This is a genomic window from Shewanella algidipiscicola, assembly GCF_900380485.1.
Lineage (GTDB): Bacteria > Pseudomonadota > Gammaproteobacteria > Enterobacterales > Shewanellaceae > Shewanella > Shewanella algidipiscicola.
In genome coordinates, this window is record NZ_OXJV01000012.1 from 346030 (window position 1) to 403209 (window position 57180).

Consider the following 57180-nt stretch of genomic DNA (forward strand, 5'->3'; position numbering starts at 1 on the left):
GCGTTGGGGGCGATGGTGACGCTGGAAATGTCGATAGGGTTTGTTATTGATTTTGAATGGGTCATTGTCACACTCCTTAGATTGACACCAGAGGAGAGTAGCACGCCAAAAAAACTTGTCACCCAAGAAGAGAAAAATTTGTGATTAACCTAAAGCCGACATGTTCTGGCTGAATTCACCATAGGCAATATTTAATTATGCATCTTAGCTAAATATGCAACAGCAAAAGAGCAATAATCTAAGCGCGAACAACTTTTAGTTATATCCTTTGTTTTCAGTGGTTTAGGTTGTTGGTGTCAGCGTAGGCGATTATTTTTTTAATCAAATAAGTATTTGTTATTGACTCATCGGCCATTGAGGATTATTTTGCCGCCGATGTTTTAACTAAGGTGCAAAATGGCATTGACCATCATCTCATGGTTAGTGGTATGTCCATAATAAAGCAGCAATTAAGCGTAGTTGGAATAATAACCAATTTCGCCTAGTGAAATTAGTTTGCCGTATTGGCTCAATTTAAGAAGGACCTTAACGCATGTCTGAAGCGACAGCCTTAAGTCTTATCCCACCTGTGGTGGTTTTGGTGTTAGCTATTTGGTTACGCCGTCCAATTCTCTCATTAATTATCGGGTCTTTAGTGGGGCTGGCGATGTATCAGCCGAGCGATGTACTCAATAATATTTCGACGATCTCCCTTTCAGTGATGGCAGATGAGACCATAGGTTGGTTGATTCTGGTATGCGGTGGATTTGGTGCCTTAATCAGTTTGCTGGTGAAAACCGGTGGCTCGATGGCATTTGGCCGCCATGCGCTTAAGTTTGCTAAGGGACCTAAGTCATCACTGTTTATGACCTTTATCTTAGGTGTGGTGATTTTTATTGATGATTACCTCAATGCCTTAACGGTTGGCTCGACCATGAAACGTGTCACCGATAAGTTTAAGGTATCACGTGAGATGCTGGCCTATGTGGTTGACTCAACCGCGGCGCCGATTTGTGTGTTAGTGCCGCTATCTACCTGGGCGGTCTTTTTTGGTGGCTTGTTAGTCGACAACGGTGTGGCCAGTGAAGGCCAAGGCATTGCGATTTACATGTCGGCTATTCCATACATGTTGTATGCCTGGCTTGCGGTTGCCATGGTGCTATTGGTGATTTTGGGTATAGTGCCCGCATTTGGGCCGATGAAAAAGGCGCAACAGGCGGCGGCTCAGGGTGAGCCTGCGCTAAAACAGATGGATTTAGAAGAAGTGCAAACCTCTGATGATTATGGTGTTAAGGCCATTGAAGAGGAGTTTAAACACGCCGACAACCTAGGTAAGTTGCACAATTTTTTTGTGCCTATCATACTCTTGGTTGCCTTTACCGTGTACTTCGATATTGATGTGCTTAAAGGGTTAATTGCCACTTTAGCGGTGACTTTGCCCTATTATGGTCTGCAACGTTTGATGCCATTGTCAGAGATGATGGACCAGATGATCGACGGTTTTAAGTCGATGCTGCCAGCCATTGGCACTGTTATCGCCGCCTTCGTGTTTAAAGATGTGTGTGACAAGATGCTACTGCCGCAATATGTGATTGGTAATCTCAGCGCCTTTATGACGCCACAACTCTTGCCTGCCGTGGTATTTTTAACCATGTCGATATTGGCATTTGCGACGGGCTCAAGCTGGGGGATTTTTGCGGTGTCTATTCCTATCGTGATGCCACTAGCACAAGCGGTAGATGCTAATATTCCTTTGGTGATTGGAGCGCTGTTATCGGCCTCCTCCTTTGGTAGCCAAGCGTGCTTCTATTCCGATTCAACGGTACTGGCGGCCCAAGGCTCGGGCTGTAACTTGGTGAGCCATGCGGTCACTCAGTTACCTTATGCGCTTATCGCTGCAGTACTAACGTTTATGGGCTTCTTATGGTTAGCCTAAACAAACGGGTTAACTAAGTCGTTACATCAGCTTAGTCATAAAAACGGTGCTGGAGTCTATCCAACACCGTTTTTTTATGGGCAATTTTTAGCTTCATTAATGGGATTAAAATAAGCCTGCGTTTAGCCAAAGGTGGGTTAAGATGCTGGCCGCATAACCTAAGGCGATAACGGGGGTCCACTTTAAGTGAGCCGTAAAGGTGTAGACACCACGAGCCTGTCCCATTAAGGCGACTCCCGCGGCACTGCCAATCGATAACAAACTGCCACCGACGCCAGCGGTTAAGGTGACAAGCAGCCATTGGCCTAAGCTCATCTCTGGGTTCATGGTCAATACTGCAAACATCACCGGAATATTATCGATAATGGCCGACAACAAGCCGACGGTAATGTTGGCATAGGTGATGTCCCAGTGCTGATACATGAGCTCAGACACTAAGGCCAAATACCCCATAAACCCGAGGCCGCCAACGCACAATACCACGCCATAAAAGAACAGCAGCGTGTCCCATTCGGCCCTTGCAATACGGGTAAATACATCGAAGGGCACCACATTACCTAGTTGCTCTAAGCGTTTGAGATTGTTTTCTCGCTCAGCCCGTTCGCGCGCCTTTACCACGGCTTGCTCAAATGTTTTACGCAGATAAAAGCCAAAAAACTGTAACAAGCCCAGGCCGGTCATCATTCCCAGTACGGGGGGAAGCCCCAAAAACGAATGACAGCACACCGCTGTGGCAATGGTCAGTAGAAACAGGCCGACAATACGCCGAGCGCCACGTTTCATGGTGACTTTCTCAATTGCAGCTTGCTCGGTCGTGTTAGCGATAAAAAAGCTCATTATCGCCGCGGGCAGCAGATAGTTGACCAGCGAGGGTAAAAATAGCGCAATAAATTGCTCAAATTGCTCAAATTGCACCACCCCTTTTTGCCATACCATCAAGGTGGTGATATCGCCAAAGGGACTAAAGGCGCCGCCAGCATTGGCGGCGATCACGATATTGATACAGGCGAGGGTAATAAAGGCACGGTTGTCGCCACCCACTTTCATCACGACCGCACACATCAAAAGTGCTGTGGTGAGGTTATCGGCGATAGGCGAGATAAAAAATGCCATAAAGCCGGTTAACCAGAATACGCTGCGCAGGCTAAAACCACGGTTGATCATCCATGCGCGCAGCGCATCAAACAGTTTACGCTCCTCCATGGCGTTGATGTAGGTCATGGCTACCAGTAAAAACAGCAGTAGTTCGGCATACTCGAGTAGGTTGTGTTTGAAAGCCGCTTCCGACAGTGCTGACATGCCGTGGCCCACATAGATAAAGCCGATGATCCCCCAAATCAGCCCAGCTGCGACCAGTACCGGCTTGGACTTACGCAGTTGCAGCGCCTCTTCGCTCATCACAAATAAGTAGGCCAAAATAAAAATGGCTAGTGCGACATAGCCACCCAAGGTGGCGGTGAGATCTAAGGTTGAGCCAGCTGAAGCCATAGTGCTGTTGGCCAGTGTGGCAGGGCTAAAGAGCATGGCAAGCAACAGCATGAGCTTAGCTGGCATCGGAGCAAGGTGCAGTTTTAACGCTTGAAATGGGTTCATTGAGAGGGCCCGTAGTTGGCTATGTAATTAAAAATTACCACAGATATCGCCAGATAAAGCTTGATAGAGTGCAAATTTATACATCTTAGCTGCGATTAAGCCCGTTGTTTGGCTGATCTTAGGTTGTCAATCACAGGGCTGGCTGCAAATCGGTCGCGCCGATTAGAGGGGGCTGCTTTAGGGCGTACAGTTTGAAAGCTTGAGGGGGGAGTTATCTATTGTGTATGTGATATCAGCGGTTAATGATTCCCACAGGGGAAGGTGTCACCTTTAAGTAAACCGGTGCGATGGGCTGTCCACCACACCTGCAGACTTATGCCAATTGCGCTTAGCTACTAACAATTTCGCCGAAGCGTCCTTGTTGATAATCGGCAATGGCCTGCTCAATTTCGGCTTGGCTGTTCATGACAAATGGTCCCATATGGACGATTTTTTCGCGAATAGGATCGCCGGCAAATACTAAGAGTCCCGCGCCATCATCGCCTGCTTGTAGCGACAATAAGCCTTGGCTATCAACTATTAAATACTGCCCCTGTTGAAAATGCGCTTGCGTATCTTGCTGCGTGCTACTGATACTACCTTGATACAGGTAAAGCCCTGCATATTGGCGATGACTCAAGTCGAGCTGCGCCTGCGCGTGGGGTGCCAGCATTAAATCGGCCACCATCCCTTGGCCAGCCAAACCTTGTACCGGCGCGCTGATGTGAGTGTCCATGTCAGCAAATTGCCAATCACCAGCCAATGCCCGCAGCGTTGCGCCGTGGGAATTGGTGATTTCTGGGTTGTGGGTATCGCTACTGTCACGATAAATTGCCGGACGCATCTTGTCTTTGGCAGGCATATTGAGCCAAATCTGAAAACCATGCAGGCCGTCGTTTGCATCGGCCAGAGGCATTTCTGAATGCACCACTCCACTGCCAGTACTCATCCACTGTACGTCACTGGCACGTATCGCCTTAACATTGCCTAGTTGGTCTCTGTGCTCGAAGCCGCCTTTACGAATATAGGTAAAGGTTTCAATCCCACGGTGGGGGTGAGGTGGGAATCCGCCGATAAAGTCTTGTTTATCATCGGACTTTATCTCATCAAGCATCAAGAAGGGGTCAAACTTGGTGCGAGTAAAGTCGGCGACGCGACGAATGTTGACACCGTCACCGTCCATGGCCGGTAAGGCGTTATATTGACTTACTACTTTCATCGTCTTCTCCAAATGGGGCGGCCAATGAACATCACTATTGATGATAGTTGCTGATGTTGGCGATTGTGACTCAATCTTCAGGAGTGTAGGTTAACAACAAGGTTGTCGAATAAAAATCGCTAAATAATGCTTATAAAGTTCGAATTTATCGAATATATGTGCTGGGCGCTAAAGATGTTTCATTAGGTGGCAATGAGGTTGATGCGGCGCAAATCGAAACGGGTCTAGGACTGCAACTTTAGTTGATATTTATGATATAGATGGCGTTAATAGTTGTTTCTGTTCATTTAAAGTCCATTTATGCCGCGTTTTTTATACCCAGCTGTGCTAACATTTTGCCGTTTTTGTATGTCACCTACGTTAGTGTTTTTTGATTGTGCAACCAAGTAAGGAGTTCTGCACGATATGGAGATCAACTCAAATACCAGCCCAAAGTCTGGCCTCGCGCACCAGAGCGCCACCGCGGCGACTAAGCGTTTTCCCCAACTTGATAATGGCGAGCTGATTAAAACCAGTTTCTGGATAAGCCAAATATTTATGATCATCGCCACCGTAATAGGCGTTTATTTGGCGGCACAAGAGGGCTTGTCTCAGGCGATCACCTTTGACAACCTGACTAACAAGCAAAATAACTATTACCTACGTCAGGCGCTTTATGATGAAGTTAATGACAACGTTAATATTATCAACGAGTATGCCGATTTTGTTGCGAGCAAGGCACCCTACGATATTAAAAACCACCACCCAGTGATGGCCAACTTTGTATGGGAAAACATGCGTTACTCCTCTTATACCTTAGAGACACCGTCCACCTTGCTTTCTCAGACTCGGCGCTTCTACATGCAGTCAGCCGATATCATAGATAAGATGGAGAAGCGCATCTATGGGGTTAAATATGGCGCAGGTTTGCTTAAAACGCTCACCCAAGAGGTGAGTGATAACACCTTGCCGGCATTAAAAGCCAACTACACCGCTTTGGCCGATGAGCTCAAACGTAACGATATTTTTGTAGATAGATAAAGGGATTTAATGATGATGATCTGTCCTGGCTGTAATAAAGCTGCGATGAAAGTGCACCATTTTCACGGTGAAGAGGTCGATAACTGCCGATCATGTGGCGGTATGTGGTTTGAAAATGGTGAGTTAAATGGGGCGTTATCCAGAGCCGATAATGGCGACGATAAAGTGCGTGTCGAAGAGACGCTCGGCCAGCAGTTAGGTGCCTCGGCGCGTCAATGCGTGCAATGTGAATGCATTATGCAGCGCCATTTTTTAATGCCCGGCTATGAAATTGAAGTTGATGTTTGTCATCAATGTAGCGGTGTATTTATCGATGAACATGAGCGCGCCAAGGTGGTGCATTCACCGCTAGTGAAAAAGCACTTGGCTGACTTGAATGCCAAGATCAGTGCTAAGACTTGGATCTTTCAGTTTTTATCGCAGATGCCAGTGGAGTTCAGCCTCAAGCCCGCATCGCGTCCGATAATGACCTACTTGTTGCTGGCGCTGAATATCTTAATTTTTATCGGCTATGGCTTCGATCTCAACACCACAGATACGGTATTTGACAATTTTGCTATGCGTTCGAGCGATCTACTCGCCGGCCATCATCCTTGGTCTTTAGTCAGTCATATGTTTTTACATGGCGATTTACTGCATTTGGCTGGCAATATGTATTTTCTTTATGTGGTGGGCGACAACCTTGAAGATGCGTTAGGTAGAGCGAAGTTTTTAGGTCTTTATCTACTCTGTGGTTTTGCTGCTGCGGCGGCGCAGATCATCGCCGATCCGAGTTCGAGTATTCCCATGGTTGGTGCCAGTGGCGCCATTGCGGGACTATTTGGTATGTACTTAATCTGGTTCCGCCATGCAAGCCTTACCTTTATGTTTGTTATCTATCAGAAAAAGCTCAGCCCATTGGCATTTTTCGGTATCTGGCTTGTGTTCAATATTATCGGCTTACTCATGGCGGGCGAGGGCGTAGCCTATTGGGCGCACATTGGTGGGTTTGTCGCAGGGTTAGCCATAGGTGCAGCGCTGAAGTCTAAGGTGATGCAAGACAATCCATTACTGGCAATGATGAATGCACCTGAGGTGAAAATCGCCCGTTAATGCCCAAGGGAACAGCCATCGTGCTGGCAGCTAAACCAACAAAAAAGCCTCATCGTGTTATGAGGCTTTTTGATCGGTTTATTCACTATGATATTTTAAGGGGGGCAGGCGCGTATCGCTCTCAAGGGGTTTGCTGATCAGCCTGCCGTTGGCGGCAAAAAAAGAGCACGCCGCCCACAATACCGCGGCGCCGGCACACATCAGCAAGGGCGTGCGCCAGTCATGGCTTTGCTGATACATCGCCCCCATGATAAGTGGCCCAGTGGCGGCAAAAGAGTAGCCGATGCACTGTGACATGCCCGACAGCGTCGCCGCTTGGTAGCTGTTAGCGGTGCGCAGGCTGATGAGAGCTAAGCCGATAATAAAGCTGCCACCAATCCCAAACCCCATCAATAATGCCCACCATAATGCCTGCATAGGAGCGATGATTTGCCCTATGATGCCCAGCAGTGCCATGCTCGTCAGTGCTAAGGTTAATTTGCGCTTATCTTGCACCTTGGCCATTAATGGGATCAAGATTAATGCGGGTAGGGCGGTGGCTAATTGCAACACACCATGGATCACTCCCGCCTGTTCATGGCTAAAACCACTGTCGATTAAAATACTTGGTAACCAACTGATTAATATATACATTAAGAATGAGTTCAAGGCTAAAAACAGTGTAATGTGCCACGCTGCTGACGAACGCCAAACATAACCATGCCTCTCATGTGTTGCCTGTGTGCGCAGCGAGATCTTATTGCTACGCATCAAGGGGAGCCACACTAATATCGCTACTAGTGGGAATACTAAGTTGGTCGCTAGCGATAATGCCCAGTTGGGTAGCAGGTTAATGGCTTGGCTGTCCACCCACTTAGCGACCGGAATCGCAATGCTGGCAACAATGGCCGAACCCACCCCCATCATTAATACATACAGTGAGGTGACGGTCGCTGCTTTGTCAGCAAAGTCGCGCTTGGTAAGGCTAGGCAGCAATACGTTGGCGATGGCGATACCCGCACCGATAACTGTGGTGCCGATAAATAACATATCGGTGCTGCCTAATGATCGCAGCGTTAAGCCTAGGGTGATTAATACCAAAGAGGTCATTAGCGAGCGTTCGAGGCCAAAGCGTTTTCCCATGCTTGAGGCTATGGGGGAGAACAGTGCGAAGGCCAGTAAAGGCAAGGTGGTTAACATTCCCGCTTGGGTAGCCGAGATCCCCAATTGCTGGCTTATGTCATCGAGCAAGGGGCCTATGCCTGTAATGGGGCTACGCAGACTCAATGAAATTAATAAAATACCGGTAAAGACTAAGGCGCTAGTCGCGATTTTGGCTGGCTGAAGCTGGGTCACATGGGTTCCTCTTAGGTGGTGACGGGCTAGCATACCCTTCAATAAGCTTACCGTATTGGTGTATAGTGACTTTATATGTTTAAAAACGGTCAAATCATGCTTGCCGATCCCTTTCGTTTTCCCGATTTCGATTCCGATATTTATCCACAGCAGGTGGTGTCACTGCGCCTCATGGGCGGTGATCGTGAGACTGAAACGCCATTACATCAGCACTATAAGAGCCAGTTGGTGATGCCGTTGAGTGGCTTCGTTAAATGCAACATTGCCGATGCCATTTGGATGGTGCCCCCCCATTGTGCTGTGTGGATCCCAAGTCAAGTTCGTCACAGTAACTTGGTGTCGAAAGAGGCCAATGTATGTATGTTGTTCATCGATCCTGAGGTCGCAGGCTTGCCCACTAAAATTTGTACCCTGTCGATATCACCACTGTTACGTGAGTTAATCGTGCATCTGACCTCACAGGAACAAACCTATCAAGCTGGCAGCACTACCGACAATTTAGTTAATGTGCTGCTAGATCAATTGCGGGTGATGCCCACCGAGCAGTTTAATTTTCCTATCCCGAGCGAGCCACGGCTAAAGGCAATAGCCATGTGTCTACTGTCACAGCCCGCCGAGCGACAAACGGTAAGGGAGTGGGCGAGCCAATTTGCCATGAGTGAACGCACCCTGTCGCGTTTGGTCAAACAACATGTGGGTTTATCGTTTGGGCGATGGCGTGGTCAGCTGCATCTGGTGCTAGCCTTGCAATGGCTAACCTGTGGAGAATCGGTACAGCGCATCGCGGAGGATTTAGGTTATGAGTCGGTAGGAGCGTTTATTAATTTTTTTAAACACGCATTAGGTCAGCCACCTAAGCAGTATATGAAGCAGCGAGACTATTAAGGCGATATCCTTCACACTGGCACAGGCTATGTAGATCAAACCGTCTGGAAGTTAGCCAAGCGTTAAGCGTAGAACGCAGGACAATAGTGAGATTTCATTCTCTTTATCAAGCGGCTTGCGCTAAAATATAAAGAACAGATTTTAGACAGGTTTTAATCAATCCCAATGCGTTATTTTTGCCCTGTGTTTAAGTTCACTGCAGTGAAGTCAATCGATGTTAAGAGCCACTCTTATTTGTTACTCAATAACAGGATGAGATCCACTGAGCCGCTTATCATCATTGCCGCTCATTCTGGGTTCGCAGCAACTTAAATAGTACACGGATTGGATTGTCCCTGCCGAACGGATGTAGATCATGAACAGTAATGCAATAGAGTTAGGATTAAATTTCGACAACAGTTTCGCCAAACAGCTCGGTGGCTTTTATGTCGCTTGCGAGGGCGATGGTGCGCCAGCGCCAGAGTTGGTGAAATTAAATACGGCTTTGGCTAAACGCATTGGGTTAACCAATGAGGATCCTGTGCAGTTAGCCCAAGTGTTATCTGGCAGTGCGAGTCCACTTGGGGCACTGCCATTAGCGCAAGTCTATGCAGGGCATCAGTTTGGCGGCTTTACTCCGCAATTGGGTGATGGCCGCGCCCTGTTACTGGGCGAAGTACTAGATACTGAGGGGCAGCGCCTCGATCTGCAGCTAAAAGGCTCAGGGCCAACCCCGTTTTCTCGCGGTGGCGATGGCAAAGCTGTGATGGGCGCAGTGCTGCGCGAATATATCCTTAGCGAAGCGATGCATGCACTTAATATTCCCACCACCCGCGCGCTAGCCGTTGTCGCCACCGGCGAGTCGGTGAGACGCGATATGTTACAGCCAGGTGCCGTGCTGACCCGCATCGCATCGAGCCATCTGCGTGTCGGCAGTTTTCAGTTTTTTGCCGCTCGCGGTGAGCAAGACAAGGTTAAGCAGCTGGCCGATTATGCGATTGCCCGCCATTATCCTGAGCTCGCTCAGAGTGAGCACCCTTATTTAAACTTTTTACGTGCGGTGCGTAATAACCAGGCCAGCCTTATTGCCAAATGGTTGCTAGTGGGGTTTGTCCATGGGGTGATGAATACCGACAATATGACGATTAGCGGCGAGACAATCGATTATGGTCCGTGCGCATTTATCGACTATTACGATGCAGACAGTGTCTTTAGCTCTATCGATAGAGAGGGGCGTTATGCTTATAGCAACCAAGCGGCGATAGGCCAGTGGAATTTAGCACGCCTAGCCGAAACCTTGTTACCGCTTATCGATGAGTCACAATCTGTGGCAATCGAATTGGCAACGCAGGCGGTGACCGAGTTTTGGGATGTGTTTAAGCACCATTGGGTTAATGGCATGCGTGCCAAGCTAGGTTTATCTACCGAGGAGGTTGGCGATCAGGCGCTGGGCGAGCAGCTACTCGATGCGATGGCGGGGGAGAACGTCGATTTCACTAATCTGTTCCGCCAACTGGCAAGCGATTTAGCTCATCAACGCAATGACAGCCAAAAGCTATTTAACAATGCCGATAAGTTTAACGTTTGGCGCGGGCTGTGGCTGGCGCGTATTACGCAAGATCCGTTAACGATTGAGCAGAGCGTGATACTGATGAATAGTGTTAATCCCCTTTATATTGCCCGCAATCATCAAGTTGAACAGGCCATAGAAGCGGCGCAGCGTCACGGCGATTATCAACCTTTTGAGCGTCTAGTTAAGGTATTAGCCACGCCCTATACCGCGCAAGAGGGCGCCGAGGATTATGCTAAGCCTGCTCCCGCAAGCTTTGGTCCCTTTGTCAGTTATTGTGGCACCTAAAAGGGGGGGCACAGGCGCCTTGCCGAGCGCGATTGGCGGACTGATTACCCCCGCTGAATGGTGATATCTGAGATATAGCCATGTTCGCTGGCGGTAAGCGCCTGTTTTAACATCCCCGCCGCTTCCTTGGCCGACATAAAACTCGACGTATCTAGTGTTTTACCGCTGCTCGGCCAAAAGTCGGTGTCCATGCCGCCAGGATACACCGCGATAAGTTTCATCGGACTGTTTTTCAGCTCTAAACGTATCGATTCAATAAAGCCACGCACGGCCCACTTAGCTGCGCAATAAGTGGATTCGCCAGCTTTAGCGGCAAGGGCTGCGGTCGACATCACTATTACCACGTTGATTTTTTTATCTCTGTAGCGTTTAACTAGTTCACGTACTAACAGTATGGTGGAGGTGACATTGTTCTCCAGTAATGTATTTATCTCTGTAGCTTGTTGAGTGTCGATGCCACCAAAATAGCCGCTACCTGCGCAGTGGATCACAGTGTTTGGCGTGCTGGCAGACAGTTTATCAAATAGCATGGTGACACTGGCTTCATTGGCCAAGTCGGCTGCGATAGGGTGGATATTGGTATGTTGTTCGCTCACTGTGTGTAGTCGCTCTGCCGAGCGACCACTAATGGTGACAGTGTGTCCCTCTTCGGCATATTGGGTTGCTAATGCCGCGCCCAAGCCACTACTGGCACCAGTTATTAAAATCATCAGTCTACTCCACTCTTTATAAAGCACCAGGCTAAAGGCATTAGGTTAACACTATAGGGCTATGATAAATCGAATTATCACGTTATCTCGACCATTATGCACATTATTGAACGTCGTGGGCGCAGATTAAGTGAGTCAAAAAAGAGAGTAAGACAGGTTGACGTTTGATGCTAGGTTACAGGTTTTATCAAGTATGAGGGGGCGGGAGATACGAGGTTAGCTTAGATACGAGCCTAATAGACAAGAGTTTGCCAAACTGTTTAATACTGGTGTCATTTATGTATTATAAAAACAAAATAGCCAGCCAATATAACTTGTTTTTCAAAATAAACAGTGACTTGCGTCCCATGTTTAGTATCCAGATACACGATAGACCTAATCGGAAATTACCGTTTAACTTGCGGTAATGCTTACCCTATTATGACGGCCATTTAGCCATACAAAAGATAGGTGTATTTTCATGATTAAGTTAACCCCTGTTGCCATAATACTTGCTTATTTATTATCCATGTCGGCCGCTTCGGCCGGTGAACCTATTGAGCCGATAAAACCTGCGGTGATCACTAACCCTGACAAAGTTGAACTCGGCAAGATGTTGTTTTTTGAGCCTAGACTCTCGATGTCGGGTTTTATCTCTTGCAACTCATGTCATAACCTGTCGACAGGGGGCGTCGATGCCCTGCCGACCTCGATAGGTCACCATTGGCAAGAGGGGCCCATTAACTCACCGACAGTGCTTAATGCTGACTATATGCTGGCGCAGTTTTGGGATGGCCGCGCGGCCGATCTAAAGGCTCAAGCGGCAGGCCCAATTGCCAACCCTAAAGAGATGGCTTACACCCACGAACTTGCAGTGGACACTATCGCCTCTATGCCGGCTTATGTGGCGCGCTTTAATCATGTCTATGCCTCAGATGAGGTGAATATCGATCGCATTACCGATGCCATAGCCGCGTTTGAAAAAACCTTGGTGACGCCCAATAGCCCGTTTGATCTGTATTTGACTGGCGATGCAGATGCCATAGATGCCGAGGCGAAAGCGGGTTATCAGCTGTTTAAAGATAAAGGCTGTGTTAGCTGTCATAACGGCCCAGCGGTCGGCGGTACCATGTACATGAAGATGGGGCTGGTTAAGCCGTTTCATACCGACAATCCTGCGCAGGGTCGTAAAGATGTGACAGGTAATGAAGCCGATAAGTACGTGTTTAAAGTACCGACACTGAGAAATATCGAACTGACCTATCCCTACTTCCACGATGGTAGTGTGTGGACCCTTGAAGAAGCGGTCGATACCATGGCTGATATCCAGTTGGGGCAAAAGTTAAGTGATGCTGAAATTAACCAGATGGTCGCGTTTTTAAAGACATTAACTGGTGAGCAGCCACAAATTGTCCTGCCAATATTACCGCCATCTAATGCTAATACACCGCGCCCTGCGCCCTTCTAAGGGGCCTTTATCGCTGGAAAAAGTTGGAGGCAGTTAATCTGTTTCTGACTTTTTTGTGTGCATATTAATGGTTATTACCGCAAGTCGTCAGTGGTATACCTGTGGCTTGCTTTTTGAAATAAAGTTTTGACAGCGGATAGGCGCTGGCTCAAATATGTCGTCAAAATGTGATAATGCCTTAAATCAGATAAGTATCTCAGCTTTTTAAAGAGGAAAAATAACTGCACATTGGAATAACGGCCCTAAGGCTGTTGGTCTTTCGTGACTAGTTTTTGAGCGGCATGGAAAAGCGTTATAATTTGTTTCACCAAAAATAAATTAAAAACTCAATACCATGCCAAGGCTAACTGATAAGCGGTGGTTAAAGCGACTTCAAGTAATGAAGAGCGCAGGCCGCATATACAACAAACCAGAACACCGAATGACGTTTGAAGAGATACTTTACCGGCTGCGAACAGGTATCCCATGGCGAGATTTACCAACTGAGTTTGGCCGCTGGAGTACCATTTGTCGCCGCTTTAACTTGTGGTCAAAGAAGGGTTTATTGAGTTTGTTATTCAATGGTTTAGCCAAACCAGCGCGCTTATACTTGCGGGTGCCATCTGTTAAGCACTGTTGTTCCCATTTAGGGATAAAAGCATTACAAAAATCATCGACATCACAAAATACATCCACTAAATATATTCATATGCCCTCTGCGTGATTGATTAATCTTGGTTGAGAGTACACTTCCCGATTTAAACTTGTTACTAAGTAGTTAATGGCTCTGCTGTATTTAATTAAAAAGGTTCTATATTTTCACTGTTCCTATTTTGTTGGTCATATCTGCTGTCGAATATAATTAATACAGATGTTTAAACCTTAGATTAATATGGGGCCTATGGTAGAGTTAATTAAGTGGATTATCTGTCATGGGCACGCGATCCCACCTACAGTCACTTCCACTAAAAACACACCGCTTTTTTGCTGTAGGCATCGGTGTTGCGCTGACTTACTACTTGGAAGTTCGCGCTTATTTTTGTAAGCGGGCGATGGCGTCAATTTTGTATTAAAAAAGCCCTCTCAAACAGGGTTCGTATCGGAATAGGAAAATCTCCAGAAGTCAAAATCGATAACGTTATTAGCACCATCAATCCAGCGTACTTATGGCTTGTCCTCGGCTGTTCATGGGGGGCATTAAAATCTTATTTGTTAAACACTTGGAGGAACATATGGCTTATGCAACGATCAGTCCTTTTACGGGTGAGCTCATCAAAGAGTTCCCAAATGCAACAGATGTTGAAGTAACGCAAGCGATAGACTCGGCTCATCAGGCCTTCTTGAACTGGCGTAATGTCTCGTTTACCGACAAGGCTGCCATCTTGTCCAGAGCTGCCGCCATACTCCGAGATAACAAGCGTCAATATGCTAAGTTGCTGACGCTGGAGATGGGTAAAATTATCTCCGAGGCCGAGGCCGAAGTGGAGCTGTCAGCACAGATCCTCGAATATTATGCAGAACATGCTGAACGGTTGCTCGCGCCGCAAAAACTGCCCGTTGCCGATCCCGCCGAAGGGGATGCCATGATAGTGCACGATCCCCTAGGCGTCTTACTTGCCATTGAACCTTGGAACTTCCCTTATTATCAGATAGCACGGATCTTGGCTCCTCAATTGTCTGCTGGCAATACACTGTTGCTTAAACACGCGTCCAATGTGCCGCAATGCGCCGCCGCTTTTGAAAGCTTGATGCTCGATGCTGGGTTACCACAAGGCGCGTTCCAGAATTTATATGCGACGCGGGATCAGGTTGAACAGATTATTAATTCGCCTAAAGTTCACGGCGTGGCATTGACAGGCTCTGAAGGTGCAGGTGCTATAATAGCCGCCCAGGCGGGTAAAGCACTGAAAAAATCGACGCTAGAATTGGGCGGATCCGATGCCTTTATTGTCCTCGAAGATGCCGAACTGCCTAAAACTATCGACTGGGCCGTATTCGGCCGTCACTGGAACGCCGGTCAGGTTTGTGTGTCGTCAAAACGGATGATCTTGGTTGATGCGATCTACGATACGTTTATGCAAGGTTATATTAAGGGGGTCGAGGCACTTAAGGCTGGCGACCCTATGGATCCGACCACAACATTAGCACCTTTATCGTCTCAAGGTGCTGCGGATGAAGTGAAGCAGAAGATCCGTGATGCGGTGAAATATGGTGCAACAGCCGTTGAAGTTGGCACTAAAGTACCAGAGCAAGGTGCCTTTGTACAACCAACGATATTGACCAATGTGACGCCAGATAATCCCGCTTATTATTGGGAGTTTTTCGGCCCAGTATCGACCATTTTCAAGGCCAGGGATGAGCAGCACGCCATTGCTATCGCTAATGATTCCCCTTATGGCCTTGGTGGTTCGGTATTTACTGCAGATAACCAACGTGGGTTGGGGGTGGCTAAGCAGGTTTCAACTGGCATGATGTTTGTTAATCATCCTACTATGGTTAAGGCGGATCTGCCTTTCGGTGGTGTGCGCCGCTCAGGCTATGGACGCGAGTTAATTGACTTAGGTTTAAAAGAGTTTGTAAACCATAAACTCATCAACGTGGTCGACATTAACGCGCCCTTCTAGTGTATAAGTAAGCATTTGAATAAGTAGCATTTGAATAAAAGCCTGACTGACATACTCAGTCAGGCTTTATTATGATCGCTGGGGTTAAGTCCTTAGTTGTGGTCTCAATGCTACATTTGAATTTCGAAGTTGTATTGGCTAGGCTTTATCATCAGGTTGAGTACATGAGTGTTCATAATTGACCTTAACAATAAAGGTACACTCAATTGCACTCAGCAATATCTGTTTTCAGCTTAACATTCGTATAGGTCATGAGTATTTATTGAACAGTTTTTGAGTGATAAACGTTTATGCGGTAGCCTTGATTTAATCATTCATTGAATTTAAAGGAGGCGTAGTGTATTTTTTGCCCCCTTTTTTTACCTCTTCACTCACATTATTTACGACTGTTCTGTCATGCGTAGAAATCAACGTTTTCTGATGTCGTTGTTAATTTAGCATCAAACATATTAGTCAATTTATCACGACAAAATGAAGCCACTTTTTTTAAGTTAATTATTGTTCTTTAATTAGTCAATTTAAGTCGTAGGCGCGAGCATATATAAGCTAATGGCATTAAAGCGATAACAATGAAGTGTTAAAAATGTTTGTTAACTTTTTTATTGCACAGGAGAACGCTATGAGTATGAAACAAGCATATGAAAAGAAATTACGGGCTCAATTGAACGAATGGAGCGCCGATATAGATAAGCTCAAAGCCAAAGTAGATAAGGCCGAAGCCGAGGTACAAATAGAGTATTATAAAAAAATCGACGAGTTACGGACAATGCAAAGGGATGTTGCGCATCAATTAACTGAGCTTCGAGAGTCGAGTGATGATGCTTGGGAGGATATTAAGGCGGGTATCAATAGTGCGTGGGATTCACTCGATGGAGCACTGAAGTCAGCGGCGCAGAGATTCAAATAACCGCAGGTGTTCATTTTATCTGCACTTCGACTAAGATAATAAGGAGATAGCTAATGAAATCATATGTTAATGCATTGATATTAGCCGCCGTAATGGGGGGTTTACCCCTGAGTTATGTGCCAATGAGTCATGCACAGACCGATAATGACAAGGCGAGTGAAAAAACGTCGATTGAAGATATTAAGCAAGAAACCCAAGAGATGCTCAAAACGATTGGGGCGTACAGCGCCGATAAACGAGATCAAGCGGTTAAAGAAGTCAAAGAGAGCCTTGATAGGTTAGACAAGCACATCGATGCGTTAGAGGCGAAGACAGATAAAAATTGGGATGCAATGAGTGAAGCCGCGCGTAAAGAAGCCCGTGAAAATCTCAAAGCACTCCGTAAGCAACAGAATAAGGTCGCCCAGTGGTATGGCAGTATGAAATCCAGCTCAGCCGATGCATGGGATGAAATGAAACAGGGGTTCTCTGATGCCTATCAAGATTTGGAGAAGTCTTGGGAAGAAGCCGAAAAAGAGTTTGAGTCTAAAGAATAACTTGGCCTAAATAAGGTTATTTTGCCCACCCCACCATTTTTCGTGGGGTGGGTTTTTCATCCATCTAGATGATGGACTTGCGTCTGAGGCTCTAGTGGGCTTCCGATCCATAACAGATGCGACTTACCTTGGCCGTAAGGCCGTATGGGTTAGTGAGGCGAAGCCACAGTACTAATGTTCAAACGAAGTTTGGGTAATCAAAGGAGTCAAGGTGATGACTCCACATCTCTCCCCGTTAAACATCATAATCCAATACTGGTGCTAACCAACGTTCGGTTTCCTCGATACTCATTCCCTTACGTGCGGCGTAATCTTCCACCTGATCGCGGCCAATATTGGTCACGCCAAAGTAGCGTGATTGCGGGTGGGCGAAGTACCAACCCGATACCGCGGCGGTGGGGAACATGGCGTAGCTTTCGGTAATATTGAGCCCAATGGTTTCATCTGGCTTAAGCAGGTCCCATAACAAGCCCTTTTCGGTGTGATCTGGACAGGCGGGGTAACCCGGTGCTGGGCGGATACCTTTGTATTTTTCGCGAATGAGTGCTGTGTTATCGAGATCTTCATCGGCGGCGTAGCCCCAAAACTCTTTACGCACTCGCTCGTGCATGCGCTCGGCAAAGGCTTCGGCCAGACGGTCGGCTAAACATTTGAGCATGATGGCGTTGTAGTCATCGTGGTTGGCTTCGAAACGGGCAATATGCTCGTCGATTCCATGACCTGCGGTGACGGCAAAACCGCCCATGTAGTCGGCCACGCCTGAGTCTTTGGGGGCGACAAAATCAGCCAAGCAGAAGTTGTCGTTGCCTACGCGCTCTATCTGCATCCGCAGGTGGTGGGTCGTCATCTCCACTGTGGTGCGGGTTTCGTCGGTGTAGAGCTCAATGTCGTCATGGTTAACGGTATTGGCGGGGAACAGGCCGATAACGGCTTTGGCGGTAAGCCATTTTTCGTCGATGATCTGCTTAAGCATGGCTTTACCATCGGCGAATAGCTTACGGGCTTCTTCACCGACCACCTTGTCGTCCAAGATTTTCGGGAAATGGCCATGCAGTTCCCAGCTGCGGAAAAACGGGGTCCAGTCGATACGCTCGACTAAGTCTTCCAGTGGGTAGTCATCGAACACCTGACGCCCAAGTCGATTAGGGACAAATGGGGTGTAATTGGCCCAATCGTGCTGGCAGCGGTTGTCGCGCGCGGCGGCAATGGGGATGATCTGTTTGCGTTTTTCTTGTGAGTTACGCTTGTCGCGCATCATCTGATATTCATCATAGGTGGCATCGATAGTGGCTTGACGCGTCTCATTGCTGATAAGTTTCGATACCATAGGCACGGCGCGTGATGCGTCGGCAATATAGATGGCGCCTGTTGGGGCGTGGGGCGCGATTTTAACCGCGGTATGAATTTTCGAGCAGGTCGCGCCGCCGATGATCGACGGAATGGTAAGCCCCGCCTTATGGAAGGCTTTAACGTTGTGCACCATCTCATCGAGACTCGGGGTGATTAAGCCTGACATGCCGATGATATCGACATTTTCCGCCTTGGCGACCTCGACGATCTTCTCAACGGGGACCATCACCCCAAGATCGATCACCTCATAGCCATTACAGGCCAGCACCACGCCGACGATGTTCTTACCGATATCGTGCACGTCACCTTTAACAGTGACCATCAAGATTTTACCGTTAGACTGACCTTCGACTTTTTCCAGTTCGATATAGGGGTTTAAGTAGGCGACCGCTTTTTTCATTACTCGCGCCGATTTGACCACTTGGGGCAAAAACATCTTGCCCGAACCAAAGAGATCGCCGACCACGTTCATGCCATCCATGAGCGGTCCTTCAATCACATCCAGTGGCCGAGTCGCCTGCTGTCTTGCTTCTTCGGTGTCTTCATCGATAAAGTCGGTAATGCCTTTCACTAGGGCATGGGCAAGGCGTTGGCTCACCTCCCAGCTGCGCCACTCTAAATCCTCTTTCTTGGCCGCTTGGCTGCCATCACCGCGAAACTTCTCGGCGATCTCAAGTAGTTGCTCGGTGTTATTTGAATCTGCCACTGGGCAGGGCAGGTTTTGCACAACCGCTTCGACGCGCGCTTTTAACTCGCTGTCGATATCGTCATAAATCGCCAGCTGACCCGCGTTGACGATCCCCATGTCCATTCCCGCTTGAATCGCATGATAGAGGAACACGGCATGAATCGCCTCACGCACCGGGTTGTTACCACGGAATGAGAACGACACGTTCGATACCCCGCCCGAGATCATCGCGTGGGGTAGGGTGCGTTTGATCTCACGCGTGGCCTCAATAAAGTCGACAGCGTAGTTGTCATGCTCGTCAATACCGGTAGCAATGGCGAAGATGTTGGGGTCGAAAATAATATCTTCTGGCGGGAAGCCCACCTTATCGACTAACACCCGATAGGCGCGGGTACAGATCTCGATCTTACGTGCCTTGGTGTCTGCCTGACCTTGCTCATCGAACGCCATGATGATGGCCGCGGCGCCATAACGTTTAACCAATTTGGCGTGGTGAATAAATTGCGCTTCGCCCTCTTTCAACGAGATGGAGTTGACTATGCCTTTGCCTTGAATGCACTTAAGGCCTGCCTCTATCACTTCCCATTTAGAGGAGTCGATCATAATCGGCACCCGGCTGATATCGGGCTCAGAGGCGATAAGCTTAAGGAATTTCTGCATCACCTCGACGCCGTCGAGCATGCCTTCATCCATGTTGATGTCGATGATCTGGGCGCCGTTTTCTACCTGCTCACGGGCGACGCTGAGGGCGGTTTCATATTCGCCATTTTTGATCAGCCGTAAAAAGGCAGCCGAGCCGGTGACATTGGTGCGCTCGCCCACGTTCACAAACAGCGAGTTGGCATCTATGGTCAGTGGCTCAAGCCCCGACAAGCGGCAAGCCACTGGGATGTCGGGCAGCGCTCGCGGCGCATGGGAGATAACCGCCTCGCGAATGGCGCTAATATGGGCCGGTGTACTACCACAGCAGCCGCCAATAATGTTTAAAAAGCCCTCTTGGGCCCACTCACCAATAACGCTTGCCATCTCTTCGGGGCTTTCATCATAGCCACCAAACTCATTAGGCAGCCCCGCATTGGGGTGCGCCGACACATAACATTCGGCAATTTTTGACAACTCTTGCACGTAGGGGCGCAGCTCTTGCGGGCCAAGGGCGCAGTTAAGGCCAATCGACAGTGGCTTAACGTGGCGCAGCGAGTTGTAAAAAGCTTCGGTGGTTTGCCCTGTGAGGGTGCGGCCCGAGGCATCGGTGATGGTGCCTGAGATCATGATGGGCACGCGCAGCGCAAGCTGTTCAAATACCGTTTCTATAGCAAACAACGCGGCTTTGGCGTTGAGGGTATCGAAGATGGTTTCCACCATGATGATATCGGCGCCGCCTTCAAGCAGCGCCTCAATCGACTCAATATAGGCATCGACCAGCTCATCGAAGCTGACATTACGGTAACCGGGATCGTTAACATCTGGGCTAATCGAGCAGGTGCGGTTGGTGGGGCCTAGTACCCCGGCAACATAACACGCACGCCCCGTTTCTGCGCTGACTTCATCGGCCGCGGCGCGGGCAAGACGCGCGCCTTCAAGGTTAATTTCAACAGACAGATCTTGCATCTCGTAGTCGGCCATGGCGATACGAGTGGCGTTAAAGGTATTGGTCTCGATGATATCGGCGCCAGCGAGTAGGTACTGTTTATGGATATCTTTGATAATGGCTGGCTGAGTCAGAACCAGCAGATCGTTATTACCTTTGACATCGCAGGGCCAGTCTTTAAAACGCTCGCCGCGAAAGGCGGCTTCCTCAAGCTTATGATCTTGGATCATGGTGCCCATGGCACCGTCGAGGATTAAAATACGTGATTCGAGCTGCTCGCTGATCTGCGCTGTTATCTGTCTTATTGGGGTAACAGGGGGTCGGGTCGCCATAAAATTCTACCTATATCCTACTCGATGCATGTTCACGACTGCCGATGCAGTGCGACGAGGGTGTGATCACCCTGCTATTATTTTTAGATGTATAAACGTATAGACGTCTATAGTGATTGCTATAGTAAGCGACTTATTAGGCTTAGGGCAAGTCAAAAGAGTATCAGTTTTCCCCCCTCGTTAGCCCAGTGGCTTATAGGCTGCCGCTTAGCCTGTGGGTGATGTTTATTTTGGCACAATTGCAGCCCGCGGGGCAGTGTGAACCATATTGCATTGTCGCCTTGTCTCGGCGTATGCTGCCACGGCATGACAAATATCAAGGTAAGCCAATGACACAAACGATTTTTTATTTAATGCGCCATGGTCAGTGCGAGGGCGGCAATGTGTTGCGAGGCCGAAGCGACCTACCTTTGAGTGAGCTGGGATTTGCCCAGATGCAACTGGCCTGTGCGACTAAATTACCCGAGACGATAGATGCGCTGGTGACCTCCCCCCTAAGCCGCTGCCAAGGGTTTGCCGAGTATTACGCTAAAAAAAAGCAGTTACCTTGCCATGTCGAGGCGGGTTTGATGGAGATTGACTTTGGCGACTGGGACGGTGAGATGATTGATACCTTGTTCGCTGAGCATAGCGAGGCGCTTAACGCCTACTGGCAAGATCCTTGGCGCGCGCCATTGCCAGGCAGTGAGCCGCTAGATGCCTTTGAGCAGCGTATCGAGACCTGTATCGAGCAAGTGTTACATAGGCACAGTGGCAATACCCTGCTGCTTATCACCCATGGTGGGGTTATCCGCCATTTGATGGGGCTGGCGCTGGGGATCCGCGGCGAAGTTGGCTTCTATACCCAGTTAAGTCTCGATTATGGCAGTGTGGTTAAGTTAAGCCACTTGGTCGATAACGATGGTAAAGGCTATTGGCGCTTGCATTGGAGTTAATGGTTAAGCTCAATGTTGGGGCGTTAGTTATCAGCGTTTGTCGTTAACCAGTGCGGCAAATACAAAAGGTGGTTTGCCTCCTAGGGGAAATACCGCATAATAGCCAACAATTTTAGGTGTCTAGCATACAGATGACGCCGAGCGTAAGGTGTTGAGCAGCGACTCACTTAACGTGGGTCGAGTAACTCAAACTTAATAGGGAATTGGGGAGTGACCTAAGGTCATCAGCCCAAACTGTACCCGCAACTGTGAGTGTGTTGAGTAAGGCAATTGGCCTTGTCTGCAACCACAAGTCAGGATACCTGCCTTATGCTATAGCCTAATGACTCAAGCGGGTGACTTGAGGGAGCTAAAGATGAACAACCGACTTGGGGCGTTAGCCCCGCTTGACAGCGACAGGTCGACACCTACGCGGTCGCAACACATTTTACCCTATTGCTTTGCGGCTTGGATGGTGAGCCTGTGACGTCAATCCCTATGGCGTTATCTGCCCAACACCTTAGTTGGCGCGTGGGCGAGCGCGCCATTTTGGCTGATGTCAGTGTCGAACTGCCCCAAGGTCAAATGCTGGGGATCATCGGCCCTAATGGCGCCGGCAAATCCACCTTACTGCGCTGTCTATATCGTTATTTGACCCCAAGCCAAGGCGATATCACTTTATTTGGCCGAGCGGTGAGCGACTTTTCGGCGCGATCCTTTGCCCAGCAAGTGGCGGTGGTGCTGCAAGACACGCCGCACTATTTTGACATGACCACGGCGCAGCTAGTGGCGTTAGGGCTGACGCCCCATAAGGGAGCGTTTTCGCTCACCAGCGACCAAGACAAGCACGAGGTGCGTCGCGCCTTAGCCACAGTAGGTTTAACCGCGTTGGCCGACCAAGGGTATGAGCAACTTTCTGGCGGCGAGAAACAACGGGCGTTGATCGCCCGTGCCATAGTGCAAAAGCCCAAGTTGTTGATCCTCGATGAGCCCACCAATCATTTAGATATCCGTTATCAAATACAGATCTTAGAGCTACTGCGTAGCTTAGAGATGACGGTGGTTATCTCGATCCATGACCTTAATTTAGCCAGCGCCCTGTGTGACCAATTGCTGCTGCTCGACCAAGGCCACGCAGTTGCCCAAGGCCGCCCCAATGAGGTGTTGACCGAGCAGCGTATTGCAGAGGTCTTTGAGGTGTGCTGCCAAGTGAGCCCGCACCCCCAACACGGTAATCCGCAAATTAATTACTTTTATGGCTACCATAATGTCACCCAAGGGGAGACGCCATGATGCGCTCGCCCGGATTATTGGCCAGCGAGCGTCTTTGGCGCGGCCTGCTATTGGTCACAGGGTTTGGGGTATTAAGCCTAATGACGCCGCTGTTAGCCGCCAGTTTTGGTGCGGCGCACATCGACTTTAACCAAGTGGTCGATGTGGTGCTGGCCACCCTTGGCGGCGAGCGTCCAAGCAGCGTCACCGCCCGCATTGTGATGGAGCTGCGGATGCCGCGCATCGTGCTGGCGTTTATCGCCGGTTTTGGTTTAGCCATCGCCGGCGCCGTGCTGCAAACTGTGACCCGCAATCCACTGGCCGACCCTTATCTGTTTGGCATCTCTTCTGGCGCCTCCTTTGGTGCCGTAGTGGTGCTTACCCTGTTTGGCGGTGCGGGCGCGCTATCGAACGCCTTATCCATATCATGGCTTGGCAGCGTCAGCCTGCCGATGGGCGCCTTTATTGGCGCCAGTCTCGCAGTGCTGATGGTATTGGCCTTGTGCGGCCGCGCCATGAGCACTCAAATCGAGCGCATGCTGCTTTCTGGGGTGGCGATCTCCTTTATGTTTGGTGCGCTTACCAGTTTATTACTCTATTTTTCGGGCCCTCAGGCGGCCGCCTCTGTGCTGTTTTGGAGCTTGGGCAGTTTTGCCAAGGCCAGTTGGTCTGGCTTGGGGCTGCCCTTGTTGGTGGTGGCAGGCGCAACTGTGATCATCTTGCTGTTTAAACGCCAGATAGTTGCCATGAAAGCCGGTGATGAAACCGCCCACACGTTAGGGATCGATGTGCAGCGCCTGCGCCTAGCCATGTTGCTTTTGTGCTCGTTAATTACAGCCGTGCTGGTGGCTAACTGTGGCGGAATCGGCTTTGTGGGTTTGATGATCCCGCATATGGTGCGCCTGTTGCTGCCTGGTCGCTTCGCCTTGTTGACCACAGGGGTGGTGGGCGGGCTATTTATGATCTGGGTCGATGTATTAGCCCGTTGCTTGCTGAGTTACCAAGAGCTGCCTATCGGCATTATTACCGCGGTGATCGGCAGTGTGTTTTTCTTGTTTATTTTAGGCAGCAAGCGCCGCGGCTAAAGGCGAGGCCAGCTGCAGTCCCGTTAAGGATATAACCCATGTTTAGCGTAACGCCGGTGAACCACCAATTTGATGGCGAGATTCAGCAAAAAATCGATTGTAAAACCAAGCCTTTAGGCGCATTGGGCCGACTCGAACCCTTGGCGCTGCAAGTGGCGCAGGTGCTGGGGGCAACGTGTCCGACGATTAAGCAGCCTAAGCTGCTGGTGTTTGCCGGCGATCACGGTATTGCCAGCGCGGGCGTGTCGATTGCCCCTAGCGAAGTGACCACCCAGATGGTGCTTAATTTTCTGCATGGCGGCGCGGCCATCAATGTGTTTTGTGCCCAAGCAGGCTTTGAGATGGAGGTGATCGATTGTGGTATAGCCCATCCAGTTACAGGCCATGAGGCACTTATCGATCAGCGCCTTGGCGCCGGCACGCGCGCGTTTCATCTCGAGGCGGCCATGTCAGCTTCCAGTGTTGAGCAAGGCTTTGCTATGGCGAAGGCGCGGGTGGCCTTGCATCATGACAATGGCACTAATCTCATTGCTTTTGGCGAGATGGGCATTGGCAATACCTCCTCGGCGGCGGCGATTATGGCGGCGCTCTTACCTGTGGATGTCGCCGCTTGTGTTGGGCGCGGCACTGGTATCGACAGCGAAACCTTGCAGCGTAAACAGGCCTTAATCACTCAAGCCTTACAGCTGCATCAAGGGCAATTAAACACACCACAGCAGATATTGGCGGCGCTGGGCGGCTTTGAAATTGTGCAGATGACCGGTGCCATGTTGGCGGCGGCCGAGCTGAAAATGCTGATCTTGGTCGATGGCTTTATTGCCACCGCAGCCGCACTACTGGCGGTGACCATCGCCCCAGCGGCGCGTGATTACATGATTTTTGCCCACCAATCAGATGAGGCTGGGCATCAGTTGATGCTGCAACATCTGCAAGCTGAGCCGCTATTACAGTTAGAGATGCGTTTAGGTGAAGGCACAGGGGCGGCGCTGGCCTTACCGTTAGTGCGCGCTGCTGCGGCGTTTTATAACGAGATGGCGAGCCTGCAAGATGTAGGCATCGCGATTTAATCCATTTAACCAGCGATTTAGAACATTGCACTAACAGGGCAAGCGGACGGGAGTGAAGCCGATGCTGCAGAAAGAGTTAAGCCTATTTTTGATTGCCATGGGCTTTTTTACCCGCATTCCTATGCCTCGCTGGGTCGAGGTTAACAGCCAGCGGCTCAATCAGGCGAGCCGTTACTTTGGCTTGGTGGGCGTGCTGGTAGGCGCGATAAGCGCGCTGGTTTATACGCTGGCCAGCATGGTGCTGCCCAGCAGCGTTGCCATCATCTTGGCGATGGTAACCAGTGTGCTGGTGACTGGCGGCTTTCATGAAGATGGCCTCGCCGATACCGCCGACGGTTTTGGCGGTGGCTGGACGCTGGCAGATAAGCTCAACATCATGAAAGACTCGCGGATCGGCACCTATGGCGTGTTGGCCTTAGTGTTTGCGCTGTTGTTTAAGTTTGTGCTGCTCAGCGAAATCGCTCTGTATCAGGCCGATTTAGTGGCGGCGGCGCTGATAGTGGCCCATTGCCTTAGCCGAGTCGTGGCGGCGTCGCTGATTTTTTCTGAGCCTTATGTGCGTGAAGATGCCAGCAGTAAGAGTAAGCCGCTGGCACAATCGCAAACCGTCAATGAGTTGCTGATATTGCTGGCCAGCGGAGTGATCACCTTATGGATGGCGGGCATCGCCAATGCGCTGAGTTTGTGCGCCTTGCTGTTGCTGGTGCGTTACCTGCTTATCCGCGGTTTTAGGCGTCAAATTGGTGGCTACACGGGCGATACCTTAGGCGCGGCGCAGCAGGTGGCAGAGCTTACCTGTTACCTGTTTATCTTGGCCATCACCCTATGATCCATTTGGTATTAGGTGGCGCGCGCAGTGGTAAATCCAGCCATGGTGTGGCGTTGGTATCGCACTATGTTGCCCGCGGCGCCGAGGCGTTATTTATCGCCACTGCCCAGGCCTTTGACGATGAGATGAGGGCGCGGATTGCACGTCATCAAGCCGAGCGTGCGGGCGATGAGATTGCGTGGCGCATGCTTGAGTGTCCACTGGATTTAAGTGAATGTTTGGCTCAGCAGGCTCACGCTAAGCAGGTGATCTTAGTCGATTGTCTTACTTTGTGGCTGACCAATCAGTTGCTCAGCGACGAGCACGACTGGCCGCAGGTGAAGGCGCAGTTGCTGGCAACCCTTACGGCGCTCCCGGGCGATGTTATTTTAATCTCCAATGAGGTGGGCAGCGGCATAGTCCCAGCCGATCCCCTGAGCCGGCGCTTTGTCGATGAAGCCGGTTGGTTGCATCAGGCGATAGCGGCCCTTGCCGATGAGGTGACCTTAGTCACCGCTGGCCTGCCGATGCGCTTAAAGGGATAAACAATAAGATGATGAGACGATGAGTCAATCCAATAACAATGCTATGCAAAATAAAGCCGTGGCCAACGTCTTGATGGTGCAAGGCACCACATCAGATGCGGGCAAGAGCACCTTAGTGGCTGGCCTGTGTCGTTACTTTGCCCGTAACGGGGTCAAGGTGGCGCCCTTTAAGCCGCAAAATATGGCGCTAAACAGCGCGGTGACCGCCGATGGTGGTGAGATTGGCCGCGCGCAGGCGTTGCAAGCGGTGGCCTGTGGCTTAGCACCGCACACCGATTTTAATCCTATTTTATTAAAGCCAAGTTCCGACACCAGCTCGCAGGTGATAGTGCAAGGTAAAGCCCTTTCCCATATGGACGGTCAAGCCTATTTTGGCAAAAATGCCGCAGGGTATCGCACCAAGGCGATGGCAGCTGTGCTCGACTCGCTATCAAGGTTAACGGCGCAGTATGAGCTCGTCATGGTCGAGGGGGCGGGGAGCCCAGCAGAGATCAATCTACGTGAGGGCGACATTGCCAACATGGGTTTTGCCGAAGCGGTCGATTGCCCGGTTATCTTGATCGCCGATATCGATAAAGGCGGCGTGTTTGCCCATATCGTTGGTACCTTGGCCTTGTTGTCCGACTCCGAGCGTGCGCGAATTAAAGGGGTGGTGATTAACCGTTTTCGCGGCGACATTAGCCTGCTGCAATCGGGATTAGATTGGCTAGAAGCTGAGATCAATAAACCTGTATTAGGGGTACTGCCTTATCTCAATGACCTTTATCTGGACGCCGAAGATGCCCTAATGGTCGCGCCGCAAAAATCTACTCACCCTAAGTTTAAGGTGTTGGTATTGGTGTGGCCGCGCATTAGCAATCATACCGATTTCGATGCCTTGCGCTTACACCCTGATATTGAGTTTAGTTATTTAACCGTCACATCTGCGTTTGATGGCACGGCGCCCCAAGCGGATCTGATTATTTTACCCGGCAGCAAGAGCGTGCGCCAAGATTTAGCGACTATGCTGGGTAATGGCTGGGACACATTGCTGCAAACTCATCTTAGGTATGGCGGCAAGGTCATTGGGATCTGCGGCGGCTATCAGATGCTGGGGCTGGCCATTGACGATCCGTTAGGTGTCGAGGGCGAGGCCGGCGAGAGTCAGGGGCTGGGGCTTTTGCCGCTGGTCACCGAATTAACCGCCACTAAGCGTTTGGCACAGGTATCGGGCGTATTGAATTTGCTAGGCGAACAAGCCAAGGTGAGTGGGTATGAGATCCACTGTGGTCAATCCCAACATTTAGGCCAGGGGCAAAGCCTACTGCATCTGCGCGCCGATGATGGCAATCATGGGGTTGATATCGAAGATGGCTATTTATCCGTCGATGGGCAGATATTGGGCACCTATCTGCATGGCATTTTTGATCAGCCCAAGGCGTGCCAGCTACTGCTGCGCTGGGCGGGAATGACCCACGCCCCCGCCATCGATATCGATGAGCTTAGGCAGCAACAGTTAGATCGCTTAGCCGATATGTTGGCCGAAAATATGGACATGGACAGGCTGCAGCAGCTTATCGCTAACGTCTAAGCCCAGTATAAAATGAGCCCAATATAAGTAAGGTGAGCTGAGTATTAGCTTTAAAAATTAACCCAATTACAAGCCGTTACATCACGGCGATACCACACAAGAGACAAAGATGATGACGGATATTACCAAGGGTGAAAACAATCACCAGAGCAGCACTGATAACAGCCCTGAGCGCGATCACGACAGCAGAGAGCAGGATAAAGCCGAGCGTCATAAGGCGCGCCAACAAAAAGTGAAGGCGGCGGTCGATGCCAAAATTGCTCAGGCGCAAACGGAAAAGGGCGTGCTGTTAGTGTTAACCGGTAACGGCAAAGGCAAGTCAACAGGCGGCTTTGGCAATATTACCCGCGCAGTGGGTCACGGCAAAAAAGCCGCCGTGGTGCAGTTTATCAAGGGCAATTGGCCCTGTGGTGAACGCGCCGTATTAGAAAAAGTCGGGGTTGCGTTTCATGTCATGGGCACAGGCTTTACTTGGGAGACACAAGATAAAGCCAAAGACACCGCCGCGGCGCAAAGCGCTTGGGAAGCGGCCGAAACCTTGCTTAAAGACGACAGTATCGACATTATTTTACTCGATGAGCTGACCTACATGGTGAGCTATCACTATATTGAGCTCGAGCGCGTTCTTGAGGCTCTTAAAAATAGGCCGCCGATGCAGCATGTGATTATCACTGGCAGGGCGTGCCATCGCGCCATTATTGAGTTAGCCGATACTGTGAGCGAAGTGCAGCCGATAAAACATGCCTTTGAGGCCGGAGTAAAAGCGCAAATCGGATTTGATTATTAAGTTAGAGAGATGTTTGGACTAGTGAATTAAAGGCTAAGGTACTTTTGCCCCAAAGTGTGCTGGTCTTGGAATGAAGAACGATGACATTTGTTTGAGTAGCGGCTGGCTGCATTTTTATTTATTGATGTGCTTTGAAGACGCACCTTAATGGCAATCTATCACCTGCGGTGAGCTTATGTGCAAACACTTCTGCGACACGGTGAGTGAAACGTAGCTTCGCGCTAACGAACGAGAGGCATGGACGCCGAACTGGCTTTTAGACATGGACGTTGTTCAAGCACAATCCCTGTGGGCTCTACGCCAGCATCCCTGCTGGCAAAGGCCGCAGCCGCGTTTACACTTGGTATCGAACGTTTCTTCGATTTGGCTGCATTTGGTGTGAATTCAGAGTTAAAAGCTAACGTGCTTTTGCCCCAAAATGTGCTGGTCTTGGAATGAAGGGGTAGCATTTGGGGGATTAACTTTAGTATCGTTTGGCCGCATCTTATTTGTTAAGTGTGTTTGAAGGTCGAACCTTCGCTTTTACTAATCGCCTGTCCGGCGAGGAATGTGCAAGCACTTTTTTGGCACGCCGCGAGCACATCCTTGTGGGCTCTGCGAAATCATCCATGATTTCGAAGGCCAAAACCGCGCTTACACTGGAATATTCTATCTCTTCGATTTAGCTTCATTTGGTGTGAGTCACTAGTTCAAAAGCTAACAAGCGTTTGCCACGTTCGATGCTCGCGAGAGAACAGAGAGAAAAAACAACTTTCATGATTAATCAATCTCCGTAGATTCAGTAAGACCTTGCTATGAACATCAGTGAGGCAAAGGTCTGCGGCCTTAGTGGCATGAATGGTCTAAAAAGCACGGTTAATCACGAGTCTTTGCCGTGAAGAGGTGCTAATGAAATATAAAAATACTTAAGAAGACCAATTGATGACCTTACCTAAGCTCAAAAAAACGACTACCACAGAAAAGCAAACTCCTATAGCATAATGCATACCAAATACATGGATGTGGCAGCGGCAAGTCCAGCAAGCGATTTATGCCTTGCAGACAGCGCAACGCATAAATACTAAGACGTTAGGCAGACAAGGAGTCCGGTGATATGGAATCAATCTACGAAAAATACTTTTTCCAATTTTGGTACTGCCTTGGCTGTGTATCAGCTTTCACTATACTCCCACTTCAAGAGTTTTCTGAAAGATCAGGTGATCTTGTTACACTTTTATATTTATTGGTGGTAGCAGCTCCTCTGGCCTTAATGGCTTATGTTGTTTATGTTTTCTCATCTTTTGCCATTCACTTAGTTTTTTCTGGCCTCAAAGAGAGAAAATGGGAGCCAATATTTGGCGCTCTGTGGGTACTTATTTGTATCGGAGCGTTTTTAATTGGGCGTGTAGGTCACGCCTAACAAGGGTTTTCAAGTCGGACTAGTAACAGTTTGCTCGGTTCCACTTCGTTTCATATTTTAGCAAGCTATTACTAGTCGCTTAAAACAGTGGCGATTCACAGCGTTATGTTTTCACAGAAATGGAGATCACATGAAATCTAGAGAATTAAAAACAATCCATGACGTAATTGTTTCAGATTACACAATTGAAGATATGGGGGATGGTAAATTTCTTCACCACTTCAAGCCAAAAACAACTAACACACGATATCAATTTATTGCTAATGGCACTCCTGAAGTAGAGGAAGGTGAGCGGTACAATATTGGCTATTACAACGACGCAGATGGCAACAACATAATAGAGCTATCCTGCATGTCTAAAAATAATGAAGTCAACCCTATGCTTAGCTATTTGTATTCGAAGCAATACTCAAAAGAAAGGCACGTATCAAATAAGGCAAAGAATGATCAACGGGTTAGCCATACGGCTACCGATGGATATTATTGGGGCAAAAAATATGCTTGGCGCGAGTTTGGCTTAGCCATTGCTCAGGATGCATTTCATGCATACCTCAAGGATATCAAGCACCCTCAAGTGGACTGCACAACAACTAATCCAGATTTGCCTTATACCACCAATGACGCGTCCATAGCATACAAAGAAGAAGGTTTAGCTACGGCTATTGAGGCTCTTATAGCATCAGCGGTCAAAGTCACAAAGGTACACTACGAATCTCCACTATATTCAAAGCGTTTTACTATTCGAGGCATTAGTGCTGTTACTGATAAAAAGTAACATACAAGGCAATTAAGTACGTTATAGCCGCAAAAATACGCGGCTTCTACGGGACGGCTACGCCGCCCCTTATCGCGGCGCTGGGGGATCCCCTCATAATTCAGGTCTCCCAGCAGTGTGAACCAACTTGATGTATTCATGCATTGCCCAGCGTAAATGCTGCGCTGTTATTTGATAGCTTTCCCTCCGCCGAACCTCTTTCCCCAATCTGACAATCGACAGCACAGGCCGGTGCCGAATGGTGTTGGCCTGAAAGTGTTTTTGCCAGCCTAGATGTAAGGCAACGATACCAATTAGCCATAAGGCAATTTCTGCCAGCATAGCGATGAGCAGCAACACATCTAGCAGCGAATACATAGACAGGCATAGTTAATGCTCTAGCCAAAAGAGTTTGCCATCCGCATCATAACACTCACTATTTAGACTCAAATAAACCGTTTTCCTTATCCATAAATAACAATAGGCGTTGAAAGTGCATTTGCTGATGTAGGGCATGACAATGTGTATTGATATTGGTTAGTAACTTAGTTATGTTACTGATTGGTAACGGATGCGCATCTATTTGATAGCATTTATTAAAAAGGAATTAATATGTCTAAAAATTGGAAATGCCCCAAATGTGATTGTTGTGATTATGATACGGATACTATTGCAACGACGGGAAGTGGTTGGTCTAAAATATTTGATATGCAAAACCGAAAATTTACCGCTGTAATTTGCACTAACTGTACTTATACCGAATTTTATCGCGGTAAGACGAGTGCCTTAGGTAATATTTTCGATCTATTCACTAATTAATCAAAGCTGATAAAAGTTAAGTGGACGCCATCCATGGGCTCAATCTTGTTTGGCTTAACCTTGAAGTCCACCGTTTGGCTCTTTTAAGGGCAATTTCATTTGGCGGTTGCCTCTAAGGTTAGCATTGGGGACACGTACCTGAAAGTGGTGTTATTCTGCCTACTCTATCCAAGTGAGCAGGACGCGGTTTATGATGAGTTGCGCTAATTATGATTACATAGAGATAGTTTGCTTGTTTAATTATCCTGTCGAAATCACATTAAAATCGGGGGAGGTGTTCACAGGCAAAGCTATTGATACCGCAAAAAATCATCAAGGTGAAGAGTGCATAAAACTCAAGATTGAGCACGATGATTTATTGGTTGTTTTAGACTCGATGGCAAAGCTAACGATTGTCGTTGATAATCCCCATTTTAAGGAAGTTTTATTCGACTAAGTCGCTAGTCATTAGCGCTGCAAGCGATGGTTAATGCGGGCGTATGAAGTTCTTGGTCTGTGAATGTGGTTTAGTCGATTCTTAATAGTCCAGTTAAATTGGATGTGAGTCAGACAGAAGTAAGGAGGTCGCATGATTGAACGAGTGAATATTGGCAAGTCGGCACCAGCGTTGTATCAGGCAGTCGTTGAGCTTGATCGACTTGCTTCTGTCGCCATAACTGATGCTGGGATTGCCACAGGTTTCTCGCATCTCTTGCGCTTGCGTGCATCTCAAATAAATCAATGTGCTTTTTGTGTCAGGTTACATGCGCGCGACGCACTTGCCAGCGAGGAGACCGCTGATCGTGTCGCCGTTGTTGCCGCATGGAAAGAGACTGAATACTTTACCCTAAAAGAGCGTGCAGCGTTGGAGCTTGTAGAGGCAATCACCCTGATCTGGGATGGTCAACTGCCTGATGCCATTTATAAGCAAGCAGCAAGTCAACTTTCGAAAGAAGAAATATCTGCCATTGAGTGGCTTGCGATTGTCATCAATACATGGAACCGTATTGCTATTTCAAGTCGTTATCCTGTCAAAATATAGGCATGAGAGAGCATCTAAACCGAAATCCGACTTTACCCATTGTCTTGGCTCCTTGATACAGCGCCGTGCTGCTGAGCACGGCGTTATGTGCTCCCGTGTCTTTGAGCTATGGTTATAACTCTGCTCATTTATTACAAGGAGTTTAACTATGTCGTATGTTGATGGTTTTGTTGCGGCTGTACCTACAGAAAATAAAGCACAATATATTGAATACGCAGAAATGTCGGCGGAAATGTTTAAAGAATTCGGCGCATTAAAGGTTGTTGAAACGTGGGGGAGCGATGTGCCTGATGGTGAAATCACCTCATTTCCAATGGCGGTGAAAGCCGAGAGTAATGAGACTGTGGTGTTTTCATGGATTATCTGGCCGTCTAAAGCCATTCGAGATACGGGGTGGCAGAAAATGATGCAAGATTCTAGAATGCATCCAGAAAATTGCCCAATGCCTTTTGATGGTAAGCGACTCATTTATGGAGGGTTTGATCTCATTCTAGACAAGTAGCGAGAGCGAACATAGCAAAGGTGTAAGCGTGATCTCAATACCTAACATTATCCTCGATTGGGTTTGGTGTTCGCGGTATGTATAATGCTTTTGGTTAGGCAGTAGCGCGTATCAAAGTCGATGTGGCGCCATGCACTCCGAAGTGGGGACGACCTCACCTCTCTAATTTCGTTAGGGGACGGCCCCAATACTAACTGAGAGGTGCATATGAGCTGGATCATTTTATTTATCGCGGGTCTTTTAGAGATTAGTTGGGCAATTGGCTTGAAGTATACCGATGGCTTTACGAAGTTTTGGCCTACGGTCGGTACGGTGTTTTCATTGGTTGCAAGTTTTCTAATGCTAGGTTTGGCCCTGAAAACGTTACCTGTCGGTACGGCCTACGCTATATGGGTGGGGATCGGCGCGGTTGGTACTGCTATTTTAGGAATATACCTGTTTGGTGAGTCAGCTAACGTGCTTAAGTTGGTGAGTTTAGCGCTGATCTGTGCGGGTATTGCAGGGCTTAAACTCGCTAATACCTAGCCTAGATCTACCCCTGACCTTACTAGAACGCAGTCCATTTAAGCTTGCTTACATGGACTGTTTTTATCTTCAAATACCGATCTCCTCAAGGCTTCAATCGGCACCTAAGGTGCAACAGCCAGCATGCAAATACATAGAGGCTTAGTTTTTGTGGCCATACTTTTCCTTGCGCGTACAGCCCTGTGGTATATCAAGCGCGGCGACATGTTTGAACGTCCACAGCGTTAGCCGTACATCCCCTGTCGATGGCGGGTGGATTCCCCCACAGAGCGCATAGCGATATACTCGTGAGCCAGAAAAAGAACGTATGTTGTCGTTTGTGTCAGGCTTAGGTTGCAGCCCCATGAGCCGTTTCCAGCTTGCGACCGAGGATATCCTGACAAGCAGCGTAAGATGTATAAAGGATAGTGATGCGATTAAAGGATAAGAATAAAATGATAAAAAAGTGGATGTTAGCCCTGCTGTTAAGTTGGCCAACCGTAACATTGGCGGCCCCGGCAAGCAAGATTATTGCCCTGTCGCCCCATGGCGTAGAGATGCTTTATGCCATTGGCGCGGGTGATAATATTGTCGCCACCACAGATCACGCCGATTTTCCCGAGGCGGCAAAGCAGATCCCCCGCATCGGTGGCTATTATGGGATTCAAATTGAGCGAGTGATTGAGCTCAACCCTGACTTAATTGTGGTGTGGGGCAGTGGCAATAAGGCCGAAGAGATTGAGCGTCTAAGCCAATTAGGCTACCCCATTTATAACAGCGACCCTAAATCGTTAACCGCAGTGGCAGAGGATTTACTGGCATTGGGGCAGCTCACCGGCCATGAGGCACAGGCGCAAGAGGCGGCCAGCCAGTATCTGCAGCAGTTGCAACAATTGCGACAGCAAAATCAAGATAAGCCACAGGTAAAGGTGTTTTATCAGTTATGGTCGACGCCGCTAATGACGGTGGCCAAAGGCAGTTGGATAGAGCAGATCATCGAGGTGTGTCATGGCGAAAATGTGTTTGCCGATGCAGCCAGTGCCTATCCGCAGGTGAGCCTCGAAGCCGTGCTATTGAAGATGCCACAGGTGATTTTGCAAAGCCAAGATAAGGGCAATGTTAATGGGGTAGACTGGTCGAGTTGGCAGGAGATCCCAGCGGTAAAACAGCAACACATTTATCAACTTAATGCCGATTTACTTCATCGCGCCGCGCCGCGCGCTATCCTAGGTATCCAGGCGCTGTGCCAAGCGCTGGATAAGGCGCGCTCATAAAGTGCGCTGACTAACCCCTTGCCCGTTATTTGCTAAAAGGAATATGCATCATGACCACTTTATTAACTTGTTTATTGTTAGCCATGTTACTGCCTTATTTGGCCAAGGGGCCGGTGGCGGTAGCGATGGCAAAATTGGGTGGCTATGACAATCATCAGCCTAGAGCCCAGCAAGCGCAGTTAACCGGCTTTGGTGCGCGAGCGGTCGCTGGGCATCAAAATGCCTTTGAATCGCTGCTGATTTTTGGCTTGTCGGTGTTGTGCGTAATAGCGCTAGATAAGGTGAATGACACTGTGGCGTTACTTGCTGTGGGGCATATTATTGCGCGGGTGGCTTACCATATTTTGTATCTGCTGGATAAAAGCACCTTACGTTCACTCTCATGGTTTGCCGCCACCGGCTGCAGCTTTGCCATTTTCGCTCAGGCCTTTTAACGGCCGAACATAGGCGCTAATGAGCTGAGTGTGATGCACTTAGAGCGTTAGCACTATGACTCAGACAAGCTCTCGGAAGCGCTCGGGTAAACACAAAAGCGCCTGCTCCAATTGAGCCGATTGGCTCACTCCAGTTAGACGGACACTGCCCGCTCATGAATCGGACACTCGCCTCTCAATAACCGGACACTTATAGGTGTCCGCGGACATTTACGCCTCCTCAATATACCCAGTATTAATTCTAAACTGTTGATTTTGATGTGATTACATGTTTTGGCATGGCAATTGTAAACACTGTTAATAAATAGCGAGGTTTTGTGCTAACGGACACAGTTAAGGATGAGAAATGATTCAAGATACCAGCGGACAAGATAAGCAAGTGGCGCCCAGACTCGGACGCCGTATTAAATGGCCGGTGACTATCGGTGCTGGCGTGCTTTTGGTTTCAGGCTTGGTGTGGGCCAGTGTTAGTGGCAGTAGCGTGAGCGAGTCTATCGCTCGCAGTGAGCTGCGTTTTGCCACCTTAGAGCGTGGTACCTTAGTTCGAGATATCGCGGCGACAGGGAAAATAGTGGCTGCCAATGCGCCGATCCTTTACAGCCCAGAAAAGGGCACGGTTAGCCTTATCGCTCATCCAGGTGACAAGGTGGAGCAGGGACAAGTGGTGGCGACCATAGAGAGTCACGGCCTGACAAATAGCCTTAAACAGCAAGAAGCTTTACTAGAGGGGATGAAGAGTACGCTAGAGCGTGCCAAGTTAGATGCCCGTCGCGAGCAACTTAAGGCCCAACAGACACTGGATATGGCTAAGGTGGATCTTGACGCCGCCGATAGAGAGAGCCGCCGCGGCGATCAACTGATTGAAAACGATCTGATTTCAAAAATTGATTACGAAAAGAATAAGGATGAGCTGCATAAGGCCAAATTGCAGTTTGCTCATGCTAAGCAAGAAGCGGCGTTGATGAAGGACACCCTAAGCTTCGAGTTGCAGAACACGGCGTCAGAGGTGAGTCGGCAGGCATTGGTCGTGGCAGAGTTGGAGCGTCAAGTTGCGGCGTTGAATATCACCGCACCCGTTGGCGGCATCATAGGTAATTGGTTAACCGAGCAAAAAGCCCGTATCGACCAGAGTCAACCCATACTCACAGTGGTGGATCTGAGTGCCTTCGAGGCCGAGCTTGCTGTCCCCGAAAGTTATGCCGATGAACTGGGACTGGGCATGGATGTCGAGTTGAATATTGGTGGCGTGATGGTGATGGGCAAGCTGTCATCTATCTCACCCGAGGTACATAACCGTGAGGTGGCGACCCGAGTACGCTTCGCGCAAGATGCAGCGCTACACCTGCGCCAGAACCAGCGGCTATCGGCGCGAGTGCTGCTAGAAAACCGCCCGGACGTGTTAATGGTTAAGCGTGGCACCTTCGTTAATAGTGGTGGAGGGCGCGTGGTCTATAGCATGCAAGGCGAGATTGCCCAGCGCACCGACATTCTACTCGGAGCCCGCAGCATGAGTCACATAGAAGTATTAGAAGGTGGCGAGGTGGGCGATCAGTGGGTGATTTCCAATATTGATCTGTTTAATAACGCCGAACAAGTTTTGGTTCGCTAAGGCTATACGATGAAAAGCAATATTATCACTATGAATCCAGAGCGTTTTATTGCAGCCCTCGCCTTAGTGCTCTTGCTGGTAGCGGCGCAAGTCTACACCCAAGATGCCTCAGATTGGTTGCTGCTAGGGCTGAACATTATCGAAGTGACAGGAGGCCAGTTCCAACCTGTCGACACAAACCAACTTCCCGACGTCGCCAAGGTGGGCGATGATTCAAACCAGTGGTTATTGACGTATCTGATACCGCAACTGACAGTGCTACTGAAATAACCGACAGAATAACGCGAAAAATTGAAGGAATTTAAACCATGTTAACGATGAAAAATATCAACAAGGTGTTTAAAACGGACTTAGTGGAAACCCATGCGTTGCGCGATTTTAATCTATCGGTGCAAGAGGGCGAGTTTGTTGCCGTGACAGGCCCATCGGGTTCGGGTAAGACCACGTTTCTTAATATTGCCGGCCTATTAGAAGGGTTTACTCATGGGGATTATTTTCTCGACGGTGTCAATATCTCTAACCTGAACGATAACAAGGCGGCTGCCATACGCAATGAAAAAATTGGTTTTATCTTTCAGGGCTTTAACCTGATCCCCGATCTTAACTTGGCCGAGAATGTCGAAGTGCCACTGCGCTATCGCGGCTTTAGTGCCAAGGAGCGCCAACGTCGAGTCAAGGAAGCGCTGGAAAAGGTCGGACTTGGCGCACGCATGAAACATCTACCGTCACAACTTTCCGGTGGTCAGCAGCAAAGGGTGGCGATTGCTCGCGCCTTGGCTGGCGAACCAAGATTTCTCCTCGCCGACGAGCCAACAGGTAACTTGGACAGCCTGATGGCTCGTCAGGTGATGGAGCTTTTAGAAGCGATCAACAAGGCGGGAACCACCATCATCATGGTGACTCACGATCCTGAGCTGGCACGACGCGCTCAGCGTAATATTCAGATTGTCGACGGTCAGGTATGTGACTTTACCCTCTATCAGGGTGGTCAAAACCATCAGGTCGATACGATGGAACAAGCGGCGAGCTAAGGAGCGATAGGATGTTTTTATACTATGTTGATCTTGCTTGGCGCAGCATCAAGAAGACGCCAATATTATCCCTGCTTATGGTGCTGGCCATCTCTGTAGGGATAGGCATCACCATCACAACGCTTAACGTGTATAACATGATGGCTTTTAACCCAGCAGGCGAGCGTGCCGAGCAGCTAAATACGGTGCAGCTATGGAGCCAGGGCCCCGACTCTTGGGCTGACTATCATTCACAGGTGACCTATCAGGACGTGATGAACCTGCGTAAGGGCAAGGTGGCAAACGAGCAGGCAGCTATGTTCCGCAGTGGTATGGCGGTGCAGACGGATGATCCGCAAATCTTACCTTCGTTAAATGGGGTACGGGTTACCGATAGTGGCTTTTTTAACCTGTTTGAGGTGCCGTTTATCTATGGCAATAGCTGGGACAAATCGGTCGATGAACAGGCGGCTTTTCAGGCTGTGATAGGTAAAAAACTGAATCAAAAGCTGTTTGGGGGGGAAAACAGTGTTGGTAAGACGATTTACCTTAACCGTAAACCTTATCAGGTGGTCGGGGTGATAGACGACTGGCACCCGCAACCTAAGTATTATGATCCTACCAGTGGTGCTTTCTCTAAGGCGGAGCAGATCTATATTCCCTTCTCGCTAACCGCCAGTGAAGAGTTTTCTGTCTGGGGGAATATGTCTGGTTGGAAGTACGAACGCCTCGATGACTATCAGGATAGATTGGGGTCGGAGAAGGTCTGGATACAGTATTGGGTTGATCTGCCAACGGCCGAAGACCGCCAATCCTATAAGCGTTACTTAAGCCAATATGTTGAGCAGCAGAAAGAGCTGGGCCGTTTTACCGATGGTAAATTGCCAGAGGAGTCTGCGCAGCTGTCTAACGTGGATGCTTGGCTTGAACGTAATCATGTGGTGCCTGAAGACAATAAAATCTTGCTGGGTTTGAGTGTGCTGTTCTTAAGTGTCTGCTTGGTTAATATCTTGGGTTTGATGTTGACTAAGTTTCTCAAGCGTGCTCCCGAGGTGGGTGTCAGGCGGGCGATAGGTGCCAGTCGAAGTCAGATCTTCTCGCAATATATGGTCGAAGTCGGCGTGATAGGCTTGTTTGGGGGATTACTCGGCTTGGCATGGGCATGGGGGGCGCTCTATGGCTTGTCGGCACGCTTTGGTGTGGCGGAGGGACTGACCCATCTGTCGCTAAGTATGTGGGTCATCACGCCAGCGATTGCCGTAGGTACGGCGATGCTAGCGGGTCTCTATCCTGCTTGGGTGGTGTGCAGAACTAAGCCCAGTGTTTATTTGAAAAGCCAGTAAGGGATTAAAAAATGCTTAATATTAAACCAATTATTAGCAGCTTGCTGCGCAGCAAGAGTGGCCCAATATTACTGTTAATGCAGATTATTTTATCGGTTGCTATCGTGGCCAATGCCAGCTTTATTATTAATGAGCGCCTAACCATGATGCAGCGTGACTCGGGGATTGCTGAACAAGAGATCCTCACCTTTGCCATTTATAATTTCGACCCCAGTATAGATGCCACCCTGCAAAACAAGGTCGATCAGCGTATTTTACGTAGCCTGCCTAATGTAAAGGCGGCAGCCTCGACCAATATGTTGCCACTCAGTGGCAGTGGCTGGTCTACGACCTTGAACCTAGGGCCTGATCCCGAAACTGCCAAGTCGACGCCGCAGGTCGCCATGTATATGGGGACCGAGCATACCTTGGAGACCTTTGGTGTGACGTTAGTCGAAGGGCGTAATTTCTATGCCGATGAGATCACTGATGATGTCAACAGCCCAAATATACTCTTGCTGATCACTAAAGCGTTAGCCGATGAGGTGTGGCCCAACGAGTCGGCAGTGGGTAAGACTCTGTGGGCGGGAAGAGACGTACAAGTGACAGTGATCGGTGTTGTCGACAAGATGCAGGGCGCCTGGGTCGATAGTAGCGATCTAGAGTACAGCATTATTCAAAATGTCGATTATAGCGGTAATTCGTACATGGTGCGTGCCGAGCCCAAACATCATGAGGCATTGCAGCAGCAGATCCTCGATGCCTTGATGACAGAAAACCCGAACCGAGTGATCGATAATTTCCAATCGATTGCTGTAGTAAAAGAGAACTCTTATCGCGATCATGAGTTAATGGTGACTGTGTTGTCTATGATGGTGGTGTTGTTGCTACTGATCACCAGCTTAGGGCTGACAGGTATGGTGATGTTTAATATTCAGCGTCGTACCAAGCAGATAGGCACTCGCCGTGCCCTAGGGGCGACTAAGGGTGATATCTTGAGCCTGTTCCTAACCGAAAATTACATTATCTGCATCGTCGGTGGTCTTATTGGGGGGGTATTGGCGGTATTACTAGGGCAGCAACTGATGCAACATTACGATTTGCCCCAGCTAAATCTCATCTACCCAGTGCTGACCGTGGTGGGGATGTTGTTGGTGACGACGGTGGCCGTGATATTACCGGCTCGCAAGGCGGCTAATATTTCACCCGCCATGGCGACCCGTAGCGTTTAAGCTTCAGCGCTCGTTTAGTGCTCGAAAGTGCCATGGTCTTTATATTGCTGGCACTTTCGGGTAGGTTTATTGTTCTTGCATAGATGTATAAAAATTAATAAGAAGATATGGATACCATTCTCATTGTCGACGACAATCAAGCCGTGTGCAGTGCACTGGCATTGATGTTAGAACTACACGGATTTAACACACATATTTGCCTGTCACCCGATGCGGCCTTAGCCTGTGTGGGCGAACATGAGTTTGCACTAGTGATCCAAGATATGAACTTTACGCAAGACACCACATCCGGTGAAGAGGGTAAACGTTTGTTTTTTGAGTTGCGGGCGTTGCAGCCACAACTGCCGATTATCTTACTCACGGCCTGGACTCAGCTCGAATTAGCGGTGGAATTGGTTAAGCAGGGCGCTGCCGATTATATGGGTAAGCCTTGGGATGATGATAAGTTACTCAATAGTGTGAATAATCTTATTTCGCTGCACACACTCTCTAAACAGAATACTCAGCTGGCACGCAGTGAACATCAGCGGATGGCGGCGATTAAAGATGCCGACTTATGCGGCATAGTGTTTGGTAGCGGCGCGATGCAGCGCTGTATCGACTTGGCGCTGCAAATTGCCAAATCAGATGTGTCGGTATTAATTACTGGGCCAAATGGGGCGGGTAAAGATAAATTGGCCGACATTATTCATGCAAACTCTCCACTCAAACATAAACCCTTTATCAAGGTGAATGTGGGGGCGTTACCCATGGACCTGCTCGAAGCCGAGCTGTTTGGCGCCGAAGCAGGGGCGTTTACTGGCGCCAATAAGGCGCGTATCGGGCGCTTTGAGGCGGCCGATGGCGGCACACTGTTTTTAGATGAGATAGGCAATTTACCCCTCTCTGGTCAGGTAAAGTTATTAAGGGTGCTACAAACTGGCGAATTTGAGCGCTTAGGTAGTCATCAAACCCGCAAGGTTAATGTGAGGGTGCTTAGTGCGACCAACGCCGAACTGGCTGACGATATTGCTGCGGGCCGCTTTAGAGAAGACCTCTTTTATCGCTTGAATGTGATTGAGCTTGCCTTACCGCCATTACATCAACGCCAAGACGATATTCTTCCCCTCGTCGGTTATTTCATCGGCCCAGGCTTTTCCTTGTCTAAGTCGACCCAACAGGCGTTACTCAATCATGCTTGGCCGGGGAATGTGCGCGAGTTAGAAAATGCCTGTAAACGGGCGGTGATTTTAGCCTCCAGTCCAGAACTGACCATTGCCGATTTTGGCCTGTTAAGTGTGCCCACAAGCCGTGGGCTAGCCTCTGCGGTCGAGTCGGCACCACAGAATAATCCAGCGATGACGCAGGCAAGGGCTCAAGTAACCGCGCAAAGCCATGCGCTTGCGGCGTCAAAAACAGACCCAGATAAACAGGCGATTGAACTTGCTCTTACGGAGCACAATGGCGTTATTGCTCGGGTGGCTAAGTCGCTGGGATTAAGTCGCCAAGCGTTATATCGGCGCATGGAAAAATTTGGTATCGATAAGTGATTACATCATCGAATAAAGATGTCGATAAGCGCTCTCCAATAGACCTTGGATTATCGCTACGCACTAAGCTCATTTTGGGCTGCATGCTGTCTAGCGCATGCGCCATCGGATTACTTATCGGACTTTTGGAGTGGTTAACCCCGGTTGCCATAAGTGATTTAGGTTGGCCGCTTATTGGCACCGCCGTCTTGTTTGGCGTGCTGTTCTCACTGCTGGTGAGCCGTTATCTTACCCGCGATCTGGCTCGTAGCTTGAGTGCTTTAGAGGTCGGGCTACTTAATTTTAAAGATAACGATTTTAGCGTGCATATTCCTGAGCAAGGTGATGGTCAGCTACGGGCGTTGGCGACCCTGTTTAATCAGTCGGCGCAAGTGCTGCGCCAAGAGCGTCAGTATATCTATCAGCGTGAACTGCTGCTCGATAAGGTGATTCAAAGTTCGCCCAATGTGATGTTACTGCTCGATGATCAGCAGCGGATTATCTACGCCAATGATGCTGCACGGCACCTGTTTAATCAAGGCGCACGCATCGAAGGATTGAAACTGTCTGAATTGCTCAACGGGTTGAGTGAAGAGTTGGCCATAGCGCTTCACAATCCTAAAGGGGGCTTATTTACACTCGCCGGTGATAATGAAGAGAGTGAGGATGAAACTTGGCATCTCTCTCGTGGACGTTTTTTGCTTAATGGTCAGTATCATCACCTTATTTTGCTTAAGCAGATGACCCGTGAGCTTAATCGTCAGGAGGTTGCGGTGTGGAAAAAGGTGATTAGGATCATCAGTCATGAGCTGAATAATTCGGTGGCACCTATCGCCTCCATGGTGAAATCGGGGCGCAAGATCACCGCGCCGCTAGCAGACCCTAAACTGCAACTTATCTTCGACACCATTGAAGATAGAACCAGCCATTTGAGTCAATTTATCTTTAATTACGCCCGTTTTGCCAAGTTGCCTTTGCCGAAAAAAGGTCGAGTCGATTGGGCGCGCTTAACGGATCAGTTGGCGCAACATTATGGTTTTACTCTCGAAGGTGAACTGCCCACTGCACCGGGCTATTTCGATCTGATTCAGATTGAGCAAGTGTTACTCAATTTGCTTAAAAATGCCCACGAGTCGGGTTCTAATACTGATGCTATATCGTTGCGGATCTATCTTAGTGTCTTGGCCGATGGTAGTTCAGGGGTGATCATCGAGGTTAACGATAGGGGCAGCGGTATGTCCCCAGAAGTGTTGACCCAAGCCTTGCTGCCTTTTTACTCGACCAAACATTCAGGCACGGGCCTAGGCTTGGCATTATGCCGCGAAATAATCGAAGCCCATGATGGGCGGATAAGTTTGCATAATCGCGAGGATGCGGGCTTGATGGTGAAACTCTGGTTACCTAGCGATGAGCGCTCGCAATGAGTCTTTTTTACACTGTGTAAAAAGACTCATCCTAGAATGAAAACCCACACACCGCCAATTGGCGGTGTGTGGGTTTTCAGGCCTGCTTAGCGTTCAATGAGATTGAGGCTAATTAGTTCTCGACTTGCCACTCGATGGTTTCGCCTGCGCGAATCGGCACCACACCGGTATCACCCAGTGGATAAGTGGCTGGCACATCCCAGCTGCGTTTTACTAGGGTGATGGTGTCGCTGTTGCGCGCTAGGCCGTAGAAGTCTGGGCCGTTGAAGCTGGCAAAGGCTTCTAGTTTATCGAGTGCATTGACCGACTCAAACGCCTCGGCGTACAGCTCGATAGCCGCATGAGCGGTATATGAGCCGGCGCAGCCACAGGCGGCCTCTTTGCGATCTTTAGCATGAGGCGCCGAATCTGTGCCTAAGAAGAACTTCTTACTGCCACTGGCTGCAGCCGCCAGCAGTGCCTGCTGGTGAGTGTTGCGCTTTAAAATGGGCAAGCAGTAAAAATGTGGGCGAATACCACCGGCTAACATATGGTTACGGTTATACAGTAAGTGATGGGCTGTGATGGTTGCGGCCACATTGTCTGGCGCGCTCATCACAAAGTCGACCGCATCTTTGGTGGTGATATGTTCAAGCACAATCTTCAGCTTGGGAAAATCCCGCACCACTTGCTTTAAGGTGTTCTCGATGAAAATGGCTTCTCTGTCGAAGATATCGATCGATGAGTCGGTGACTTCACCGTGAACCAAAAACAGCATGCCCACCTCTTGCATCGCCTCTAGTACTGGGTAGATGTTGTTCACATCGGTCACGCCAGAATCTGAGTTGGTGGTGGCACCAGCAGGGTATAACTTAGCGGCAACCACTTTGCCCGACGCTTTCGCGGCGCGAATATCTTCGGCCGTGGTGTTGTCGGTTAAATACAGCACCATTAACGGCTCAAAGTTGGTGGTGGTGACCGCTTTGATGCGCTCATAGTAGGCCATGGCGCTGTCAAGATTAGTGGCGGGTGGCACGAGATTTGGCATGATGATGGCACGGCCCATGTAACGGCCTGTGTCTCTTACTGTATCGGCAAGCACGTCGCCATCGCGGAGGTGAACATGCCAGTCGTCGGGGCGAGTAATGGTTATTGTGGTCATTGAGGTATCTTTCTTTTGCGTAGAGTGGCTGGATCTTATGTGGCTAGGCGAGCGCTGTAAAGAGCCAAAAGGGTACTTATTGACGCCCAATCGGCGATAAATCATCTGTTTATCTCTGTCTAAGTCCTTCTTTAGCCATAATTGCGACAGCTTCGCATCATTCGTATTAACTGTGCTAGTTCAATATGAATGATGAAAACTTGATCTATTGATTTTTTCTAATAAAAGAATTTTGCATATACCTATAGATGTAATACACTCATCGGCTCATAAAAGCTCAGCTCGATGCCTTGCAAAACCGCTTGCTGTAAACCAGCCAAACAAGCTAAGGCTCAAGCATAGGAAAAAGCTGCAGCACCTAGGGCACCTCGCTATAAGCCAAGGTGGATTTGAATCGCAAGTCAGGAGACAGTAAATGAAGAAGTTAGTAATTATTGGTGGTGTTGCCGGCGGTGCATCGGCTGCGGCTCGTGCCAGACGATTAAGTGAAGATGCTGAAATTATTATGTTTGAGCGCGGCGAATATGTCTCTTTTGCCAATTGTGGCTTGCCTTATCATATCAGTGGCGAAATCAGTCAACGAAGTGCCTTAGTATTGCAAACTCCTGAGAGTTTTAAGGCGCGCTTTAATGTTGATGTGCGAGTGATGAACGAAGTGGTTGCCATTAATCGTCTGGATAAGTATGTCACAGTTAAAAATAGCCTCGATGGCACTGAATATACAGAGTCTTATGACTGCTTGCTTCTCAGCCCTGGAGCCTCGCCAATCGTGCCCCCGATCCCTGGCATCGATAACCCTTTGACCCACTCACTGCGCAATATTCCCGATATGGATCGCATTCTGCAGACGATTCAGATGAATAATGTTGAGCACGCCACCGTCGTTGGTGGTGGCTTTATTGGCCTTGAAATGATGGAGTCGCTGCACTATTTAGGCATTAAAACCACCCTGTTGGAATTGGCGGATCAGGTAATGACGCCAATCGATCGTGAAATGGCGGGATTTGCCCATGCTGAAATTAAGCAAAAGGGCATAGACTTGCGTTTGGGGACCGCTTTATCTGGCGTTGAGTATATTCCACAGACCCATATTGCAAGCTACGCGGCGGGTGAAGAGACTGCCCATCAGCATATTAAGGGTCACTTAAATTTATCTTTGAGTAACGGTGATTCCCTCGACACTGATCTGTTAATCATGGCCATTGGGGTACGACCAGAAACGCAACTGGCCCGTGATGCTGGGTTAGCGCTGGGGCAACTTGGTGGCATCTATACCAATGAGATGATGCAAACCAGTGATCCGGCTATCTACGCCGTGGGTGATGCGGTAGAGGTGCAAGATTTCGTCACAGGTCAAGCTACCTTAGTCCCCTTGGCTGGGCCTGCCAACCGTCAAGGGCGAATGGCGGCCGATAACATGTTTGGCGCTCGAGAAACCTATCAGGGGACTCAAGGCACGGCGATCTGTAAAGTGTTCGATCTAGCGCTGGCTTCCACGGGTAAAAATGAAAAGCAGCTTAAAAAAGACGGTATTGAGTACCAAAAAGCTTACGTGCACACCGCGAGCCATGCGAGCTATTATCCGGGGGCTGAAGTGGTGTCGTTTAAGCTGTTATTTGACCCAAGTTCAGGCAAGATCCTTGGCGCGCAGGCTGTGGGCAAAGATGGTATTGATAAACGCATCGATGTGATGGCGGTTGCCCAGCGCGCCGGGATGACAATCGAGCAGTTACAGCATCTCGAGCTAAGTTATGCGCCGCCATTTGGCAGCGCAAAAGATGTGATAAATCAGGCCGCTTTCGTTGCGTGTAACATAATGAAAGGCGATGCGGTGCCGATTCATTTTGATGAAATTGATCATCTTAGCGATGCGCAATTATTACTGGATGTGCGTAATCCTGGCGAGTTACAACAAGGAAATGTGATCGATGGGGCGATCAACATTCCTGTCGATGAGCTGCGGGATCGCATGCATGAACTGCCAAAAGACAAGGAGATAGTGATCTTTTGTCAGGTCGGCTTACGTGGCAATGTGGCGTATCGTCAGCTGGTGAATAATGGCTATAAGGCGCGTAATTTAATTGGTGGTTATCGCACCTATAAATTTGCCAAGGCCTAATAAGCGTTAACGGGGTCTTAGGCCCCGATAAATCCCTGTTTGTTTTAGATGAAAGGAGTATTCGATGTTTTCATCTTATGTGATTGCATTGTGCGGTGGCGTATTAGTGGGGTTAGGGGCGATTTTATTGCTCTTGCTCAATGGCCGCATTGCCGGCATTAGCGGCATTTTATCGGGCGCGCTATGGGGTAGCGATGACAGCAAGACGCAAGCCAACGGCTTGGGCTGGCAATGGTATTTTCTGGGCGGGTTACTGCTCAGTGGCGCCATCATGGGCGCACCGCTTGAGGCGATATTTGGCCTTGCACCTATCGAGTTAAGCTCGGTGTCGCAGTCGACTCCGTTACTGCTTATCTCGGGTGTTTTAGTGGGATTAGGCTGCGCGATTGGCAGTGGTTGTACGAGTGGCCACGGCATTTGTGGCGTAGGCCGCTTATCGCCCCGTTCAATTGTGGCGACTCTAGTGTTTATGGTGATGGGTATTATTTCTGCGGTAGTTTTCCACTAAGGTGTTGAGATGAAAAAGATTGTTGCACTTTTTTGTGGTGTATTATTTGGGACAGGTTTAATGCTATCTGGGCTGGCCGATCCCGCTAAAGTGATTGGCTTCTTAAATGTAAGTTTACTGCTGAGCGGCGAGTGGGACCCGACCTTGCTGTTTGTGATGTCTGGTGGTTTGGCGGTTTATTTACCCTTGTATTTGCTGGTGGTTAAGCCTCGCGCGCAGGCCAAGCTTGGGCCGGTATTTGATAAGTGTTACCACCTGCCCAGCAAGCGCGCTATTGATGCGCCCTTAGTCATTGGGTCTGCCTTGTTTGGTTTAGGCTGGGGCATGATAGGTATCTGTCCTGGGCCATCGATTGTTAATTTAGCCCATCTGGAGCTGCCTATGGTGCTATTTGTCGTGGCGATGATCGCCGGTGCCTATATTGGCCGGCAGATGAATCGAACCCTGCCGCTGACGGCCAGCAGTCGCCACTAGTGTTACTTATCAACAGCTGTAAAAAGCCTCCTAACGGAGGCTTTTTGTTTATTGGAACAGGGTCTATCGGGGGGCGAGCTTATTTGGCGGCGGCTTTTATGGCTAACGCCAGTGCATACAGGCCGTTAGTACGAGATGGGCTCAGCTGACCGGTTAGGCCTAACTGGTCAAAATAGGCGTTAATATCCAGCGCCGCGATGGTTGCACTGTCTTGGCCATGGGTGACGGCAAGCAGTAAGGCGACTAAGCCTTTTACGATACGGGCATCGCTGTCGGCCACATAATAGTGTTTGTTGTCGATAGAGGTGTGATACAGCCACGCGTTACTTTCGCAGCCTTCAACCTTAGCCATATCGGTGCGCAGGCTCTCATCGAGTGGCGGTAAGGTTTTGCCCAGTAACATGATCTCACGATAACGCTCTTGCCAGTTGGCGGCGGCGTTAAAACGCTTGATGATGGCCTCGCTATCGAAATGCTGGGCTAAAAAGAGGGCCTCGGCCGGTTGTGGAGTGGCTTGCGTCATGGAAGTCCTTAAATTATGCAATGGGCCGCGCTTTACAGCAGCAGGTCTTTGACTGAGGCAAGCGCCTCGATAAAACGGTCGATATCTTGCTTACTGGTATATACCCCAATAGAGGCGCGGCAGCAGCCGTTAAGCTGTAAGGCGTGCATCAGCGGCATGGCGCAGTGGTGGCCGCAGCGCACCGCAATGCCTTGTTGATCCAGTAAAATCCCCACATCTTGATGGTGCTCGCCAGCAAGGTTAAAGGCCACAGCGCCAATATTATCCTCATGGGCACCGTATAAGGTGATATCGCCGACATCGCTAAGCCTGCGTTGCAGGTACTGCAGCAGCTCGGTTTCACGTTGTTGCGTCTGTGCCTTATCTAAGTTATCAATAAAGCTTACCGCAGCTCCCAGACCGATAACGGCGCTGATCGGTGGCGTGCCGGCTTCGAGTCGGTTAGGTAAGGCGTTAAATTGAGTGCTTTCAAAGCTAACCTGTTTAATCATCTCACCGCCCGTGAGCAGAGGGCTGAGGCTGTCGAGGCGTTCAAAGCGGCCATAGAGAATGCCAACGCCAGTTGGGCCATACATTTTATGCGCCGAAAACAGGTAAAAATCGCAGTCGAGCGCCTGTACATCCACCGGTAGATGCGCAATGGCCTGCGCGCCGTCGATCACAGTGATCGCCCCCGCTTGTTTTGCTTGTTTAACCATCTGCTGCACAGGATTGACCGTACCAAGCACATTAGACACATGTCCAAGGGCGACGATGGCTGGCTTGTTGGCCAGTAGCCGCGCGTAGGCGTCTTGGTCGAGACGCTGCTGTGCATTGAGCGGGATAGGGACTATCGTTGCGCCTGTGCGCTGAGCGAGCATCTGCCATGGCACTATGTTGGCGTGATGGGCGGCGCTGTCGATTAAAATGGTATCGCCTTTGCGCACCTGCTCACTCAATCCGTGGGCCACCATATTGATGCCTTCGGTGGTGCCATGGGTAAAGATGATCTCTTCACGGCGCTTGGCATGAATAAAGCGCTGCACGCTATCGCGCACGGACTCATAGTGGGTAGTGGCTCGGCTCGATAACTGGTGCGCAGCGCGGTGTACATTGGCATTATCGTGTTGATAATACTGAGTCATCGCCTCTATCACCGCTAATGGCTTTTGGCTGGTGGCCGCGGTATCGAGGTAACACAGCGGGTAATCCCCTAAGGTTTGAGCAAGGGCGGGAAACTGCGCGCGCAGTTGAGTTAAGTCCATTGGTGGTTCCGGCAGCAATAAATAAACAGGCGCTAGGATCTTGGGAGATCTTAGCGCCTATTGCAAGCTTTTGTCACATCCCTTGCCCGTTAGGGGCAGGGTAGGCGATAGCGATCGGCCAGTTCGTTGAGTCTGGCCAGTAACGGCTCGCTCAGGGTGACATTGAGACTGTCGATATTCTCTTTGAGCTGCTCAAGGTTGGTGGCGCCAATGATGTTAGAGCCGACAAATTTTCGGCTGTTGACGAAGGCCAAGGCCATTTGTGCTGGGCTTAGGTTAAATTCGCGTGCCAATTCCACATAGGCTTGCGTCGCTTCGAGCGCTAATGGGGTGCCGTTATAACGGGCAAAGCGCTTAAACAGCGTCATGCGCGCGCCTTCGGGCCATTGGCCGTCAAGGTATTTGCCACTTAGGGCGCCAAAGGCCAGTGGTGAATAGGCCAGCAGCGGCAACTCTTCGCGGTGGGCGATTTCGGCCATGCCCACTTCAAAGCTACGGTTGAGTAAGTTATAGGGGTTTTGCACGCTAATGATGCGTGGTAAGCCATGTTTTTCTGCTAATTGCAGGTATTTCATCAAGCCCCAAGGGGTTTCGTTAGAGACGCCAATATAGCGAATTTTACCGGCGCTGATCAGCGAGGCTAAGGCTTCTAAGGTATCGATGATCGGCGTGAGTTTTTCTTGCTCTTGTTGCTCGTAACACAGTTCGCCAAAGAAATTGGTATTTCTGTCAGGCCAATGCAGTTGGTACAGATCTATGGTCTCAATCTGTAAGCGACTCAAAGAGTCATCGACCGCTTGGTGAATATTACGCCAGTCTAGCGCCATATTGGGGCGGATATAATCGCTCTTGCCACCGGGGGCCGACACTTTAGTGGCGATCACTAGGTTGTCGCGATTACCGCGAGCCTTGAGGTATTGACCTAATATGCGCTCGGTTTCCCCTTGGGTTTCAGCCTTGGGCGGCACAGGGTACATCTCGGCGGTATCGATAAAGTTAATGCCTTCGCCAATGGCGTAATCGAGCTGAGCAAACGCCTCGCTTTGGGTATTTTGCTCGCCCCACGTCATGGTACCCAGACAAAGTTGGCTGACGTTGAGGTTAGAATGCGGGAGTCGTCTATAGTCCATGAAAGTCTCCGGAATGCGCAACAATAATGTTTGAACTAGGGTCTTTGATTTTTACGTTTTAATACAATTTATGGGTTATTTTGCTAAGGACGATGACATTGAGTGGTATCCTAACGTCCCCTTTTGTACAGACTTAAACCGCCACACACCCACATAGCTAAGAGGCGTGATCCTTTAAATCTGTCTATAAATCCTGTGGTTTAAATCCCATTGAACCTGCATAACAACTCTGCTTGAACCCTAACAATCTTTGTTATAAAACACTAGCTAATTTGTTACTTCACAACGCAATAATTTAACGCAATGATCTCTACGTGAATACCTTGCTCAAAGCTTAAGCAACATGGCGATTTCACAAGCATCATGACCTGTGTCACCTAGCGGCTGATTCAAGTGTTCGAAGCCCAGTTTTTCATATAATACCAAGGCTTCTTTAAGGCTGGCGGTGGTTTCTAAATAACAGGCTTGATAACCACGGTTGCGGGCAAATGTTAAGGCTTGCAGGGCTAAGCGCCGCGCAAAGCCTTTGCCGCGTAAACTGGGCGAAAAATACATTTTTTGCAGTTCACAAACCCCATCATGACCCGCTAATGGTGCGATCCCAGCACCGCCCAACACTTTACCGTTGTGGGTGATGACCCAGTAGTGGGCATCACTCATCTCATATACCTGATACAAGCTGTCGAGAGTGGGATCTGCAACGCCATAACCCTTATCGGGTGTGAGCCCATATTCGGCCGACACATTGCGGATCACTTGGGCTATTTGTGGGTTGTCACTGGGCGTAATGCTGCGGATCTCAAAGTCTTGTTGCTGCTCGGCATAGGCGATAGCCCGTGAATACTGGTTTAACGAGTCGGTGAGTTGGCTTACCTGCTCGGCAGAGAGCTGGGCGAGGATCTGCTGATATAAGATATTTTGTTGCTGATTTAGGTTTTTGAGTTGGCGTTTTCCCTGGGGAGTCAGCTTGCATAATGAACTGCGGCTGTCTCTGGGATTAGTGCGACTCTGGGCTAGCCCTTTTTCGCACAGTTGGCTGACCGCTCGGCTGGCATTGGACTTGTTAATATTAAGCTGTTGTGCCAGTTGATTGACCGATAACTCTTGGTTACTGATCTCGATTAATGCATGGGCTTGCACTGGCGATAAGTGTAACGGCATACCATCGGCGTTGAGCATTCCCAACTGCCTGACTAAGCGTCGCGATATTGTACGTAACGAGGAGCAGGTTTGCGGCAATGTAGTCTCTGTTGCCTGAGAGATATTATCCAAAGGAGAGATGCTGTTGTCAGTCATTGGCGATCCGGTGTTGTTTATCGGTTAGCGATAGCATGAGCTCTCGCTAACAGGTGTCGCAACGATGTCATCAAAGCGATAACTTGGGTATCAAATTAGTTGCAAGAGATACCTAATCTAGACGGCTTGATTTTCAAATGCAAGTATTTGCTAATGTAGCTGGCATCGCAATAGAGGCGGCTGAGTCTGAGCCTTAAGCATAAACCTGTGGGTTTAAAATGGGGGCCATTGCCAACACAATCGCTTGGGTGTAAACGCTTTCGCGACTGGCTTTGCCGTCCGTGAGTAGGCCTATGGCACCGCCTTTTTGCTTAATATTGACTGTGTTAAACAACCTATCCATAACATCACCTAACTCTTCGCCGGCGACTAAGGCTTGATACACAGCTGGGGGAAGCGGCAATTGGGCGCTGCGTCCGATAGACAGTTTGCCTTGATGGATAATGGCCATATAGGCATAAGTGGCTGCGCCATGATCGAAACAGTCAACACCGCCTTCCATCGCTATGTAGAGTTCAGCGCTTAAGTGTGGCTGTAACTCTGCTTGCTGCTTACAATAACGCGCTCGATTGATGGCACCTGTGCGAGTCTCACTATCTGTCATGGGTTGCGCCGCCACGCCAGAGGGGGCGTGTATGCCTTGACTGATGATCTGCGCTGCCGGAAAAAGCTGGGCGATGGCATTGTGCGCCGCGGCAATTTTTACTGGATTAGTTGAACCGACGGTAATGCGAATAGGGGTTAATGCCGCAAGCTTATGCATGAAATAATCTCGAGTAACGGTATTTAGGGCGTTATTTTGCCATAGCGGCCACCATAGTGCATGAGCAAGCTTTGATTTTGTTACGATTGCAACATCCTTAGTTGTTGTGTAGAGCAAGTTAGACTGTCAAATGAGTGTGATCTCGATCGGGTTTGGTGTTGGTTGTGCCGGGCTCGATCTTGTTTTTGCTGGCTGGCGTGATCTTTGTCACTTTTTGTGCTTGAGGGGATTTCTGGATTGCCCAGCCAGCCTGACGTTGTGGTGACAGGGCTGTTAATGGTAAGTGTATTTGGGTTGCTTATGGATTACCAATATGAAAAATTGCAACGGCATTATTTGGATGTCGATCACAATATTAGTGAATTCTGAAATTTCATTACGAAATACCGTGTCAGATCAATTTTTAGTGCGCTTTCTCCTATATTCTGTGACCGAATTTAGTCGTACTGCTGGGAAGATCCTAGTCAGTCGTAGCAATACATAAGGTGCTTTGAGCATCAATAAAGGTCACATTTATGCAGAATGAAGCGACAGTATCTCAAGTGTTAACCCAGGCTCCGTCGAAGTGGACCCGTACCGATACAACTTGGATGTTAAGCCTGTTTGGCACCGCGGTTGGTGCTGGTATTTTGTTCTTACCGATTAATGCCGGTATGGGCGGTTTTTGGCCTCTCGTGATGATGGCGTTGATCATTGGTCCCATGACCTATTTAGCCCATCGTGGCTTGTCCCGCTTTGTGTGTTCGTCACAAAAACAGGGCAGCGACATTACTCATGTAGTTGAGGAGTATTTTGGGGTGGGCGCGGGTAAAGCGATCACTGTGCTGTACTTTTTTGCGATTTATCCCATAGTTTTGATTTACGGCGTTGGTATTACCAATACCGTTGATAGCTTTATTGTCAATCAGTTGGGGATGGCATCGCCACCACGCTTCATTTTGTCAGGTGTGTTGATCTTAGCCATGATGGCGGTGATGGTGTCTGGTGAAAAGTTTATGCTTAAAGTGACTCAGCTATTGGTGTATCCATTAGTGGGCATCTTGGCTTTTATGTCTTTGTACCTCATCCCAAGCTGGAAAACCGACGCCTTGATGCAAGTGCCCGCAACCGCTGATTTCTTAGGCACTGTGTGGTTAACCATTCCGGTATTAGTGTTTGCCTTTAACCATTCGCCAGCTATTTCACAGTTCTCTGTCTCTCTTAAGCGCGATCATGGTCAGAACGCGGCGAAAAAAGCCGATGTAATTTTGCGTAACACCAGCATGATGTTGGTGGGATTTGTGATGTTATTTGTGTTCTCTTGTGTGTTGTCACTCAGCCCTGAACAACTTGGCGAAGCGAAAGCGCAAAATTTACCTATCCTATCGTATTTAGCTAACGTGCATGCGAGCGGTTTTGTGAGCTACTTTGGTCCTATCATTGCGGTTATCGCGATTGTTTCTTCATTCTTTGGTCACTATTTGGGAGCGACAGAGGGGATGCGTGGCATCATCACTCAACAGCTTCGAAGTGCAGATAAGAAGGTGAGCGACAGTAAGATTGATAAGTTTGTCTTGGCATTTATGTTCCTAACCATCTGGGGAGTGGCCATTGTTAACCCAAGTATTCTGGGCATGATTGAAGCGTTAGGCGGGCCAATTATTGCGGCAATCTTATACCTAATGCCCATGTATGCCGTGTACAAGGTGCCAAGTTTGAAAGCCTACCGTGGCCGTATTAGCAATGTGTTTGTGATCATTACAGGCTTGCTAGCAATGACGGCAATTATCTTTGGCATGCTGTCTTAAGATGTAGATTGAGGCCTCCAGCCAAGTGATGGCTGGGTGGCTTCACTAAGTGTAAGGTCTATTATGGTTAGCGCATTTGATATTTTTAAGATAGGCGTGGGCCCCTCGAGCTCACACACTGTCGGGCCGATGAAGGCCGCTAAAGGGTTTATTGACGACTTACGTCAACGAGGCGAGCTGACTCAACTCACACGAGTTACCGTAGATATTTACGGTTCCTTATCGTTAACGGGTAAGGGGCACCATACCGACAGTGCCATTATCATGGGGCTGGCAGGTAACTTACCTGAAACGGTCGATATTGATTTAATGCCAGAGTTTATTCGCCAAGTGGAGCTGACATCAGCATTACCACTGGGGGCAGAAGGTCACCGAGTCGACTTTCCTAAGGACGCGGTGGTGTTTCATCAACACGCCTTACCCCTGCATGAAAACGGCATGACGCTCAGTGCTTGGATAGGTGACACCTGCACCTACAGCCAAACCTATTATTCGATAGGTGGCGGCTTTATTGTCGATGAAGCCCATTTGGGTTTAGCCGCGGCCAATGAGGTTGTCGTGCCTTATCCCTTTGCGTATGCCAGCGACCTGCTGAAATTGTGCGATGAGACGGGCATGAGCATCAGTGCCATTATGATGGCCAACGAGAAAGTGCTGCGCAGTGAGCAGAGCATACTCGACGGATTTGGCGCGATTTGGCGCACCATGAAAGAAGGTATTGAGCGCGGTTGTCAGAACGAAGGGGTGTTGGCTGGGCCACTGCGCGTGCCACGTCGTGCGCCGGCGCTGTTTCGCCAGTTAGTGACTAACGAGCGTTTATCATCGGATCCTATGGTGATTGTTGATTGGATCAACATGTTTGCCTTAGCGGTGAGCGAAGAAAATGCCGCTGGTGGCCGCGTAGTCACATCGCCAACCAATGGTGCGGCGGGGATCATTCCGGCGGTGCTGGCCTATTACGATAAGTTTATTCAACCGGTTGGCGAGCAAGAGTATAGCCGCTTCTATCTTGCTGCTGGAGCCATTGGTGGCTTGTACAAGCGTAACGCCTCGATTTCGGGTGCCGAAGTTGGTTGTCAGGGGGAAGTGGGGGTTGCTTGCTCTATGGCGGCCGCTGGGCTTGCGGAGTTGATGGGCGCTAATCCTTCTCAGGTGTGTATTGCTGCCGAGATAGGTATGGAGCACAACTTAGGGTTAACTTGTGATCCGGTTGCAGGCCAAGTGCAGGTACCTTGTATCGAGCGTAATGCGATTGCTGCGGTTAAGGCGATTAACGCTACTCGCATGGCGATGCGCCGTAACAGCGAACCCAGAGTCAGTTTAGATAAGGTGATTGCCACCATGTACGAAACTGGCAAAGATATGCATGTTAAATACCGGGAAACCAGCCAAGGTGGCTTGGCGATTAAGGTCACCAGTATTTGTGCCTAGTCGTTAGATAATGGCTAACGCTGGAGAGAAAACGCCCCAATGACGATAAAGTGATTGGGGCGTTTTTTGTTGCTGCAGTTAGGCTATTTCTCTTCGTACATCAGATAATAGCTTTGCTGCATCCCCAAGGCCTGATAGGTCAGTTGTGCCTGAGTGTTTTCCTGTTCGACATACAACCTAAAGCTGGCGGCGCCGCCATTTTGCTCGGCAATATCCTTCACCGCTTGATAGAGTTTGGCGTAAATCCCTTGACGGCGATTCTGCGGGCGAATATAGACGCTCTGGATCCAGTAGTAATCTTTGGCGCGCCAATCACTCCACTCAAAAGTGACCATCAGCGACCCTAAAATCTCACCCTCTGCTTCGGCCACCAGATAAAAACCTTTTTCTGGTGTTTCAAGTAGGGTGTTAACGCCCATTGACAGTACCTGTTCATCGAGAGTTAACCCTTCGGTTTCATAGGCCATCGCCTGATTAAACTGCACTAAGGCATTCAGATCTGATAATTGGCCTTGTCTAATTTGCATACTTCTCTCCTTTCAATAAGGCCGCTACTTTAGCATGCTTTGGTAGCGAAATTGAGTGCAATATTGTCGACCCCGCCTACGACTAAAGTCTCATTCTGCTAAACTTTAATGACATGATAAATCCTCTTGTGAAAGGTGAAAACATGCGGCAACGTAAACCCAATAGGGGGTATTACTATGGTGTTAAGTCGGCGCGGTATTGTACTAGTAACCATCATAAAATCAGGCTGTTAATCAATAAAAACTATCAAGGTGACAGGGTTCGTCATCGGCTGCATTTTATGCTAACCCTGTTAAGTTTCGGCTTGTGGGGCATAGTATGGTGGCAACTGATATTGAAG

The 57180-nt window shown here is 49.1% G+C and carries 54 protein-coding genes, 3 pseudogenes and 1 riboswitch (2 of these 58 cut by a window edge); of the genes and pseudogenes, 42 read left to right on the top strand and 15 right to left on the bottom strand.

The window, feature by feature from the left end:
• Positions 1-65: the 5' portion of a pyrimidine-specific ribonucleoside hydrolase RihA gene (rihA, locus tag DN599_RS08995; protein ID WP_239473268.1), read on the bottom strand. Its footprint begins 940 nt before the window's first position; only the first 65 of its 1005 coding nucleotides appear in the window; its start codon is at positions 63-65; its stop codon lies off the left edge, out of view.
• A 467-nt stretch (positions 66-532) separates the two neighbouring features.
• On the opposite strand from rihA, the gene DN599_RS09000 reads away from it, so the two are divergent.
• A complete protein-coding gene (locus tag DN599_RS09000) occupies positions 533-1915 on the top strand; it encodes a Na+/H+ antiporter NhaC family protein (protein ID WP_110457278.1) in 1383 nt (460 codons plus the stop codon).
• A 105-nt stretch (positions 1916-2020) separates the two neighbouring features.
• On the opposite strand, the gene nhaD is transcribed toward DN599_RS09000, so the two are convergent.
• A complete protein-coding gene (gene nhaD / locus DN599_RS09005; protein ID WP_110457524.1) occupies positions 2021-3469 on the bottom strand; it encodes a sodium:proton antiporter NhaD in 1449 nt (482 codons plus the stop codon).
• A gap of 367 nt (positions 3470-3836) precedes the next feature.
• The gene (locus tag DN599_RS09010) at positions 3837-4706 is read right to left on the bottom strand and encodes a pirin family protein (protein WP_110457279.1); all 870 of its coding nucleotides are present in this window, start codon (positions 4704-4706) and stop codon (positions 3837-3839) included.
• Positions 4707-5111: 405 nt separating this feature from the next.
• Between DN599_RS09010 and DN599_RS09015 the strand changes: the two genes are divergently transcribed.
• Both DN599_RS09015 and DN599_RS09020 read left to right on the top strand, forming a co-directional pair.
• On the top strand, positions 5112-5726 hold the full coding sequence (locus tag DN599_RS09015; protein ID WP_110457280.1) for a hypothetical protein: 615 nt from the start codon (positions 5112-5114) through the stop codon (positions 5724-5726).
• A 9-nt stretch (positions 5727-5735) separates the two neighbouring features.
• Entirely contained in the window at positions 5736-6818 is a 1083-nt protein-coding gene (locus tag DN599_RS09020) for a rhomboid family intramembrane serine protease (RefSeq protein ID WP_110457281.1), read from the top strand.
• A gap of 78 nt (positions 6819-6896) precedes the next feature.
• Here DN599_RS09020 and DN599_RS09025 read toward each other — a convergent pair whose 3' ends face one another.
• Positions 6897-8153 (bottom strand): MFS transporter, encoded by a 1257-nt coding sequence (locus tag DN599_RS09025; RefSeq protein WP_110457282.1) that lies wholly within the window; start codon positions 8151-8153, stop codon positions 6897-6899.
• A gap of 75 nt (positions 8154-8228) precedes the next feature.
• On the opposite strand from DN599_RS09025, the gene DN599_RS09030 reads away from it, so the two are divergent.
• Both DN599_RS09030 and DN599_RS09035 read left to right on the top strand, forming a co-directional pair.
• A complete protein-coding gene (locus DN599_RS09030; protein ID WP_239473269.1) occupies positions 8229-9038 on the top strand; it encodes an AraC family transcriptional regulator in 810 nt (269 codons plus the stop codon).
• Positions 9039-9393: 355 nt separating this feature from the next.
• Entirely contained in the window at positions 9394-10875 is a 1482-nt protein-coding gene (locus tag DN599_RS09035; protein WP_110457283.1) for a protein adenylyltransferase SelO, read from the top strand.
• A gap of 44 nt (positions 10876-10919) precedes the next feature.
• Here DN599_RS09035 and DN599_RS09040 read toward each other — a convergent pair whose 3' ends face one another.
• Positions 10920-11585 carry an SDR family NAD(P)-dependent oxidoreductase gene (locus DN599_RS09040; protein ID WP_110457284.1) on the bottom strand — a complete coding sequence of 222 codons (666 nt, stop codon included), beginning with the start codon at positions 11583-11585 and terminating at the stop codon, positions 10920-10922.
• 460 nt (positions 11586-12045) lie between these two features.
• Between DN599_RS09040 and DN599_RS09045 the strand changes: the two genes are divergently transcribed.
• Both DN599_RS09045 and DN599_RS09050 read left to right on the top strand, forming a co-directional pair.
• Positions 12046-13032, top strand: a complete 987-nt coding sequence (locus tag DN599_RS09045) for a cytochrome-c peroxidase (protein ID WP_110457285.1) — start codon at positions 12046-12048, stop codon at positions 13030-13032.
• A 334-nt stretch (positions 13033-13366) separates the two neighbouring features.
• A pseudogene (locus tag DN599_RS09050) lies at positions 13367-13612 on the top strand (transposase); the annotation flags it as partial.
• Here the strand turns inward: DN599_RS09050 and DN599_RS09055 are convergent.
• A pseudogene (locus DN599_RS09055) lies at positions 13606-13707 on the bottom strand (IS982 family transposase); the annotation flags it as partial. The pseudogenes DN599_RS09050 and DN599_RS09055 sit on opposite strands and share 7 nt — an antisense overlap.
• A 536-nt stretch (positions 13708-14243) precedes the next feature.
• Between DN599_RS09055 and DN599_RS09060 the strand changes: the two are divergent.
• The 3 genes from DN599_RS09060 to DN599_RS09070 all read left to right on the top strand — a co-directional run bounded on the left by DN599_RS09060 (position 14244) and on the right by DN599_RS09070 (position 17078).
• On the top strand, positions 14244-15635 hold the full coding sequence (locus tag DN599_RS09060) for an NAD-dependent succinate-semialdehyde dehydrogenase (protein WP_110457286.1): 1392 nt from the start codon (positions 14244-14246) through the stop codon (positions 15633-15635).
• Positions 15636-16254: 619 nt separating this feature from the next.
• On the top strand, positions 16255-16542 hold the full coding sequence (locus tag DN599_RS09065) for a sll1863 family stress response protein (protein WP_110457526.1): 288 nt from the start codon (positions 16255-16257) through the stop codon (positions 16540-16542).
• Positions 16543-16595: 53 nt separating this feature from the next.
• The gene (locus DN599_RS09070; protein WP_239473270.1) at positions 16596-17078 is read left to right on the top strand and encodes a sll1863 family stress response protein; all 483 of its coding nucleotides are present in this window, start codon (positions 16596-16598) and stop codon (positions 17076-17078) included.
• A 235-nt stretch (positions 17079-17313) separates the two neighbouring features.
• Here DN599_RS09070 and metH read toward each other — a convergent pair whose 3' ends face one another.
• On the bottom strand, positions 17314-21036 hold the full coding sequence (metH, locus tag DN599_RS09075) for a methionine synthase (RefSeq protein ID WP_110457287.1): 3723 nt from the start codon (positions 21034-21036) through the stop codon (positions 17314-17316).
• A gap of 329 nt (positions 21037-21365) precedes the next feature.
• Here metH and DN599_RS09080 point away from each other — a divergent pair, with 329 nt between their 5' ends.
• The 11 genes from DN599_RS09080 to DN599_RS09130 all read left to right on the top strand — a co-directional run bounded on the left by DN599_RS09080 (position 21366) and on the right by DN599_RS09130 (position 31258).
• Positions 21366-21971, top strand: a complete 606-nt coding sequence (locus DN599_RS09080) for a histidine phosphatase family protein (RefSeq protein ID WP_162599184.1) — start codon at positions 21366-21368, stop codon at positions 21969-21971.
• Between the two features lie 153 nt (positions 21972-22124).
• A riboswitch (cobalamin riboswitch) is annotated at positions 22125-22295 on the top strand.
• Positions 22296-22448: 153 nt separating this feature from the next.
• A complete protein-coding gene (locus DN599_RS09085; protein ID WP_110457289.1) occupies positions 22449-23243 on the top strand; it encodes an ABC transporter ATP-binding protein in 795 nt (264 codons plus the stop codon).
• Positions 23243-24307: a FecCD family ABC transporter permease gene (locus tag DN599_RS09090; RefSeq protein ID WP_420820863.1), complete on the top strand. Its 1065-nt coding sequence runs from the start codon at positions 23243-23245 to the stop codon at positions 24305-24307. The genes DN599_RS09085 and DN599_RS09090 overlap by 1 nt, the downstream gene beginning before the upstream one ends.
• A gap of 38 nt (positions 24308-24345) precedes the next feature.
• Positions 24346-25374, top strand: coding sequence for a nicotinate-nucleotide--dimethylbenzimidazole phosphoribosyltransferase (gene cobT / locus DN599_RS09095; protein ID WP_110457291.1), 1029 nt, complete (start codon positions 24346-24348; stop codon positions 25372-25374).
• A gap of 61 nt (positions 25375-25435) precedes the next feature.
• On the top strand, positions 25436-26203 hold the full coding sequence (locus DN599_RS09100) for an adenosylcobinamide-GDP ribazoletransferase (protein ID WP_110457292.1): 768 nt from the start codon (positions 25436-25438) through the stop codon (positions 26201-26203).
• The gene (gene cobU, locus DN599_RS09105; protein ID WP_110457293.1) at positions 26200-26727 is read left to right on the top strand and encodes a bifunctional adenosylcobinamide kinase/adenosylcobinamide-phosphate guanylyltransferase; all 528 of its coding nucleotides are present in this window, start codon (positions 26200-26202) and stop codon (positions 26725-26727) included. Before DN599_RS09100 ends, cobU begins: the two co-directional genes overlap by 4 nt.
• 19 nt (positions 26728-26746) lie before the next feature.
• On the top strand, positions 26747-28297 hold the full coding sequence (locus DN599_RS09110) for a cobyric acid synthase (RefSeq protein WP_110457294.1): 1551 nt from the start codon (positions 26747-26749) through the stop codon (positions 28295-28297).
• Between the two features lie 109 nt (positions 28298-28406).
• Complete coding sequence (gene cobO / locus DN599_RS09115) at positions 28407-29084, top strand: cob(I)yrinic acid a,c-diamide adenosyltransferase (protein WP_420820858.1); 678 nt, start codon at positions 28407-28409, stop codon at positions 29082-29084.
• Between the two features lie 237 nt (positions 29085-29321).
• Positions 29322-29522 (top strand): hypothetical protein, encoded by a 201-nt coding sequence (locus DN599_RS09120; RefSeq protein WP_110457295.1) that lies wholly within the window; start codon positions 29322-29324, stop codon positions 29520-29522.
• 655 nt (positions 29523-30177) lie between these two features.
• Positions 30178-30483 carry a hypothetical protein gene (locus tag DN599_RS09125; protein ID WP_110457296.1) on the top strand — a complete coding sequence of 102 codons (306 nt, stop codon included), beginning with the start codon at positions 30178-30180 and terminating at the stop codon, positions 30481-30483.
• A 130-nt stretch (positions 30484-30613) separates the two neighbouring features.
• A complete protein-coding gene (locus DN599_RS09130; RefSeq protein WP_110457297.1) occupies positions 30614-31258 on the top strand; it encodes a hypothetical protein in 645 nt (214 codons plus the stop codon).
• A 93-nt stretch (positions 31259-31351) separates the two neighbouring features.
• On the opposite strand, the pseudogene DN599_RS09135 reads toward DN599_RS09130, so the two are convergent.
• Positions 31352-31600, bottom strand: a pseudogene (locus DN599_RS09135) (IS4 family transposase); the annotation flags it as partial.
• Positions 31601-31849: 249 nt separating this feature from the next.
• Between DN599_RS09135 and DN599_RS09140 the strand changes: the two are divergent.
• From DN599_RS09140 to DN599_RS09205, 14 genes are all read left to right on the top strand, one after another.
• Entirely contained in the window at positions 31850-32056 is a 207-nt protein-coding gene (locus tag DN599_RS09140; RefSeq protein WP_110457298.1) for a zinc ribbon domain-containing protein, read from the top strand.
• Positions 32057-32249: 193 nt separating this feature from the next.
• The gene (locus DN599_RS09145) at positions 32250-32492 is read left to right on the top strand and encodes a Rho-binding antiterminator (protein WP_275426006.1); all 243 of its coding nucleotides are present in this window, start codon (positions 32250-32252) and stop codon (positions 32490-32492) included.
• A 132-nt stretch (positions 32493-32624) separates the two neighbouring features.
• Positions 32625-33077, top strand: coding sequence for a carboxymuconolactone decarboxylase family protein (locus DN599_RS09150; RefSeq protein ID WP_110457300.1), 453 nt, complete (start codon positions 32625-32627; stop codon positions 33075-33077).
• Positions 33078-33225: 148 nt separating this feature from the next.
• Positions 33226-33579 carry a DUF1428 domain-containing protein gene (locus DN599_RS09155; protein ID WP_110457301.1) on the top strand — a complete coding sequence of 118 codons (354 nt, stop codon included), beginning with the start codon at positions 33226-33228 and terminating at the stop codon, positions 33577-33579.
• A 207-nt stretch (positions 33580-33786) separates the two neighbouring features.
• On the top strand, positions 33787-34104 hold the full coding sequence (sugE, locus tag DN599_RS09160; RefSeq protein WP_110457302.1) for a quaternary ammonium compound efflux SMR transporter SugE: 318 nt from the start codon (positions 33787-33789) through the stop codon (positions 34102-34104).
• A 434-nt stretch (positions 34105-34538) separates the two neighbouring features.
• On the top strand, positions 34539-35357 hold the full coding sequence (locus DN599_RS09165; protein ID WP_110457303.1) for a cobalamin-binding protein: 819 nt from the start codon (positions 34539-34541) through the stop codon (positions 35355-35357).
• A gap of 50 nt (positions 35358-35407) precedes the next feature.
• Positions 35408-35791, top strand: coding sequence for an MAPEG family protein (locus DN599_RS09170; protein WP_110457304.1), 384 nt, complete (start codon positions 35408-35410; stop codon positions 35789-35791).
• A 346-nt stretch (positions 35792-36137) separates the two neighbouring features.
• Entirely contained in the window at positions 36138-37400 is a 1263-nt protein-coding gene (locus DN599_RS09175) for an efflux RND transporter periplasmic adaptor subunit (RefSeq protein ID WP_110457305.1), read from the top strand.
• Positions 37401-37409: 9 nt separating this feature from the next.
• Positions 37410-37670, top strand: coding sequence for a hypothetical protein (locus DN599_RS09180; RefSeq protein WP_110457306.1), 261 nt, complete (start codon positions 37410-37412; stop codon positions 37668-37670).
• Between the two features lie 38 nt (positions 37671-37708).
• Positions 37709-38431, top strand: coding sequence for an ABC transporter ATP-binding protein (locus DN599_RS09185; RefSeq protein WP_110457307.1), 723 nt, complete (start codon positions 37709-37711; stop codon positions 38429-38431).
• Between the two features lie 11 nt (positions 38432-38442).
• Positions 38443-39753, top strand: a complete 1311-nt coding sequence (locus tag DN599_RS09190; RefSeq protein WP_110457308.1) for an ABC transporter permease — start codon at positions 38443-38445, stop codon at positions 39751-39753.
• An 11-nt stretch (positions 39754-39764) separates the two neighbouring features.
• Positions 39765-40964 carry an ABC transporter permease gene (locus DN599_RS09195; protein ID WP_110457309.1) on the top strand — a complete coding sequence of 400 codons (1200 nt, stop codon included), beginning with the start codon at positions 39765-39767 and terminating at the stop codon, positions 40962-40964.
• Between the two features lie 107 nt (positions 40965-41071).
• Positions 41072-42493 carry a sigma-54-dependent transcriptional regulator gene (locus DN599_RS09200; protein ID WP_110457310.1) on the top strand — a complete coding sequence of 474 codons (1422 nt, stop codon included), beginning with the start codon at positions 41072-41074 and terminating at the stop codon, positions 42491-42493.
• Positions 42494-42576: 83 nt separating this feature from the next.
• Positions 42577-43896 (top strand): sensor histidine kinase, encoded by a 1320-nt coding sequence (locus DN599_RS09205; protein ID WP_110457529.1) that lies wholly within the window; start codon positions 42577-42579, stop codon positions 43894-43896.
• Positions 43897-44008: 112 nt separating this feature from the next.
• On the opposite strand, the gene pyrC is transcribed toward DN599_RS09205, so the two are convergent.
• The gene (gene pyrC / locus DN599_RS09210) at positions 44009-45037 is read right to left on the bottom strand and encodes a dihydroorotase (RefSeq protein WP_110457311.1); all 1029 of its coding nucleotides are present in this window, start codon (positions 45035-45037) and stop codon (positions 44009-44011) included.
• A 415-nt stretch (positions 45038-45452) separates the two neighbouring features.
• Here pyrC and DN599_RS09215 point away from each other — a divergent pair, with 415 nt between their 5' ends.
• The 3 genes from DN599_RS09215 (at position 45453) to DN599_RS09225 (ending at position 48138) form a co-directional block, all read left to right on the top strand.
• Positions 45453-47156, top strand: coding sequence for an FAD-dependent oxidoreductase (locus DN599_RS09215; protein WP_110457312.1), 1704 nt, complete (start codon positions 45453-45455; stop codon positions 47154-47156).
• A gap of 64 nt (positions 47157-47220) precedes the next feature.
• Positions 47221-47664, top strand: a complete 444-nt coding sequence (locus DN599_RS09220) for a YeeE/YedE family protein (protein WP_110457313.1) — start codon at positions 47221-47223, stop codon at positions 47662-47664.
• Between the two features lie 9 nt (positions 47665-47673).
• Positions 47674-48138 (top strand): YeeE/YedE family protein, encoded by a 465-nt coding sequence (locus DN599_RS09225; RefSeq protein WP_110457314.1) that lies wholly within the window; start codon positions 47674-47676, stop codon positions 48136-48138.
• 79 nt (positions 48139-48217) lie between these two features.
• Here the strand turns inward: DN599_RS09225 and DN599_RS09230 are convergent, their stop codons facing one another.
• From DN599_RS09230 to yjjX, 5 genes are all read right to left on the bottom strand, one after another.
• Positions 48218-48661: a SufE family protein gene (locus DN599_RS09230; RefSeq protein ID WP_110457315.1), complete on the bottom strand. Its 444-nt coding sequence runs from the start codon at positions 48659-48661 to the stop codon at positions 48218-48220.
• Positions 48662-48693: 32 nt separating this feature from the next.
• Positions 48694-49905: an aminotransferase class V-fold PLP-dependent enzyme gene (locus DN599_RS09235; protein ID WP_110457316.1), complete on the bottom strand. Its 1212-nt coding sequence runs from the start codon at positions 49903-49905 to the stop codon at positions 48694-48696.
• A gap of 89 nt (positions 49906-49994) precedes the next feature.
• Positions 49995-51035, bottom strand: a complete 1041-nt coding sequence (locus DN599_RS09240) for an NADP(H)-dependent aldo-keto reductase (protein ID WP_110457317.1) — start codon at positions 51033-51035, stop codon at positions 49995-49997.
• Between the two features lie 327 nt (positions 51036-51362).
• A complete protein-coding gene (locus DN599_RS09245; protein WP_110457318.1) occupies positions 51363-52331 on the bottom strand; it encodes a bifunctional helix-turn-helix transcriptional regulator/GNAT family N-acetyltransferase in 969 nt (322 codons plus the stop codon).
• 193 nt (positions 52332-52524) lie between these two features.
• A complete protein-coding gene (gene yjjX / locus DN599_RS09250) occupies positions 52525-53094 on the bottom strand; it encodes an inosine/xanthosine triphosphatase (RefSeq protein ID WP_110457319.1) in 570 nt (189 codons plus the stop codon).
• A gap of 313 nt (positions 53095-53407) precedes the next feature.
• Here yjjX and DN599_RS18640 point away from each other — a divergent pair, with 313 nt between their 5' ends.
• The 3 genes from DN599_RS18640 to DN599_RS09260 all read left to right on the top strand — a co-directional run bounded on the left by DN599_RS18640 (position 53408) and on the right by DN599_RS09260 (position 56312).
• A complete protein-coding gene (locus DN599_RS18640; RefSeq protein ID WP_162599185.1) occupies positions 53408-53578 on the top strand; it encodes a hypothetical protein in 171 nt (56 codons plus the stop codon).
• 31 nt (positions 53579-53609) lie between these two features.
• Positions 53610-54881, top strand: a complete 1272-nt coding sequence (locus DN599_RS09255; protein ID WP_110457320.1) for a serine/threonine transporter — start codon at positions 53610-53612, stop codon at positions 54879-54881.
• A 63-nt stretch (positions 54882-54944) separates the two neighbouring features.
• Positions 54945-56312, top strand: a complete 1368-nt coding sequence (locus DN599_RS09260; protein ID WP_110457321.1) for an L-serine ammonia-lyase — start codon at positions 54945-54947, stop codon at positions 56310-56312.
• 83 nt (positions 56313-56395) lie between these two features.
• Here the strand turns inward: DN599_RS09260 and DN599_RS09265 are convergent, their stop codons facing one another.
• Positions 56396-56839, bottom strand: a complete 444-nt coding sequence (locus tag DN599_RS09265) for a GNAT family N-acetyltransferase (RefSeq protein WP_110457322.1) — start codon at positions 56837-56839, stop codon at positions 56396-56398.
• A gap of 143 nt (positions 56840-56982) precedes the next feature.
• Here DN599_RS09265 and DN599_RS09270 point away from each other — a divergent pair, with 143 nt between their 5' ends.
• On the top strand, positions 56983-57180 hold the 5' portion of the coding sequence (locus DN599_RS09270) for a hypothetical protein (protein WP_239473272.1). It continues 141 nt past the right edge of the window; only the first 198 of its 339 coding nucleotides appear in the window; the start codon lies at positions 56983-56985; the stop codon falls past the right edge of the window.

Bases quoted from the DNA above. Each gene is read 5' to 3' on its own strand.
- DN599_RS09000 (WP_110457278.1), top strand. From the start codon at position 533: ATGTCTGAAGCGACAGCCTTAAGTCTTATCCCACCTGTGGTGGTTTTG.
- nhaD (WP_110457524.1), bottom strand. From the start codon at position 3,469: ATGCCAGCTAAGCTCATGCTGTTGCTTGCCATGCTCTTTAGCCCTGCC.
- DN599_RS09010 (WP_110457279.1), bottom strand. From the start codon at position 4,706: ATGAAAGTAGTAAGTCAATATAACGCCTTACCGGCCATGGACGGTGAC.
- DN599_RS09015 (WP_110457280.1), top strand. From the start codon at position 5,112: ATGGAGATCAACTCAAATACCAGCCCAAAGTCTGGCCTCGCGCACCAG.
- DN599_RS09020 (WP_110457281.1), top strand. From the start codon at position 5,736: ATGATGATGATCTGTCCTGGCTGTAATAAAGCTGCGATGAAAGTGCAC.
- DN599_RS09030 (WP_239473269.1), top strand. From the start codon at position 8,229: ATGTTTAAAAACGGTCAAATCATGCTTGCCGATCCCTTTCGTTTTCCC.
- DN599_RS09035 (WP_110457283.1), top strand. From the start codon at position 9,394: ATGAACAGTAATGCAATAGAGTTAGGATTAAATTTCGACAACAGTTTC.
- DN599_RS09040 (WP_110457284.1), bottom strand. From the start codon at position 11,585: ATGATTTTAATAACTGGTGCCAGTAGTGGCTTGGGCGCGGCATTAGCA.
- DN599_RS09045 (WP_110457285.1), top strand. From the start codon at position 12,046: ATGATTAAGTTAACCCCTGTTGCCATAATACTTGCTTATTTATTATCC.
- DN599_RS09060 (WP_110457286.1), top strand. From the start codon at position 14,244: ATGGCTTATGCAACGATCAGTCCTTTTACGGGTGAGCTCATCAAAGAG.
- DN599_RS09065 (WP_110457526.1), top strand. From the start codon at position 16,255: ATGAGTATGAAACAAGCATATGAAAAGAAATTACGGGCTCAATTGAAC.
- DN599_RS09070 (WP_239473270.1), top strand. From the start codon at position 16,596: ATGAAATCATATGTTAATGCATTGATATTAGCCGCCGTAATGGGGGGT.
- metH (WP_110457287.1), bottom strand. From the start codon at position 21,036: ATGGCGACCCGACCCCCTGTTACCCCAATAAGACAGATAACAGCGCAG.
- DN599_RS09080 (WP_162599184.1), top strand. From the start codon at position 21,366: ATGACACAAACGATTTTTTATTTAATGCGCCATGGTCAGTGCGAGGGC.
- DN599_RS09085 (WP_110457289.1), top strand. From the start codon at position 22,449: ATGGCGTTATCTGCCCAACACCTTAGTTGGCGCGTGGGCGAGCGCGCC.
- DN599_RS09090 (WP_420820863.1), top strand. From the start codon at position 23,243: ATGCGCTCGCCCGGATTATTGGCCAGCGAGCGTCTTTGGCGCGGCCTG.
- cobT (WP_110457291.1), top strand. From the start codon at position 24,346: ATGTTTAGCGTAACGCCGGTGAACCACCAATTTGATGGCGAGATTCAG.
- DN599_RS09100 (WP_110457292.1), top strand. From the start codon at position 25,436: ATGCTGCAGAAAGAGTTAAGCCTATTTTTGATTGCCATGGGCTTTTTT.
- cobU (WP_110457293.1), top strand. From the start codon at position 26,200: ATGATCCATTTGGTATTAGGTGGCGCGCGCAGTGGTAAATCCAGCCAT.
- DN599_RS09110 (WP_110457294.1), top strand. From the start codon at position 26,747: ATGAGTCAATCCAATAACAATGCTATGCAAAATAAAGCCGTGGCCAAC.
- cobO (WP_420820858.1), top strand. From the start codon at position 28,407: ATGATGACGGATATTACCAAGGGTGAAAACAATCACCAGAGCAGCACT.
- DN599_RS09120 (WP_110457295.1), top strand. From the start codon at position 29,322: ATGGACGCCGAACTGGCTTTTAGACATGGACGTTGTTCAAGCACAATC.
- DN599_RS09125 (WP_110457296.1), top strand. From the start codon at position 30,178: ATGGAATCAATCTACGAAAAATACTTTTTCCAATTTTGGTACTGCCTT.
- DN599_RS09130 (WP_110457297.1), top strand. From the start codon at position 30,614: ATGAAATCTAGAGAATTAAAAACAATCCATGACGTAATTGTTTCAGAT.
- DN599_RS09140 (WP_110457298.1), top strand. From the start codon at position 31,850: ATGTCTAAAAATTGGAAATGCCCCAAATGTGATTGTTGTGATTATGAT.
- DN599_RS09145 (WP_275426006.1), top strand. From the start codon at position 32,250: ATGAGTTGCGCTAATTATGATTACATAGAGATAGTTTGCTTGTTTAAT.
- DN599_RS09150 (WP_110457300.1), top strand. From the start codon at position 32,625: ATGATTGAACGAGTGAATATTGGCAAGTCGGCACCAGCGTTGTATCAG.
- DN599_RS09155 (WP_110457301.1), top strand. From the start codon at position 33,226: ATGTCGTATGTTGATGGTTTTGTTGCGGCTGTACCTACAGAAAATAAA.
- sugE (WP_110457302.1), top strand. From the start codon at position 33,787: ATGAGCTGGATCATTTTATTTATCGCGGGTCTTTTAGAGATTAGTTGG.
- DN599_RS09165 (WP_110457303.1), top strand. From the start codon at position 34,539: ATGATAAAAAAGTGGATGTTAGCCCTGCTGTTAAGTTGGCCAACCGTA.
- DN599_RS09170 (WP_110457304.1), top strand. From the start codon at position 35,408: ATGACCACTTTATTAACTTGTTTATTGTTAGCCATGTTACTGCCTTAT.
- DN599_RS09175 (WP_110457305.1), top strand. From the start codon at position 36,138: ATGATTCAAGATACCAGCGGACAAGATAAGCAAGTGGCGCCCAGACTC.
- DN599_RS09180 (WP_110457306.1), top strand. From the start codon at position 37,410: ATGAAAAGCAATATTATCACTATGAATCCAGAGCGTTTTATTGCAGCC.
- DN599_RS09185 (WP_110457307.1), top strand. From the start codon at position 37,709: ATGTTAACGATGAAAAATATCAACAAGGTGTTTAAAACGGACTTAGTG.
- DN599_RS09190 (WP_110457308.1), top strand. From the start codon at position 38,443: ATGTTTTTATACTATGTTGATCTTGCTTGGCGCAGCATCAAGAAGACG.
- DN599_RS09195 (WP_110457309.1), top strand. From the start codon at position 39,765: ATGCTTAATATTAAACCAATTATTAGCAGCTTGCTGCGCAGCAAGAGT.
- DN599_RS09200 (WP_110457310.1), top strand. From the start codon at position 41,072: ATGGATACCATTCTCATTGTCGACGACAATCAAGCCGTGTGCAGTGCA.
- DN599_RS09205 (WP_110457529.1), top strand. From the start codon at position 42,577: ATGCTGTCTAGCGCATGCGCCATCGGATTACTTATCGGACTTTTGGAG.
- pyrC (WP_110457311.1), bottom strand. From the start codon at position 45,037: ATGACCACAATAACCATTACTCGCCCCGACGACTGGCATGTTCACCTC.
- DN599_RS09215 (WP_110457312.1), top strand. From the start codon at position 45,453: ATGAAGAAGTTAGTAATTATTGGTGGTGTTGCCGGCGGTGCATCGGCT.
- DN599_RS09220 (WP_110457313.1), top strand. From the start codon at position 47,221: ATGTTTTCATCTTATGTGATTGCATTGTGCGGTGGCGTATTAGTGGGG.
- DN599_RS09225 (WP_110457314.1), top strand. From the start codon at position 47,674: ATGAAAAAGATTGTTGCACTTTTTTGTGGTGTATTATTTGGGACAGGT.
- DN599_RS09230 (WP_110457315.1), bottom strand. From the start codon at position 48,661: ATGACGCAAGCCACTCCACAACCGGCCGAGGCCCTCTTTTTAGCCCAG.
- DN599_RS09235 (WP_110457316.1), bottom strand. From the start codon at position 49,905: ATGGACTTAACTCAACTGCGCGCGCAGTTTCCCGCCCTTGCTCAAACC.
- DN599_RS09240 (WP_110457317.1), bottom strand. From the start codon at position 51,035: ATGGACTATAGACGACTCCCGCATTCTAACCTCAACGTCAGCCAACTT.
- DN599_RS09245 (WP_110457318.1), bottom strand. From the start codon at position 52,331: ATGACTGACAACAGCATCTCTCCTTTGGATAATATCTCTCAGGCAACA.
- yjjX (WP_110457319.1), bottom strand. From the start codon at position 53,094: ATGCATAAGCTTGCGGCATTAACCCCTATTCGCATTACCGTCGGTTCA.
- DN599_RS18640 (WP_162599185.1), top strand. From the start codon at position 53,408: ATGAAAAATTGCAACGGCATTATTTGGATGTCGATCACAATATTAGTG.
- DN599_RS09255 (WP_110457320.1), top strand. From the start codon at position 53,610: ATGCAGAATGAAGCGACAGTATCTCAAGTGTTAACCCAGGCTCCGTCG.
- DN599_RS09260 (WP_110457321.1), top strand. From the start codon at position 54,945: ATGGTTAGCGCATTTGATATTTTTAAGATAGGCGTGGGCCCCTCGAGC.
- DN599_RS09265 (WP_110457322.1), bottom strand. From the start codon at position 56,839: ATGCAAATTAGACAAGGCCAATTATCAGATCTGAATGCCTTAGTGCAG.